Genomic DNA, 57671 nt, shown 5'->3' on the forward strand with positions numbered 1-57671 from the left:
AACGATGTGAATGAACTCAAGACTGGTCAAACAAAGTTAGGCAACGATGTGAATGAACTCAAGACTGGTCAAACAAAGTTAAGCAACGATGTTATTGAACTTAAGACTGGTCAAACAAAGCTAGGGAACGACGTTATTGAACTTAAGACCGGACAGGCAGAACTTGGGCATAAAGCTGCGATGGTTGAACAAGCTATTAACGAGCTAAAAATTGAACAAAAAGAAAATCATAAAAGTGTAATTAAATATCTGGGAGACTATTCTGAAAAGATTACTGATCACTTTGATAATAAAACAGATGCATTAAATAAGCGAGTATTTGCAGTTGAAACGGAGTTACAACGTTTAAATAAGTAAAATAATTAAGATCAATAAACTGTATTTCGAGTGGATTACGAGTTTTCGGTAAGTATAAATAGAAAATTGTTACCGAATTTCAGAAAAAGAAGAATTTGGGTAACAATCAGCAGGTATTGTTACCCAAAATCAGAAAATGCCTAGAATTGGGTATGAATCCGTATCCAAATAACAAAAGAATCCCAAGTGCGATACCAGCACTTGGGATTCTTTTTATCATAGATATGGACTCTCATGCTTCGCTTTCAGCATATTCCAACGGCGGTCTACTTCCTTATCAAACATCTCCAGCATGTCTTTGCTATTTTCATTGAGTAAGTGTTTCGTTTTACCCATCAGCTTCAGCCATTCAGATACAGCTAATCGTTTATTTTTTTCCTCGGGGTTATAGGTAACCGTTGTAATGCCATGCTCCACTTCATAAAGAGGGAAGAAGCAGGAGTTAACCGCAGCCTCTACAATCGTTTGACCTAATTCATCCTTTGATTTCCAGTTCAATGGGCAGGTAATTAATATTTTTCCATATACCAAGCCTTCGTTATTCGCATACCATTGTGCTTTCGCGGCTTTCTTTAAAAGGTCTCTGTCAAAGGCTTCAGTCCCCGTAAATACATATGGGATGTGCGTAGCAGCCATGATTTGAGCGGTATCCTTGTGATGGAATGGCTTTCCATTTTGGAAGCCGCCAATATTCGATGTACTCGTCATATGTCCCATCGGAGTAGAGTAGGAGAGCTGACTGCCTGTATTCATGTAACCCTCATTATCATACTCAAGGATAATCATTTTATGATTACGTAAAGCCGTTCCAATTGCAGGGCCCATACCAATATCCATTCCACCGTCACCGGTAACCATAACAAAGGTAAAGTCATCACTTAGACCTAATTCTGCCAACTCACCGCGTCTCTTTCTTTCATGGAACATTTCTACCAGACCGGAAAGGGTAGCAGAGCCATTTTGGAAAAGGTTATGGATGTAGGTGGCTTTATGAGAGCTATATGGGAAGCCTGTTGTTACTACCATCGCACAACCTGTATGGAATAAAGCGACAATATCTCCTTCAATTCCTTTAAAGAACAATTCCAATCCAGAGAAGATGCCGCAGCCTGGACAAGCGCCGTGACCAGAAGCAAGACGTTTTGGTTTCTTCGTTAGACTCCGCATTGGCGGAATTTTCACTTTTAGTTCACCGGTTTTTTCATTAGGAGTTACCGTAATTAACCCCGTGTTCAAGTCTTCTTTTTTCATGGGATTTAGAACACGTTTTGGAGCAAATTCTGGGTCCCCTGGATTATGCCCAAAGTAGTCAAACTGCTTTTCTGCAAAGCCTTTTTCCGCAGCATCTATAGCCAATTGGAAAAAATGTTCAGCATCGTCAGCATAAAAATCTTTTCCGCCTAATCCGTAAATCCGGTTAATCACTTTTGTATGAGCATTACCAACGGTTTGCAAGGCCGCTCTTAATTCGAGCGCCATGTTGCCGCCATGTGCTCCATATGAGTCTGCACGGTCACCGACGGTAACGGCCTTAATGTTTTTCAAGGCTTCCGCTAATTGTTTTTGAGGGAAGGGACGGATCATATTTGGAGAAATCACCCCAGCTTTTATTCCCCGTATGCGAAGGCGGTCGACCACGTCTTTACAAACCTCCGCGGCTGAATTCAGCATAAATACAGCTACTTCGGCATCCTCCATACGATATAAATCAAGGATTGGATATTCCCGACCGGTTAATTCTGCATATTCTTTTGAAATTCTTTCGAAAACAGCCTCAGCATTGTACATTGCTTCAGATTGTTGATAGCAGTTATTAATATAGTCCGGTTCATTCATATAAGGACCGATGGTAACAGGATTCTCACGGTCTAAGGCATGAGGGAAGTTTGTAGGATTCTCCCCGATAAATTTCTGAACATCACTTCTATTTTTTATTACCTGTACTCGACGTTTTTGGTGGGAGGTGAAGTATCCATCAAATGAAACGATAACAGGCAGTCTAACGGCTGGATCTTCTGCTAGTTTTATCGCAATAATGTTCATATCATAGACAATTTGTGGATCACGTGCCATCAAGATTGGCCAACCGGTATTCAAACCAAAATATAAATCAGAATGATCTCCATGGATATTTAATGGACCGGATACAGAGCGGTTAACTAAATTTAATACCATTGGAAACCGGGTTCCGGATTGAACAGGGAGCTGCTCTAACATGTAAAGAAATCCATTAGCGCTCGTTGCGTTAAAAACTCGTCCGCCTCCAGTAGAAGCCCCGTAACATATTCCTGCTGAACCATGTTCTCCATCTGCAGGAATCAAAACGATATCATGTTCGCCTCTAGATTTCATCCCATCGAGGAATTGAGCAACCTCTGTGGAAGGGGAAATCGGGAAGTATCCCATTACATGGTAATTAATTTGATGTGCTGCATAGGCAGCCATTTCATTGCCAGATTCAAAGACAAAACTTTGCTCAACTGTTTCTTTTTCAGTTGTGAGCTTTTCCTGGTTTATTTCAATGGACATAAAATATCCCGTCCTTTCCTTAGTTTCGAGTGACTAAATCAAATATGTGGGGTACACGGTTTTTGTCCGCATAGCCGTCATTGAATTCTCTTTCTCCTGATAGCGCTTCCACAGGACAGGCCGTTACACATTTCAAACAGCCTTTGCAGTATTGATAGTCAATCCCACTGAGGAACATTTGTGGACGGCCTTTTTTGTCTGGTTTTTCCTCCCAAACAAAGCAAAAGTCTGGGCAGGCTGTATCACATGCAGCACAATTAATGCATTTATCCTCGTGAAAATGGGGGAGCATCCCAGCGCGTGAAATACTTAAATCCTTTAACATGCTGTTACCTGGATTTAGAATCATACCGCCGAGTGCCTGAGTTTCATATCCAAGCACTGGTACTGGTCTTGAAAAAGGGATAGGTTCCACTCCATCATCCGGAAGGTAGGTTTTGAATTCTACTTCATCAAACCCACGGTCAAACGTTCGAATATTTGGCTCAACCAGGTGTGGATATTTTTTTTCAAAGGTTCGCCGAATCGTTTGTTTCATCGAATCAGGGTCTAAAAAGTCCAAAATCCGATAAAGTGCACCCAGCATAGCGGTGTTGGCTTTTGTTTGTTCATCTAAAGCGATTCCAGTTGCATCAATAATGGCAATGGTACCGCCTGTAATTTTCATGAGTTTCTTAAGTTCGTCAGGGGATTTTTGTGAGTTTACTAGGATTGTACTGTCTGGATAGATCCCGCTTGTACAATCGATGGTCTTAAACAGGGCATCATGGAAAATGCCGACAACATGAGGGCGTTCTATTGGTGTGGTGTCTCGAATGTTTGTTTCCGGTGCACAGAAACGAATGTGTGCTTTTACTGGAGAGCCTTTTTTCTCTGAACCGTATGATGAAAAACCGATTCCATTTAGTCCGTTTCCAACAACTCCATCCTCGGAAAGCATTTTTCCTGCCAGATTAGCTCCTAAACCGCCAATCGACTCAAGACGGATTTCAAAAAAACCTAGATCATTTGTTTTTGGCAATTTTGACAAATGTATTCCCCCTATCTGTAAAACGGAGTTTAGTATAGAATATTATAAATATTCTATATATTAAGTTATTTCTATTGTAACAGGGCACAAAAACAATTACAACAGATATTTCTAACGATGGGTATTACCCCTAATGGTGTTGGAGTTGTTGTTTGAATACAATGTTTAAATTGATGACGTGATATATTACAGGAAGAGTTTTGTTATATAACAACCAGATTGGTGAGGAGGGTTTTAAAGATGATCATAATAGGGGGAGTTGTTTCTAGGTCACTTGAGCCCAGTTCACACATATACTGATTTAAGTTAGAATAAATATTTCTCCAAACCTGTTGTGATATCCGTGTTTTCGGTAAGAATTTAATACGAACAGGAGGGGATGTTAGTGAAATTTACGATTCAGTATATACCCCTGAGTAAAATCAAGCCAGATGTATCACTAAAAATTACTGAACACGTAAAGAAACTGCAAAGATTGATGTGGGACTGTATGTTTGTTTTGGTCGTCAGAAAAAATCGAAAAGATAACAACTACACAATCATAAGCGGGCAAGAGCGTTATGAATCGCTTCGAAAACACACAAAAAGTATTTATGCTCCATGTATCGTTGATAAAAGTACTCCTTCCGGAAGATTAACTTGGTTTCATCGTTTAAGAAGGAAACAACCGCTAGATGATTTTCCGCTAATACCATCAAGCTGGTCCATCGTACGGTCCTTTTTAAAGCAAGAACCTCGTTTTAAACAATTATCCCGATCCCAACAAATTAGAGTCCTTCTTTTAGCTGCACACTATAAAAAAACGGTTATCTATTCAATGAAAATGACCGTAGATGATATTTTGAGAGACCATTAAATTCCAGCATTTAGAAACTGTTCTTTTTATAAAAAGTCGATTCCCTATAAAATAGAGATCGACTTTTTTTACTTACTGGTACTAATGAGGAAATTAAACTTCTTTTGCTAATTCTTGCAGCCGTTCTTTGTCTCGAATCTTGTAGCAGCGTGATTGTTTTTCGATGATATTTGCATCGCATAATTGAGATAATACATGAAGTAAATGGCGGTAGGAGACACCAAGATATTCACATACTTCTGTGTGTTTTTCCTTGTATAAATCATGGTCTGCTGATAAAAGGATGAAGGCAGCAAGCCGGTTAATCAGCGGAAATGCTTGATTCTGCGCATACCTAGATGTAAACATCGTCTGCTTTTTACTTAAAAAAATGCATAAATATTTTAAAAAAGTGGCGTCCTTTAATAGTTTATCTTTACAGGCATGTATGGGTATGGCAAGACATACTACCTTAGTGGCTGTTTGAATACCTTTCGAATAACGTTCCGCATTTAATAATTCAATTTCCCCCATGAAGGTTGGAGCGTGTAAAAAATTGAGGAGTGACACTTTACCATTTTTTTGAGTGACATATAATTTCGCCTTACCCTCAACGAGATAGAACATATAGTCAGGATAGGAGCCCTCCTTAAAGATAAATTCACCTCGTTCAAACTGACACACCTGGATAATAGGGGTAATCGGAAAGGAAAAGAGCGATTCAATAGGATATTTTTCAATATAGAAACTTCTCATTGGTTCGATTAAAAACTGCATTTCTTCCTCCGTAAAAAAATATGAGATATCTCATATTATTGTAAGTATTTACGTGTTATGATGCAATGGATACGGAGGGGTCAAACTTGAATAATCAACAAACACTTAAACATTTAACAAATCCAAAAAAGTTAGTAATGAGTAATCAACGCTGGATGTCACTGAACTTTTTTGTATTTTTCTTAACTTGGGGAATATTCTTACCTTATTGGACTGGATGGCTCGTACAAGCTAAAGGACTCAGTGTAACCGAAGCGAGTATCATTATGGGATTCGGCTTATTAGCACGAGGGGTATCATCGCTGTTTGCTTTTCCACTAGCATCTAAGTTTATGAGCAGTCAAACCGTTGTTTTTGTTCTGACAGCGAGTTCACTTGTGGCTGCAATCCTATATATACCTTCTTCGTCCTTTGTCACACTTTTGGTTGTAACGTTGTTTTTTAGTGCCGCTTTTCCACCGCTGCTTCCTGCTCTTGATACAGCAGCAGGAAACTTGGTCCAACAAGGTGACGTTCATTATGGAAAAAGTCGATCGTATGGTTCAATTGGCTTTATTGTTTCTGTGCTCATCATTAGTATGGTAACGGGGTTTTTCGAGGAACAAGCTATTCTAACCAGTATGGTAATAGGGCTTTGTTTAATGCTATTCATGCACCTGTTGCCGACACCTGCAGTATTAGCAGTAAAGCCGACTGTGAAGGAGCACAAGGGGTCGCTTACATTCAAAGGTTTATGGCAGATAAAAAGTTTCCCGATTGTTTTACTTATTGTCATATTACTTCAAGGAGCACATGCTTCCTATTATAATTATGGCTATATCTACTTGCAGGATTTAGGTGTAAATAAATTTTATATCGGAATGATCATCAATATTGCAGTTATATTTGAAATTATTTACTTTTTGAAGGCAGATCACATCTTAAAAAAATGGAAGCCTTCATCATTATTAATTCTTGCTGCATCAGGATCCACTTTACGCTGGGTTCTCGTATTTGTATTTCCTAATGTATGGATTTTTATGATTTCACAAAGCTTGCATGCACTTTCGTTTGGTGTAGCTCATTACGCGTTTATGCTTTATATCACGAAAAATTTACCAAAACAGCAAATACCGAATGCACAAGGAATTTATTCAGCACTAGCATTAAGCTTTAGTACGGCAGTTTTAACCCTGATAGGGGGCTTTTTATACGAAGTCTCACCTACACTTTCATTTTTATCAATGATCATCTGTACGGTACCAGCGATATTTATTTTATTAGCGACCAGAACAAAATATCAATATTAACAAATACACCTCCCATTACATCAAATGGGAGGTATTTTTTATTATAAACTATTCAATCTTTACCTTAATTTGATCGACTGCATTATATCCATAACCCTTTCTATTCCAGTAGGGTTTGATTGGCTGGGTTCGACCATAAGAGTCAGTTGCTTTTGCCTTAATGGTATAAATACCTTTTTCTGCTGCCTTCCAATCATAAGTCCAAGAAACCCAGCTGTAACTTGAAATCGAATGAACAATCTTTACATCAATCCAAGTATCTCCATTATCCATGCTAATTTCTACTTTGGTAATATAGCCTCTACCTGTCCAAGCAATGCCTTTTATTACATGGTTGCCAGTATTTAATTTAGCCATATCTAATGGTTTTTGAATCGTCGAATTTACATTTATGGTAGTGACAGGATGTGCACCATTGTCATTGTCCTTATTTGGATAATATTTATAATCAATGCTCTGAAAGGGCCCAGTAAAGTTAGAACTTATTACACTTATTTGCTTAATCCATTTGACAGAAGCCATGCCATACCACTGTGGAACAATTAACCTCAATGGAAAACCGTGTTTAAAGGGTAGTGGTTGATTATTATATTCATAAGCAATTATTGTATCAGGATGTAGAGCCTTCTCGATTGGTAAACTTCTAATATAAGAGACGGCCTTGTCTAAATCCGTTCTTTCTCCAAAGTCATATCCTTCCACAACCACTTCTTTTGCACCATTTTCTATTCCTGTAAATTCTAGAAGCGTACCTAGTGTGACGCCCTTCCAGGAACCTTGACTAATAGCACCTTTTCCCCATTGTTCACCAAATACTTTAGGTTCAAAAAGACTGCGCTTATTACCTGAACATTCTAGGACCACCTCTATGGTTTTAGATGGTAATTGAAGGATATGTTGCATTGAAAGTAGTAGTGGGGTAGTGACCAGACCATTTATCGGAAGAAAATAGTTTGAATAGGTAAGCTTTGGATAAGAAAAGTGGTTGCGTCGATAAAATAAAGGGGGGTGAATGATATCGTTCTCCATAAATTGAATAGGTGTTTCCTGATTCTCTGGCTTCAACCTACGCGTTATTAAATATGGTTTTACAACCTGATGTTTTGGATCAGCCATCATTTCCTCCTTTTAATAAGCAGTCAATAATATTGTATGTTTTATGTGGTTGAAATAGGCTGTTTAACATTTAAACATATAGAACAGAAATACTAAAAGCTGGAGTGACCAAAGAATTGAAATTTTTAATGATGGAAGTTATTATCAATGAAATTGTGCAAAATAGTATTAATACGGTGTAAATATAATTTATACTATTATTACGTTGCAAACTTACATAGGGGGATAAAATGGAATTTTCTTTGTTAGTAGAGTATGGATGGGTTTTACTTATTTTGATTTTGTTAGAAGGCTTATTATCTGCAGATAATGCTTTGGTATTAGCGATTATGGCGAAGCATTTGCCAGAGGAACAGCAAAAAAAGGCGATAAATATTGGGTTATTATTAGCCTTTGTATTTAGGATTGGAGCTATTTTTATTATTTCGTTTTTGTTTCATGTTTGGTGGATTCAAGCGATAGGGGCTGCGTATTTAATCTTCATCGCATTAAAACATTTGCTTAAAAAAGATCATGGCGGTAAAGAGAAAGCTGGAAAAAGTTACCGAGCTACTGTAGCTCAAATTGCATTAGCCGATATAGCCTTTGCAGTTGATTCAATTTTAGCTGCAGTCGCTCTTGTTATAGCCTTACCCGGTACGCCAATGGGCGAAATCGGAGGAATGGATGGCGCGCAATTTATTGTCATCTTAATCGGCGCAATCGCCGGATTAATCGTGATTCGGTTTGCAGCAGGATTCTTTGTTAAAGTCCTGACACAACGCCCTAGCCTTGAAACAGCCGCGATGTTACTTGTTGGCTGGGTCGGGGTTAAACTGTTAATGCATACCCTTGCGCATCCAGCATTACACATTATTCCACATGATTTTGTAGAAGGACCGATTTGGAATACCATTTTTTGGTCTGTTATGCTCCTTATTGCATTAGGTGGCTGGTTTTTATCTGGTAAGAAAACAGGACAGTCTACGTAAGGAACAACATTATACAGAAATGGCTTGGAACCATATCAAGCCATTTTTTTATGTTTTTGGAAAGGGGAGCAATATGAAATTATCATTTGATCATTTAGTTTGGTTTAAACATAAACCTGAAAATGCGAAACAACCTCTATCAGAACAAGGAATCCGAGTGGTCCATGGCGGCCGTCATGAATCATGGGGAACCTATAATACACTCAGTTATTTTGATTTAAGCTATATAGAATTTTTGGGGATTGAACAGTTATCAATTGCTGAACAACATGAAGAGAATCGATTAATTACCCAAATTGTTCAGCAACTAGCTAAAGAGAATCGAGAAGGTCCTGCTAAAATAGCGATTCGTACAGATCGGATAAACGAATTAGCCACTAAGCTAAGAAAAGAACGTTTTACCGTACATGGTCCACTTCCTGGAAAACGTGTAACTGCAAGCGGAGAAGAGATCAAGTGGAATCTTCTTTTCATCGAGGACCAACCTAATCAGCTATCATTTCCATTTTTCATCCAATGGGAAAAAAGTGATGAGGAAAGATTGTCTTCCTTTAAGAAAAAAGGAATGGTAGGAAGGCATACTGGCGAAAATTCAAAACTTGAAAGCGTCGGATTTGTTGTAAGGGATTTAGAAGAAACGATAACAACTTGGGGGAAGTTATTAAATCTAACCCCGGGTGAAGAATTCAGGAACGATGTCTTACATGCACGCTGTCAAACATTAGAATTGCCTGGCACAAATCTATTTTTCTGCACACCTCTAGGTAATGGGCCAGCAGGAAAGGTCTTACATGAAAGGGGGGAAACACCTTTTCTGGTAAACTTAGCAGAAACCAATCAAAACATCTTTATTGAAATGTTAAATGGATATTGGCGATTTCAGTAAGGACGGGGTAAAAAAAAGAGGAGGATTTACATGGTAAACTCAAAATTAATTTTAGTAGAGGGGCTGCCTGGTTCAGGAAAATCCACAACGGCATCGATTACGAATGATATATTAAAAGAAATAAATGTAGATACAAAGCTGTTTCTTGAGGGAAATACTGAACACCCAGCCGATTATGAAGGAGGCTCTTACTTCTCGAAAACTGAATTTGACCAGCTCTTGCAACAGTATAATGAAGTTCAGCCTATTTTGTAAAACATGCCATTGAACGCTGTGATGGAGTTGTATTGCCGCAATTCAAGCTGAAACAAGACATAAATGAAACAATGGTTCCGAAATCCTTTTGGGATCAAATTTGGAATCATGATATTTATGAGCTGCCATTAGAAAAACACATAAAATTAATAACGGATAAATGGCAAAGGTTTGTAGAACAGGCGATGAAAGGGAATCAAACGTATATATTTGAATGCTGCTTTATCCAAAATCCTGTAACCATCGGAATGATCAAATATGGTGCCTCTCAGGAAGTTGTCATGAATTATGTAAAGCTATTAGCCGAAATCATTGAGCCGTTAAACCCCGTTCTAATTTATGTAGACCAACAAGATTTGTCGCAATCCTTTAAAAAGGCTGTCCAAGAACGTGCAAAAGAGTGGTCTGATAGTTTTATGGATTACTATAATAACCAAGACTATGGAAAAATCCATGGTGCTCAAGCGATTGAAGGAACACTAGCTGTTCTGGAAGCAAGAATTCAATTAGAGTCTTCGATTTTTAATGCATTAGATATAATAAAGGTTAAAATTGATAATTCTCAGTTTGAAATGGATTCTCATAAAAATAGGATTATGGAAATATTCATGAATACTGCAAAAATGTAATGAAAAAAATCAGAGTGCACTTTGCCTTTGATTTTTTTCATCGCTAATAAATTATTTTGTTGGATTGGTGACCAAAACGATAACACTTTTATCTAAATCAAAGTCCCAGTCAACAAAAATATCGATGACTTTGGTATTCAAGATCCCTTCAAAATGGTTATTGTTATGAAGCAATCCTTTTTCGAGCGTTCGCTTTGCTAACCTAAGCTGTTCTCGCATTCCTTGTCTGATTAACTGCTTTTCAATTCTAACTAATATTCCATTACGAATAATAAGAACAGTCCTATGATTCAATTGGCAGGCATAAATCTCTTCGGGCTTCTTTTCTGATTCGGAGCTTAAATTTATAATCTCTGAAATTAGTTCAGCTTTACCTGTAAATTCTTCTTTAATAGGTGCATCGATACCCGTTAAATCATTACATATCCCTGTGAACATCGCGGATTTATTATGTAGACCCCAGTCATAGTAAAATTCTCGTATTTCCATACCTGTAACAATCTTTATATAGGCTTTTATTTCAGGAATCAGTGTTTGCATAACTAAATCCCTAGTCTGCTGAACACTTTCATCTTGTTTTTGATTCATAAGTACCTTTTCTGTTGGAGATAAGAAATTCCGAATATAGAAAATAATAAAGGTTTTACCTAGTGAAACGTGCACCGATTCTGGACCTTTACCAAAATTGTCTCGAAGGATTTTACCAATGTAACTGCTTAGCTCGGTTGTTTTTTTATATGTTTCTGTTTCCATAATCGTGTCTCCTTTTAAAACTAGGTCGTATACCCTAGGTTACCCTTTTTATTGGAAATAATTAGCATGGTTTGTACCTTCGAATAAAAATATAATGTTAGTAGGTGAAGGGACAGAAAGCCATTCGCTTTGAGGAGTAGGATATGTTTTCAAGCATGGGCAACAAGGTTTTAATAGACACATATTTTAGTGCAGTAAAGCTAAAGCTAGACGAAGATTTTATAAAATTGTTAGAAGAAGAAATAGATAGAAGAGGGATACAATTAGATAAGGTTTAAAGAATGGTATAAACCATATCTTTTTGACTTACGATTCTTTAACCTTTTTCCAACTGTTAATAGGTTGGAATGTAATAAGACCAGCGAATGGCTTCTTGCTCTTCACTTCTTTTATTGAAAAAGTGGCTATAAAAATATCAGACTACTTATACTTTTTAAAAAGCTAGGCATTAGTCTAGCTTTTTCTTATAGTAATTTTGATTAAGTGGTTATTTTCCCTAATATCTCATTTAATAGTTTTGTATAATTCTATATAATGAGAATTAGTAAAAAATTATTAACTGGACAGAGAAAAATCTGAAAATATATTTTTGATAATGGAGTGCTAGAAATGTTAATTATCCGTAACGTAACGATGAATGATTTACCTGACCTTGTAATTATTGAACAAATTTGCTTTCCTATAGAAGAAGCAGCAACGGAAGAATCGTTTAAAAAACGTATTCAATTAATTCCAGATAGTTTTTTTGTGGCGGAAGAGTGTGGGGTGATTGTGGGTTTAGTCAATGGCCCAGTGATTGAAACGGAATTTATTACAGATGATCTGTTTGATGAGATTAAGGCAAATCCAGCATTTGGCGGGCATCAAACGGTTTTAGGTGTAGCAGTGACTCCTCACTTTCAAACCCGGGGTGTGGCAACAGCATTACTAGGACATCTTGAAAATGATGCATTATCAAAAAAACGTGAGAGTATAACATTAACTTGTAAAGAAGATTTAATTCAATTTTATGAAAATTTAGGGTATAAAAATAGGGGTGTTTCAAAATCAGAGCACGGCGGGGTAACATGGTACAACATGATTAAAAAATTGTAAGGCAGTTTTATAAGTTGAATATGAACCTATTACATATGGAGATTTCACTGAAATCCAAAGTAATAATTGGAAGACTTTTTTAAGGAAAGGCGTGAAACATATGTACGAATTAAAAACAAAAGAAACGGACAATAGTGTCATTGAGTTTATCGAACAAGTGGAGAGTCCTAAAAAACGTGAAGATGCATACAGATTATTGGATATTTTCACGGAGACTACCGGATTTGAAGCGAAAATGTGGGGTCCAAGTATTATTGGTTTTGGATCCTACCATTACAAATATGAATCTGGTCATGAAGGTGATGCACCGCTAGTCGGCTTTTCCCCGAGGAAAGCCAAAATTAGTTTATACTTTGCACCAGGTGAACCGAAGAGGGAAGAATTATTAAAACAGTTTGGTAAACACACTACAGGGAAAGCGTGTGTGTACGTTAATAAAGTTGCAGATATTGATGTAGATGTTTTAAAAGCATTAATTAATGAATCCGTATCCTTTTTAAAAGAAATGTATTCTGCAATATAACGCAGATGAGTCCCTTATTTACAATCATACTGATTGCAGAAGAAGGGACTCTATTTCATTTGCTTAAAGAGTCATTATCAAGGAAGTAAGCCGGCTATTCCTAATAGTGAAAGAACAATTTCAAATAGGATGAGGATTACAATAATCCATTCGACGAATAGTCCGCGAATCGAGTGACTGATGGTCGAAAATCCATCCATTATGTTGTAAAGAATTTCCGTTTTACTTTTCAAGATTTTATAACGATCATTTAATTCGAAGAACTCCAGCATCCTGTCATAAAATTCACCTGCTGTACTGCTTGTCCAAGTGATATCAGGCTTATCAAGAATCATGATGTAAGCAAGGGTATTATACTCGTGACGGATAATTTTAGCCGTCGTCCTAGCTAATTCCTTATTTCCAATTCTCAGCTTGCCTTTCTCTAGACGGTCAATCATCGTTTCGAGTTTATCATTAATTTGCCCCAGCTGTTCCTCGGTCTTTTCCAATGCCACCGATTTTGCCAGGACAGTAGAAATTAATTCAGGATAGTAACTTTCATATTCAGGAACGACCACATACTCGTCTGTTAACTCAATGCTTTCGGTTTCCTTGATGTGCAAGCTGTAATCATCGCTATATCTGTCTACACTTTTGACATCAATGTCCGGCTCGAAGGAGTGGAGGTAGTTTAAAAAAGCGGTTACTTCATTTGGAGTAGAATGATTAATGAAAACAATGCTGCCAAAGGAAAAAACAAGGACCATTTGAGATTCGTCTACATTTTGGAAGAGGATTGATTTTAATATATCACCTTTTAAAATTAACGGCTCCTCCCAGGTGAATTTCTTCGGTATCCCACAATGAATGGCAATTTTGTTTAAATCTATTTCATGTGTTATCGCGAAGGCTTTAAAGGTTAAATCTCTCATTATTCACCACTCTCTTCTTTTTTATTTAGTATATGAACCATAGTGTTAAATTAATGAAGGATTAGTGAAAAAAGTAGCTATGTATATGTTACATACATAGCTACTTTTAAAATACAATGTAATACTTTCTCCGTAAACACAAATAATAAAAAATAAAGGAGAGATGTTGATGGATGAATTAAAGGACTATGTTGCAGCTGACTTGTCATCAAATTTAGTGAGTGAAATCAAATCACTTGAAGAAAAGCTTAGCGACCAAGCGAATAAAGAAGTAGTGGTTATTGCTTACGAAAAAGACAAATAAAAACAAAAAAAGAGCCGTTTAAAAATGACGGCTCTTTACTCTATTTTGCAAATACATGATTTCCAACTGTTTTTACTACTTCACGGGTAGTGATCCATGTATCCGTTGCGATATCTGGATTATAAAAATATACGCTATCATTCAATCGATCTTGTCGAGTTAATGCTTCTTCAACTGCTCGAATTGATTCATCTGATGCTTGATTATTAATTTCACCATTTTGAACGGGTGAAAAGGCATAAGCGTCACCGACTACTTCATTGATTACTCCTGATATTGTATTTGGAAATTCAGGTGAATCCACTCGGTTTAATACCACAGTTGCAACGGCTACTTTTCCTTCATAAGATTCACCTTTTGCTTCTGCCTCTACTAATCTTGCAAATAGATCTTTCTCTTCATTTGAAATAGAAACCGCTGGTGTTTCTGGATCTTGTTCTGGTTCTGTTTCTGGATTTACTACTTCAGGCTCTGATGTTCCCTGTTCAGTAGTAACGGCTGCGTCCACCTTTTTTTCTTCAGATTGTTTTTCAAAAAGGTCCGGTTTATAGGGAATGAATTCTTTTTCGTCATCGAATTCACTATTTTCTTGTTTCATTTCATACATGATTGGACCAGATGCATAAGCTTGTCCAAGTTCAGTTAGGCTGTCTACATTTACAACTTGATATTCCGTAATCGCTTCAACTGTAGGATTGTGTACTCCTATAAATGCAATTGTAGCTACACAAGCTACCGCAACTTTTTTAAAATAAGTGTTTTTCATGTGTGCTACCTCCTGTTGTTTTGTATGATATAACACTAACATGGGCAGGCACACGTTATACAGAACGATAAGGTTACATTTCTTTATAGTTTGATGAACAACATTACAGTAGAGGTGACAATATGACAATATGCCTATTATCCTGTCATATTCAACCCATTTTTGCGGTATAGAGGAAGATCTTGGAACCAAGGGGAGGGTTCTTCCGGCCTTGGTATTTCGGAAATGAAAATATATAGGCATTGTGATACGATTACCATATTAAATTAATAAATATATTGGAGATGGATTTACATGCTAATTTGGAAGCGTAATTTGTGGGTGCTATGGATTGGGGTATTTTTCACTTCAGCTAGTTTCTCCATGGTTATCCCGTTTTTGCCTATTTTCCTGCTTCAAATTGGTGTGCATGAACATACAGAAGTTTGGTCGGGTCTGTTATTTAGTGCCGCTTTTTTTGCCGGAGCGATTGCTTCTCCGTTCTGGGGGAGAGTGGCAGATAAATATGGAAGAAAGCCGTTGCTGATCCGAGCAGGATTAGCTTTATTTGTTGTTTATACATTAACTGCTTTTGTTACAAATCCATATCAGCTATTAGGGTTACGAATTACGCAAGGATTGCTAAGTGGATTCATTCCTGGAGCCATCGCTCTTATCGGAACCAATACTCCTAGCAACAAAGTCGGATATGCATTATCGATGATATCCTCCGCTTCAGCATCTGGGGGAATTGTTGGTCCTTTATTAGGTGGAGGAATTGCTTCCTTAGTAGGGAATAGAGTGGCGTTTGGCAGTGCAGGAATGTTTGCGCTCATTTCCACGCTGCTTGTTATCTTTTGGGTGACGGAAGAAAACTTTACTCCTAGTAAAGGAAAAGGCTCGATCATGAATGATTTTAAAGTGGCAGCCTCCAATCGTTCATTGATGCTGGTACTTGCTCTAACTGCGATTACATCCGGTTCAATCATGACGATTGAACCCGTGCTGCCATTATATATCGTGGATCTCGGTGGTTCATCCCAGCATGCCTCGTTACTGGCAGGAATAGTATTTTCTCTTCCTGGTATCGCAAGTGTCATTTTTGCTCCGATATGGGGAAGATGGGCTGACAAGGTCGGTTTCCAAAAAGTCTTATTTATTGGATTAATGGGTGGGGGAATCGGAACCATTTCCCAAATTATCTTCAGCAATATCTGGGGATTTTCAATTACCCGATTCATATTTGGTATCTTTTTCTGTGCCGTATTCCCAGCACTAAACGGCCTGGTGGTAAGGTCAACACCAAAAGATTTCCGCGGCCGGGCATTTGGTTTACATCAAACCTCTAACCAGATAGGCGGGATGATTGGCCCGATAATCGGCGGAATCCTCGGTGGTTTTTTTCCTGTTCAAACGGTTTTCGTTGTAACGGGTATTTTACTTCTCGCTGCTACAGGTATGGCTTATTGGAAGTCTAATGATTTAAATCGCGAGCTGAAAACGAAAGTCGTAACCGAGAAGTAAATTTAAAAAGGATATAAATAGTATGTAATGAAGCCAACAATGATGCCCGTTATTGCACCAAAAAAGACCTCTGTTGGTTGATGCCCTAGTAATTCTTTTAATTTTTCTCTAGACTCCGGTTTCTTTAAATTGGGGTCTTTTAGCGTTTCAATCAGACTGTTAAAATCAGATAAGAGAGTATTTAGTATTTCTGCATGGTATCCTGCATGCCTTCTAACACCCATCGCATCGTGCATAACGATTGCGGAAACCACAACACAAATAGCAAATTCAGTTGACTTAAATCCTGACATCAGTCCAATAACAGTCGTTAAGGAAATAATCATGGCAGTATGAGAACTTGGCATTCCACCAGTACTAAACATTAAATTCCATCTTAATTCCTTTGAGGCTATAAAGTGGATCGGAATTTTTACGAATTGGGCAATGAACATCCCTGAAAATGCAGCCAAAATAGGACAGGATAATAACATAATAACCCCCTAGATATTTATGTATGTTATCTATTATAGTATCAAATAATCGCTTATTTAACCGGAAGAGTTATGAAGAAAATGGGACCAAGGGGAAGGTTCTTCTGGCCGAAAGAGGCCAGGAGAACCTTCCCCTTGGTGTTTTTAATTTAATGTTTCAATTGTCGCTATTAATTGTTGCATTGCTTCTTGATCATCGGAGCCCGAAGCTTCTAAACTAATCTCGGCATTGTAGGGGATGGCTAAAGATAAAACGCCCATTATCGATTTACAGTTAACTTTATGACCATTGTAGGTAAGGTAAATATCAGACTCGAATTGTGACGTTACCTGGACCAATTGGTTTATTGCGCGACTGTCTAAACCTGACTTTCTATTTAGTTGAATTGTTTTTAAGACCATTGAGGAAACACTCCTTATCATTCTGGTTAATTCACACTCTTTTATGTATGAAAGATACAATCCAAATATGACACCGTCCCCTTGGTGTTCCCTTGGTCCTGCTATATCCCTAGAATTTCACTTAATTTCTCTTGATCAAAACCCAAAACAACCTGTGATCCATTTTCATCCTCAACGACAGTAGCAGGTGTTGCAGAGGCACCTAATTCAACAATTTCATCAAGGTACGCAGGATTTTCTCTGATATTTCTATCCTCAAATTCAATCCCATTATCCTTTAACCATAATTTTTCAGCAGTACAAGGACCGCAGCCTTCTTGAGTGTAAATCACAACTTTACGCATATCCATTCCTCCTTAAATCATTATATTTACCATCTTAAACTTTTCATTAATAAAAGTCTCATTTCATGTTTATCATCATGTAGTGTTCATATAATCATTTACTTAACATACATATACAGTAAGAAGACAAGCTGTTGTATATAATGAAAAACAATGAAAAGGAGATAGGAACAAGGGGATGGAGTTCTTACAAGAAATCATAACGAATTATGGTTCATTTTTATCATTAGACGCTTTGGTAGATGTATTAACAGATCCCGCAAGTTGGGGAATCATTGGCACCCTGGTCATTCTAGAAGGGTTATTATCAGCTGATAATGCGTTAGTACTTGCTGTTTTGGTAAAGCACTTGCCTGAAGAACAACGAAAGAAAGCACTTTTCTATGGTATTATAGGAGCTTATCTATTTCGGGTAATTGCGATTGGAATTGGTGTTACTTTAATTAATATTGGCTGGATCAAGATCGTCGGCGGTCACTATCTCCTTTGGCTGGTCCTCCAACACTTTATGAACAAAAGAGATGGAGAGGAAGATATTCAAACCAAACAAGTGGGTTTTTGGAGCACAGTCTTAACTGTAGAGCTTATGGATATCGCGTTTAGTATCGATAGTGTTATCGCTGCGTTTGGTGTATCAAATCAAGTTTGGGTCCTTTTTTTTGGCGGAATTTTAGGAATATTAATGATGCGTGGTGTAGCACAATTATTCTTAGCATTGATTGAAAGAATACCTGAATTTGAAACCACTGCATTTATCTTAATTGGAATTATTGGATTGAGAATGATTGCAGCAGCCTTTGGTTTCCAAATGCACGAAGTTATCTTCTTTAGTATATTAATCGGAATCTTTATAGGGACATTCCTTGTACATTTTTTGAAAGGAAAGCTGACAACTAGATAAAAGTATGGTGAAAATGACTATCATGTTGCGAGTACAATTGATAGTCATTTTTTTTATTTATTTCAATCCCATTACACGAATTCTTTTGTAATCAGCTATCCATTTACCATCTATATATAAAATTCCTTTTAAATTGTTCTCCACCTTCGTTATTATTCTCTCGGTTCTTTCTTCATCAATACCTTCAAAAAAAGTATTTCCAAACATTTTAATCCAATTCCTTAATCCGTGTTCACCATCTAATGGGGTTGTCCTATCAAAGTGCTCTGCAAAGGTAACCCTGAACCCTGCGTCTTCCATCAAAGATGTATATTCACCAATACTAGGATAATACCAAGGGATTTGTTCCATGTTAAATTCAATTCCTGATTGATTTATTTGGTTAATAATTTCATTGGTAATAATCTGAACATTTCCTTTACCTCCAAATTCAGCAACAAATCTTCCACTAGATTTTAAGCTGCGATAAATGCTTTGCAAACCCAATTTTGGCTGTTTTACCCAATGGAGAGTTGCATTAGAGAATACTGCATCAAATTCCGAATTGAACCCTAAATCTGTCACTTCTCGTAGGACAAATTTTATTTCGGGGTATTTCACTAATGCTTGGTTAAGCATATTTTGTGAATTGTCTATCCCGACCACATTTCCTCCAATATCATACATTTTTTTTGCCAAATCACCTGTCCCACAGCCAAGATCAAGAATTTTCTCTCCTTCTTTTAAAGCTAATAAATCAATAAGATTATTTCCGTACTTTGAAACAAATGAATGGTTTTGATCATATAGATTGGCATTCCAATTGTCTTTAGTGCTTTGAATTTTCAATATCAATTTCTCCTTTATCGATTAAATATGTAGTCTTGAAGTACACTCATAAATTATGTTTAAAAAATTATTACCGAATGATTAAAAAGTTTTCTAAATTATTATAAAATAAGATAATACTAAAAAGTTGTTATTTACACTTTTTTTACAATTAAGGGGGCAGGGTTTATGCGTGAAGAGGGATACATAAAGGTAACTGGCGGAAGAGTTTGGTATCAGAAGTTTAATGAAAATTCCGTAGGGACCCCTGTCATCATTTTGCATGGAGGTCCAGGTTCATCAAGCTACTCATTAGAAGGTTTACAGGCACTCCAAGAAGATAGACCTGTTATTTTATACGATCAATTAGGCTGTGGAAGGTCAGATCGTCCAACAGACACGTCTCTTTGGCAGCTTGACCGCTTTGTGGAAGAATTAGATCAGGTAAGAGAAGCATTAAATTTAGATGAAGTACATATTTTAGGTCATTCATGGGGTACAACCTTGGCGGCCGCATATTGTTTAACAAAACCACGTGGGGTAAAGAGTGTTATTTTTTCAAGTCCATGCCTAAGTGCTCCCCGTTGGGAGCAGGACCAGATCGAAAATCTTAAAAAACTTCCTTTAGAAGTCCAAGAAACCATTAAACAATGTGAGGAAAATGGAACCACCGATTCAGAGGAATTTAAAGCTGCCATTCAGGAATTTAACAAAGCATTTGTTTGTCGGGTACAGGAAGAACCAGACCCTGAATGGGTTAAAAAGGGAGCAGGATATCGAAATCCGGAAATCTATAATATTATGTGGGGTCCATCTGAATTCAGCGTAAAAGGTAATTTAAAGTCTTTTGATTGTACATCCCGATTAAATGAAATCAGCAGTCCGACCTTATTTACATGTGGACGATACGATGAGGCTACACCTGAATCCACGCAGTACTTTAGCAGCCTAGTGCCTAATGGGCAATTTCATGTTTTTGAGAACAGTGCTCATATGCCTTATTTTGAAGAAAAAGATGAGTTTATACAAGTTGTAGGAAATTTTTTAAATACAATCGATCTTGATTAATCTCTAAAAAAAATCCACCATATTGGTGGATTTTTTAAGTTCAATGTCTAATTTACTAACTATTACTCGTTCATTCTATCCTGATCTAAAGCTTCGACTTCTTGTTCTTCTACATCGACATCCTGTTCTATAGCTTGGACTTCTTGTTCTTCTACATCGACATCCTGTTCTATAACTTCGACAACATGATCAACTGCTTCGACATCATGATTTTGAAGGGAAACGGCAGAATGTTCTGCCGGATACTGAAATACGTCTGCCGCTTGAATAATAGATGGATCATAATACACAAATTCAACGTGCTGGTTATTATCGATATTCTGTTTTTTAAACTTCGTGTCCGCAACATGGATGTCTGAAGATTCATCTTTCCGGTCCTTCTTTTTTTTATACGACTTGTCCTTATAACGGATGTCTGAAGTTTCATTCTTTCTGTACTTCTTTTTTTCGAACTGCTTGTCCTTAACATGGATGTCTGAAGATTCATCCTTATGGTGCTTCTTTTTATTCTTTCCTTTAGGTGACATTCTATTACTCTCCTTATTTATTTTTGTTTACAATCATATTAATGGTGTAAATAATGGAATTTGATTTGAATCATTTTCACTATTTGCACCTTTATATTGAAATTTCCATTATCAGCATATGCATTTAGTTACTAAAATTCCTGCACTATTCGTCCAAAAGTACACAAGAAAAAGGCTAAAAAAGAAAAATATGGTATAATTCGGTGTAGATGTGTAGAATTTCGAATGGCTGGTGGATAAAATATTCGGACGGACATTCTCTGACATAGGTACCAGTGAGTAGCGTGGAGGAACTGCTTTACCACCAACATCATCAAGCTTGGGCTGTTAAAGAGGGTTTAAAGCATTGTCTTCATTTGAAAGAAGGCTGAAACGATTGAAACTATTATCCGTTATGCTTGGTGGATTCTTTGGAGCAATATCTAGATACAGTATCGGGGAATGGATACAACCTGCTAATGGGTTTCCGCTGGGAACCTTATTAATAAATCTCTTAGGTTGTTTTTTACTTAGTTGGATCCTAACTGTGATAACGATAAAGAAGTCTATTAGAGTCGAATTTACTTTATTTATAGGTACGGGGTTTATCGGTTCATTCACAACTTTTTCTACCTTTTCAGTTGAGACCATACTGTTATTTCATAATGGGCAAATTGTGTATGGGGTCATTTATATTTTAGTGAGCATAATTTTCGGAATATGGCTTGCTTACCTTGGCTTTAAATTGGCTTGTATTAATGTAGAAAAAGGGGAAACACATTGATTTGGTTAATCGGTATAGGCGGTTCTTTTGGGGCAGCCGCTCGATATTTATTGGGTAATTTTATAAATAGAAAAAAGAAACTCAGTCCTTTCCCACTGGGGACTTGGCTAATCAATATTACGGGTTCCTTTCTATTGGGGGTATTGGCCAATCTTCATCTGTCGAATGAAATCAGTGATGGGGTATGGTTTTTTGTTGGGATAGGGTTTTGTGGAGCTTACACCACTTTTTCAACCTTCGGTTATGAAACAATAACCTTGTTACAATCAAATAAAAAAGTTTTGGCAGGTATATATGTTTTATCATCCGTATTTGTAAGTATCTTAACAGCGGCGATAGGGTTTCTTATATAGTTGGGGGATTTCGTATCTGTGAGAATAGAACGTGCCGGACAAAATGAAAAACGGTTATTTTCTATACGGTTAACGGAAAATAAGAGAGGGGAACTTGGCAATCTAATTTGGGGGTACAGAACTGTGAATTCTAAATATGGACCATTATTTAAGTCATTTACATTTAAAAACGGAGTTGAAATAAAAAATCGAATCGTAATGGCACCAATGACGAATTGGTCATCGAATCCTGATGGAACTGTGACAGAAGCAGAAGTCAATTATTATGCCAGGCGCTCCGCCGGAGTAGGAATGGTCATTACCGCATGTACATATGTTACAGCGAATGGAAAAGGTTTTCATGGTGAATTTGGCGGGGACAGAGATGAATTAATTCCTAGCTTACAAAAGCTAGCGACTGGAATTAAAGAGCAGGGAGCTAAAGCCATTTTACAAATTTTTCACGGCGGAAGGCAGGTACCACCTGAATTAATCCCAAATGGTGATGTAGTTAGTGCAAGCAGTATTCCTGTAGAAGGAGTCGGAAAGCCTGTACCAAGAGAGTTATCTGAACAAGAAGTAGAATCCATTGTGCTTGACTTTGGTGAGGCTGCCCGACGAGCGATTGAAGCAGGTTATGATGGTGTTGAAATCCACGGCGCAAACGGCTACTTAATTCAACAATTTTTCTCTCCTCATTCCAATCGCCGAGAAGACCGCTGGGGAGGCAGTCTCGAGGATCGCTTAACCTTTCCGTTAGCAGTTGTCGATGAGGTAAAGAGAGTGGCAGCTGAGCATGCAAATGGCCCATTCATTGTCGGTTATCGCTTTTCACCGGAAGAGTCCGAAACTCCAGGCATCACAATGGCCGATACACTTGTCCTGCTAGATGCTCTTGCAAAAAAAGACTTAGATTACCTTCATGTTTCATTACAAGATTTTTGGTCAACTCCTAGGAGAGGGGTGGATGATACCCGTTCACGAATTGAAATTATTCAAGAACGAGTTGGTGACGATGTGCCTGTGATTGGTGTTGGGTCTATTTATACTCCGGATGAAGCTCTAAAAGCTATCCAAACAGGGGTTTCACTGATTGCATTAGGCCGGGAGCTCATTATCGATCCAGATTGGGTGCAAAAGATTTCGGAAGGTAAAGAGACAGAGATTGTTACAAGAATTAACAAAGATAACCAGGAACAGTTAGTGATCCCAGATCCACTGTGGCAAGCTATCATTCATACACCTGGTTGGTTCCCGGGAGTTAATTAATAGAAAGAGTTCATCCCTAATTTGGATGAACTCTTTTACTGTTTATATTCAACATTATAAGAATCTTCCCAGAATGAACTGATAGTATCCTATTTTGGTTCGGACTTTGGACCACAATTTCAGGCTTAGCACCCTATTTATTTATCCAGGATTTATCCTATATTGGTTTATTTCTCCTATTAACCATACAGGGATGAGAAATCATCATCTATTTTGGAGAGACTGTTTTGACAAAATAACTTGAATAAAATATTAGAACAGATAAATAATAGTCTTAGTGTTAACATAACACTAATCTTCAATGTGGAGGGATATACTTTGAATATACTCTTTAGCATACTAAGAGCTTTAATGCTTTTCGGAATTAGATTAACCTATTTCATTAACTATCTTCAATCAAAGTTGAATTTTATGTTAAGGAAGCAGGTTAAGCTGAGCCCAGTGTATTCATAAAGTATTGTCTGTTTCGCATTGTCGTAAGGAAAGGTGAGCATAGCCCTATGCTCGCCTTTTTTAAATGGAAAAAAGTCCATTATACCACTTCCAATTTCAGTAATGCTGTATATTTTTTATGTAAGCGCTTTAAAAATTAACAAAATAATTAAAATAGTCAAATAATATTGACGAAGCCCTTTTACAGTGATAATCTTATTAATAATTTAAAATGAATCAATGACGAGAAGAGTAGGATTTGCTGTTTGTCCCTAAGAGAGTCGACATTTGCTGAGAGTCGATGGCAGGGCTTATCTGAAAATCATCTCCGAGATGTGTAGCTGAAAATCTGAAAGTAAGCTATACCGGAATAATCCGCCGTTACATGGGACACGTATAATCAAAATACGTTGATCGAGAGCCGCAGCCTGGTGATTTTTGCTGCGGAAGTAGGGTGGTATCGCGAGTTAACTCGTCCCTATTCAAGGGGCGGGTTTTTTGTTGTTTACAAAAACCTAAAAGAGCCTTTCTAAAATGATGGCAAATTTTTAAAATGAAAGAGGAGGAAAGTGAAATGAATCAACAAGTTGACCAAAAAGAAAAAGCCTTTCAAGTAGAGGATATCATTATTGCAAGCCACACCATTAAGGATGTGATTTCGCCAACTCCTCTACAGTATAATCACTTATTATCAGAGCGATATGGCTGTCATATTTACTTGAAGAGAGAAGACCTGCAAAGTGTTCGCTCCTTTAAAATCCGCGGTGCTTATAATCGCATTAAGAAGCTAACAGAGGAAGAATTAGAAAATGGGATTATCTGTGCCAGTGCTGGTAACCACGCACAGGGAGTCGCTTATTCTTGCAATCATTTAAAAATTAATGGAAAAGTCTTTATGCCAAGTACCACTCCAAAACAAAAGGTGAATCAAGTGAAATTTTGGGGTAAGGAAAATGTAGAAATTGTTTTGGTAGGAGATACCTTTGACGACGCTTATGAAAAAGCGATGGAATGCAGTCAGGTTGAAAATAGAACGTTTATCCACCCATTCGATGATCCAGACGTTATTGCTGGTCAAGGGACAGTAGCAGTAGAACTGCTGAATGAATGCCCAGAAAAAATCGATTACCTATTTGCGGCAATTGGTGGTGGAGGCCTTATCTCGGGTGTTGGTACGTATATGCAGCATTTCTCACCAGAGACAACATTAATTGGTGTCGAGCCGCAGGGTGCCGCAGGAATGAAGGAGTCGATTTCAAAAGGTGAAGTAACTTCATTGAAAGAAATTGACCCATTTGTTGACGGTGCAGCGGTGAAGACTGTCGGTTCCATGACCTATAATATCTGCAAAGAGTTCGTAAAGGATATTGTTGTTGTTCCTGAAGGAAAGGTTTGTACGACATTACTAGCACTTTATAATGAAAATGCGATCGTCGTTGAGCCTACAGGTGCGCTGTCAATTGCAGCGTTAGATGAATATGCCGACGAAATAAAAGGGAAAACAGTTGTCTGCATCGTCAGTGGAGGTAACAATGATATCGGTCGTATGCAGGAAATTAAAGAGCGCTCGAAGCTCTATGAAGGACTGCGACATTATTTTATCGTCCAATTTCCACAACGCCCAGGTGCATTACGTGAGTTTCTCGATGATGTTTTGGGACCAAATGATGATATCAGCCATTTCGAATATACGAAAAAGAACAATCGTGAAACCGGACCAGCTTTAGTCGGGATTGAACTAAAAACCAAAGAGGATTACTATCCATTAATGGAACGGATTAAAGCAAAGGGATTTGTCTTTCGCGAAGTGAATAATGACAGTACCTTGTTCCAAATGCTTGTATAAAACAAAGAGCCCGCTAATGGGCTCTTTATTATTGGCTGTTTTCGCAAAGATTGTTGTTTTTATTATTGGTTAATAACGTTTTTTGCTTAAGTCGCCTCTGGTTCGGACACCAGGCCTATTAGTTTCATCAAGCTTGTCTGAAGTCGCCACAGGTTCGGACACCATGACTTTTAAATTCATCAATCTTGTCTGAAGTTGCGACAGGTTCGGACACCATGACTCTTAGATTCATCAATCTTGTCTGAAGTTGCGACAGGTTCGGACACCATGACTCTTAGTTTCATCAAGCTTGTCTGAAGTCGCCTCTGGTATTTGTACAGAAAGCAACAAAGTTTACGAAAAGAGCCTTATTATTTTTCATTACTACCTTTCTAGCCGGTACTCAAATTCTATTTATTTCATAGCACTTTAACTGAATTTTCATTTATAATTGATTCAAGATAATAATAAATTACAAGGTGGGGGCAATGTGTCGAAGATAATATACACAAATGGGTTAATTTATACGCTGGACTCCAATCAACCTGTGGTTGAGTCGGTTGTGGCAGAGAATGGCAGGATTATAGATTTAGGTTCACATCACGAAATGAGCTTACAATGGGGAAGAGCTGGAGCAAGAGTAGTCGATCTCCAGGGGAAAATGGTTACCCCAGGACTGATAGACAGCCACTTACACATGTCAGGTGTGGCATTTAATTTTTTGGACTTAGATTTAACGGGGGTTACATCGAAATCGGAAATGCTCGATAAAATAAAGCAAAAGGCGGATAGTGTTGCTCCTGGGAAATGGTTAATTGGTATGGGCTGGGATGAGAATCTATTTACAGAAGGATCTATTCCTACTATTGAGGAACTAGATTATGTGGCACCACATTGTCCTATTTACCTAAAAAGAATTTGCCACCATGCATTTTTAGTAAATAGTAAAGCACTGGAAATGAGTCAGTATCATCCTTTGATGGAAGTTCCGAAGGGCGGCAGTGTTGTATTGGATCCACATACAAAAAAGCCTACAGGAATGCTATTGGAATCTGCTTCACGGATCGTAACCAAACATATCCCAGACAAAACGTACGATGAATTAAAAAATGGTTTGGGTTATGCGATGAAATTTGCTATCAAAAAAGGATTAACCAGCGTACATACCAATGATCCTGCCTACTTAGGCGGACTTGATCAAACCTATCGTATGTATGATGAATTAATTAATCAGGAACAAAAAGGGCTCCGCTGTAATCTTTTAGTTGATTATCCTTACCTGCCTGCATTAAAGGAAAAAGGAATGTTTACTGGATACGGGAATGAGAAATTGCAAATTGGTGCCATTAAAATATTTGCAGATGGAGCATTTGGACGAAGAACAGCTTTGCTTTCAGAGCCTTATAGCGACGATCCAAGTCAATTTGGAGAAGCGATGCAAACGCAGGAAGTTCTTTTTAACATTGTAAAAGATGCACGGGAGCAATCCATGCCAATTGCTGTTCATACGATTGGTGATAATGCGTTGGAAGATGTTCTCGATATCCTGGATCAATTTCCAAAGGTGAACTATCGTGATCGGATTATCCATACTTCGTTAGTAAGGGAAGATTTAATTGCACGATTAGCGGATCCAAGTATCGTTGCAGATATTCAGCCGCGATTTGTTGTGGGGGATTATCCATGGATAATCGACCGGATAGGAAAGGAGCGAGAAGCTTATTTATACGCATGGAAATCCTTACTATCAAAAGGGGTTATCTGTGCAGGCGGCTCTGATGCACCCGTTGAACCTGTTGATCCATTGCTTGGTATTCATGCTGCTGTTACTCGGACAACACCTGGGAAGCCAGACATTTGGAATGGGGATCAGAAAATTTCGATGCTTGAAGCCGTAAAGTTATTCACAATCGGTGGAGCCTATGCTACAAATGAAGAAGCTATAAAGGGCACCTTATCAAGAGGGAAGTTAGCCGATATCACGGTGTATTCTAAGAATATCTTTACAATGGAAAATCCTGACGAACTTTTAGATACGAAGATTGAAATGACCATTATTGACGGGGAAATTCAAAAAGTATAGAAGCAAAAACTAGAGCATCGGATTTTGATGCTCTTTTCCTATTTTTAACGAAATTGCAAAATGAAAGAAACTTACTTATAAATTTTTCATAAGGGATAAATTGGAATTGAAAATGGAAGAATATTTAATAAAAATATGCTGATTAAACATTTATTTACAAATGAAGGAACAAGTGTCAATAAACGGTTTCGTGGCAGAATTACCAAGAGCATTAGTCAGGGATGAATTCACATACCCAAAACCTTTTTACCAGATAAACACTAAGTGAGGTGTCTTTTTTGTTAGTTAAGTTTAAATATAAAGAAAATTCTACAATTTTTTTAAAAAAAGATTACCCTGACATTTTACCAATTATGGCAATGGTCAAGGAAAAAGTTGCTTTGAGCTATTTACATGATTTGGAAGGGGAAGAAACTGTTTATGGCAGGTTTTACGATTATGAGTACATAATCGAATTCCATTCTGGGGAAGTAGTGGAAAGTTTATTAGTTACTATTGATTGTGTTGATAGTAGTTTGAACAATTAGTTGATTCACTTTCTTATCTTCTTAATTACGTTAATCACAGCAAGTATCCAAAAAATAGAAAGTACTGTATAAGTAAATAGACTTATTGTAGGTGAGACATCTAAAGTGCCTAGTAAAGTTCTGATATTAGTTAAGATAATAATTCCACCTACCAGAGTTCCTAATAGATTAGTAGGCATTACCTTGACTAACCAAGCAGCAATTGGAGCTGCAATAATACCACCAATCATTAATGCAACTACCCATTGAATATTAATTTGAGACCATCCTAGGGTTAAAAGAAATCCTAGTGTAGATGAAACAGCAATTGCAAATTCACTTGTATCTACTGAACCAATTACTTTTCTTGGTTCCATCGTGTTGCTTGTTAGTAATACAGGTGTTGCGATTGGACCCCATCCTCCTCCTCCAGTAGCATCAAAAAAGCCAGCAATAAAGCCGAGAGGTATCATCTGCTGTTTTCCCATTTTCTTTTTTGATAATTGTTCAGAAGGATTAAATTTAAATAGAAAACGATAAATGACAAAGACACCCAAAATTAACAGAAAAAATGAAACATAGGGTTTAAGAATGTCACCAGGGATACTGCCTAAAAAACAGGCACCTATAAAAGCTCCAATAGAACCAGGTATAATTAAACTGTAGACAACATGTTTATCCACGTTTCCGAATCGAATATGCGAAACCCCCGATGCAGCGGTAGTAACTACTTCTGCCATGTGAACAGAGGCAGAGGCAACAGCGGGTGCAATACCAAACATAAGTAATAATGAAGTTGAGGTAACTCCATAGGCCATACCCAAGGAGCCATCTACTAGCTGTGCTACCAATCCAATCAAAGCAAGAATTATTAGCCTTCTCATAACAACCTCTCCTTTTGAAAAATATCCTCAATAGCCAAATAAATTGGTAACTATGCTATCACATGAATTAGACTTATTATAATGTTGACTTATCTAATACAGTTTCTTTCCTACAATATGAGAGGACAAAATAGAGGGTTCCAGTATATCTAAATTACCATTAGCAATGGTTAGTCTAAATGGTAAATAGCCGCATATTTTTAAATGAAGAGGTGGTATAAATTGAATATTGTGGAGACTTCTTTACCAGGGGTAAAAATAATTCAACCCGAGGTATTTGGTGATCATCGCGGATGGTTCATGGAAACCTACAACAATGCTACGTTTCAAGCGGCCGGAATAGAGACACGATTTGTTCAAGATAATCAATCGTTTTCTATCGGTAAAGGAACAATAAGAGGAATGCATTATCAATTAAACCCTAAAGCACAAGCTAAGCTCGTTCGATGCACGAATGGGGCTATTTTTGATGTGGCTGTAGATATTCGAAAAGGAAGTCCAGCATTTGGAAAATGGGTCGGTATTGAACTTAGTGCAGATAATAAAAAACAATTATTTATCCCAAAAGGATTTGCACATGGATTTATGACATTAACAGATAATGCAGACGTTCAATACAAGGTTGATGAGTTATATGCTCCAGAGTGTGACCGTGGATTTTTTTGGAATGATCCCCAAATTGGAATCGTTTGGCCTATTGATATTACTCCTATATTATCAGTGAAAGATGAAAATACACCACTCTTATCTAAGGCTGAAAATAATTTTATCTATGGAGAATAAATGATGAAAATTCTAGTAACAGGTTATACAGGACAACTGGGGTATGATGTTGTTCGAGAGGGAGTAATCCGTGGAATTGACATGGTTGGCATAGGGTCAAAAGATTTAAACATTACGAATGGTCCATATGTTTACAAATATATAAAGGAAATGAAACCCGATGCGATTATTCATTGTGCAGCCTATACTGCAGTAGATAAAGCAGAAGATGATAAGGTGAACTGTTGGAAAGTGAATGTGGAAGGTACTGCAAATTTGGCTAATGCAGCAAAAGAATTTGCTGCGAAGTTTATTTATATTAGTACCGATTATGTTTTTGATGGATTAGGAAAAGTTCCATTTATCGAAACGGATGTTCCTAACCCAGTTGGATTTTATGGACTATCTAAATATGAAGGTGAAAAAGTAGTCCAGTCTCTTTTAAACGAATGGTTCATTGTGCGAATATCATGGGTATTCGGGATGAATGGCAGCAATTTTGTTAAGACAATACTTGAGTTATCAGAAACCCATGATGAACTAAATATTGTGGGCGATCAGGTGGGTTCTCCCACCTATACATTTGAGTTGTCACGCTTATTATTAGATATGATCCAAACAGAAAATTATGGTATATATCATGCAACGAATGAAGGGTTTTGCAGTTGGGCAGAATTTGCCAAAGAAATTTTTTATATAACGAACAAAACGACCAAAGTAAATTCCATTTCATCAGAAGAATATCCCACAAGAGCCATTCGTCCAAAAAACTCCCGCATGTCTAAACAAAAGTTAATCGAAAATGGTTTCAATCCATTACCTACCTGGCAGGAATCATTAGAACACTTTTTAAAAACTTTAAAATTGGAGGGGATATAATGGCAAACAAAAAAATCCTTGTAACGGGTGGAGCAGGATTCATAGGTGGAAATTTCGTACAGTATATGGTAAATAAATACCCCTTCTACGATATTTATAATTTAGATTCATTAACGTATGCAGGTGACTTAACAAAGCACTGTGATATTGAAAAAAAAGAAAATTACCACTTTATACAAGCAGATATCATAGAGCGAGAGACAATTTTCTCTCTTTTTATAAAAGAAAAATTTGAATATGTTGTCCATTTCGCCGCAGAAAGTCATGTCGACCGATCGATAACAGATCCTGGAATATTTCTTCATACGAACGTGTTGGGCACTCTAACATTACTTGATGCTGCAAAACAATTGGGGGTTAAAAAATTTGTCCATGTTTCAACTGATGAGGTATATGGTGAATTAAATGTTGATCCAACCACATTTTTCACTGAAGAAACTCCACTCCAACCAAATAGTCCATATAGTGCAAGTAAGGCATCGTCTGATTTATTAGTACGTGCTTATCATAAAACATTTGGACTTTCAATCAATATAACACGTTGTTCAAATAATTATGGCCCGTTCCAATTTCCTGAAAAATTAATACCGTTAACAATTTCAAGGGTACAAAAAGATGCAATGGTACCCTTATATGGTGACGGCAGTAATATTCGAGATTGGCTGCATGTACGAGATCACTGTGCAGCTATTGATCTTGTACTACATGAAGGCGTAAATGGTGATGTGTATAATATTGGCGGTCATAATGAGCAGACGAATTTAGAAGTGGTAAAAACTATAATTCATATGTTAGGAAAATCTGAAGAGTTAATTGAATTTGTAGCAGACCGCTTAGGGCATGATAAACGCTACGCTATTGACCCTTCTAAGATAGAAAAGTTAGGTTGGAAACCAGCTTATACATTTAAAACAGGGATTGCTCAAACGATTGATTGGTATCTTAATAATAAATGGTGGTGGGAGCAACTAATCAGTGGGAATGCCAATTTTACTTTAAAAAGTAAATAGTCTTTAAATAAAGGGTTTGATTAAATAACCAAACTACAAATGGTTTTTAGGTCTATGTTAATTGGTGAATTTTTTCCCAACGTCTCCTTTAAAGACTATTCTAAAAAGTTTTAAGTGGAAAGTTATACCAAACACTTTCTACTCATAACTTTATAAAGAGTGATTATTAAATGGAAAGGGATGTAATCAATGAAAGGAGTAATACTAGCTGGAGGAAAAGGAACTCGTTTAGAACCTTTTACCAAAATACTGAATAAACACTTGCTCCCAGTTGGCCCTTATCCAATGATTTATTGGCCTATAAGTAAATTAAAACATGCAGGAATCAAAGATATTTTAATTATTACGAATAAACAACATTTAAGTCTTTTTATAAAATTGTTGGGAAATGGTGATGAATTAGGTGTTAATTTGTCCTATAACATTCAAAATGAAATCGGTGGAGGTATTGCAGATGCGTTAAAAGGTGCAGAAGAATTCGTTGTTGATAAGTTTATCGTTTTGTTAGGGGACAATCTATTTGATGACGATTTAATGCCCTTTATTGTTGACTTTCAAAAAGGACATCAACAGGCAAAAGTACTATTAAAAGAAGTGATGGACCCAGAAAGATATGGAGTTGCATTATTAGATCAAAGACAAACTTCTATTATTTCTATTATTGAAAAGCCTAAAAATCCTACATCAAGGTTATGTGTTACAGGAATTTATTTTTATGACAAATTAGTTTTTAAATTAATTGATTCATTGCTTCCTTCGAGTCGAGGAGAAAAAGAGATTACTGATTTAAATAATCTTTATATTCATAGAAATGGTCTAAGCTTTGACATTTTAAAAAACTGGTGGTTAGATGCAGGAACTCATAATGCATTATTTAAAGCTAATAAACATTTTTATGAAAGATAAATAGAAACTAAATCTTAAAATAACAGAACCAACGCCTTAGAAAAACTTTTTTGATTAATTGACCAATTACAATTTACTTTATTTCTTAAATTACCAATTATGAATTTTATTAAATCTTAACTTATATATATAATATATGTTAATGGAATTAAATAAAGATTGGAACTAAATTGTTTTTTATCTATATTAAGTTATTGGTCAAAATGAGGTAAAAAGTAATTTCCAAGTTGTTTAACATTAATCGGTACACAACATCCAATTAATCTATCTGTTTTTCCATTTTTCAAGATCGGTCTTATAGCAACAACTAAACATACATTCTCATTAGTAATAGGAAATAAAAATTGAAGCATTTCGTGACCGTTCCATGCTTTATCATAAATGGCTGGAAGCTTATCTGCCAAATCTCGTTTTATAGGAAATTCGGAACATGTCTTTCCGATTATATCTTCACGTTTTAGTTTTATGGTATCTAGCATCATGTGATTTACATTTGTAAAGATAAATGAATTATTTATCTTTTTAACTTCAAACCGGGTCTTGTCATGTACATTTTCAAAATCGTTTATAAGCATACTGATAAGATGGGTAACGCTAATTTCATGCATAGTAAGGCACCTCTTTTTATAAAGATTATCTTATCTTACTTATAATTATGATTCTATAATATAAATATCATTAAAAACATAAAAATACATTACAATTTTCCTATGATTTTTTTACTAATTAAATATAGGAGATGCAATACGTCATCAACATAGTTTATAAATAAAAATTTTAAGCGTAATTTGGTAATTATAAAAAAGACAACAGGTCATTGACCTGTTGTAAAAGGATGATTTTTTCAATATAAGTATATGCCAGTTTTTGGTGTTGTGAACCAATTTTTATTTTTTTTTGCTATAACTACCAATAAAACAAGAAAAATATACCAATTATTAGTAGTTCAAGCTAAAATTAATAAAAAAGAAAGTGAGGACTGGCTACGTGAAAGGCAAAATTAAAGTCCTTAGGAAGAAACATCGTGATACCTTAAAGGATTTATCCAACAAAATAAATTATGATTATAGTAACCTTTCTAAAATAGAAAGAGGAATTTATCAGCCATCATTGGAATTATTAAAAAAGATTGCTAACGTTTACAATGTCGATATGAATTATTTTTTCGATGACTTTAATGACTATACTTCAGGCGAAAATAAATTTTTGGGGGAACTCGATATTTCTTCTCATGAAGAACTATTGAAGAAATACAATCTCGTGTTGGACGGCAAGAAGCTTTCAAAAAGTGAACTTGAATTTGTAATCGAGGTTATACGCAATCTACGAACTACCTTTAATAACGATAACCAAAACTAAAATTAAAAATTCAGTAAGTCCCACCAACTAATTTTATACATATTCTAATCCTAGCAGCTCAACAAATGACCTCCATACTATTTGGAGGTCTCAGGGGCTTATTACTCTATAGACCTCCACCAAATTAAAATAAATACTTTATTAAGGATCGTATTACTTTTATACCCAAAAAACAATTCTAGTGCAACCGTACAAGCAAAAATAAGTCTCATTCATAAAATAATATTATGAAGTGAGGTGATTTTATGTGTTTATGCCATGAGTTTAATAAACGATTTTCACCTAATGGCTTGTACCAGGGAAGAGTTGTTCAACCAACAATTGGTAAAAATGTCAAATTAGTTTCTCCACAAGCAATGGTGAAACAAACAACACAAATGTATAAAAGGTACGGGAAAAACAAGTAAATATGCATGTAAAAAGCGATTGTAGTCAACAGTCGCTTTTTACATAAAACTTTACCAAAAACAGTGTCTTTTTTGGGGGGAATAAAATGAATTGGAAAATAGAAAAACCAATTTTCTTGGTAGGTAGCATGCGTAGCGGAACCACACTGCTGGCTGACTTGCTGGGCGGCCACCCATATATTATTCATTGCCCGTTTGAATTGCGTAAGGTTTGGTCTAAGGTTGGAAATATTCCGATGGCCTCACCGAAAACTTTAGATCGAGAATGTCCTTGCTTAAAAGAAACTGACGTCCAACCTGGTCAAGCAGTGCGATTATCACGTGCATTTATCAGTGAAATGAAAAAAAATAAAGGCCGTAAAAATATGAATCATGCATTCCTTTTAAATAAAAATCCCCACTTAGGGAATAAGTTGCCGTTAGTCAACGCCCTTTTTCCTGATGCAAGGTTTATTTGGATTTACCGCGATATGCCAAGTGTAACAGCTAGCCTTAAAAAGATTCTAAACAGAAAGGTGATTCATTACTGGCCTGAAAAGAAAGATTTGGAAACAGTCAGATGCTGGGAATGCTACTTTAATGGTATTCCGGCCCATCTAGATCGAAACCGCTGTTTTCCAGGAGGAGATATTAATTATTTAGCAGAATATTGGTATGAAACTAACAAAGCCATTTCGGATTTTTCCCATTCCGTTTCTTCAGATCGGATTTTCTTAATTAAAGAAGAAGAGTTAATAAGAGAGCCTGAAAAAGTTTTAACAGATTGTCAGGCCTTTTTAGGTATTCCAATCAATCTCCCCACAAACCTCATTAGGAAAATTGACAGGAATCGGAATGACCTTTGGAGTAAAAGGCTAACAGAGATTGAGATTTTTTCACTGTTAAATTTTGTGCAGGAATACGGTGATTCTTTAGACTTTATTTTTCCGGAGGGCAATTTTTTCTCAAGATATAACGAGATGCTATTAGCTTTAAATAAGTCAGAAAGGGGAGGTTAAATCAACTGATATCGGCAAATCATCGCAGTAAAATGCTATAAAAAACTTGATGTTTAAGAAGACTTTTGTCATGTCCGACACTTTTTCTGCGATACGTCATCATTGCTCCCATATGTAAATTGCGAAGATTGGATTAAATTGCCCGCCATAATTATACTCAAGATGAAGGACCGAAATAGGAAAAAGCGCGAGTACTCCAAATTGGCTCGCGCAAAATGGCATCGATCTTTTTCAGTATCCATTTTATTCATCCTCACTGTGTATGGAAAAGACAGCATTCAAGCCATACTGTTCGAGAGGAAATTCCCACAACAATTTTTGTTGAGATAAATGATAACAAGCAATCCTTGTTGGTAAAACTTCATGCTCCTGTCCAAAGAAGTCGGTATCATCCAATGGATTACTGGAGGGCCGTACTCTTGTAAAACCTACAATCACGGTTTGATCATCAAGCACTTTAATCCCTCTGCACCAGCCTAAATTCTTACCAACACTGGTGAAACTATTTAAATTATATTCATTTTTTACTTTTAGGGTTTTAACATCAACCGTTACTATATGTCCACTTACTTTTGTAAAATAAAGGGTGTCTCCAACCAAAACACCATCATGTATAAGTGCTCCTCCGATTTTAATTTGTTGATTGGGTTTCGTTAAACATATGGCGTCTTTTTGTAAGCACCGGGTTACCCATATATCGTTACCGATTAGGAATACATAATTAGGATGCGATTGATGGGGTTTCGTAGTAAGGACCTTTCGATAATCGGCGGTTCTAGAAAAGCGTTCCCATGGATTTTGTCCCAGAACATTCCACTCCTTAAGAATAGTGCCATTTTTATTAACCTCCATAACCATATCCAAACCAGTATTAACAACAAGGTAATTTCCATTATGGTTCGGCCGGATATGATGAACATCATTAAAGTATGGTAATGACAAATATCCTGTCTGTTTCAGATTAGGTAGAGAAAAAATAAGTATTTCTGTTTGTGTGCATACGTATAACTGTTTGTTTTGTACAGTTCCTGCTTTAAAGACGATAGAAGGGTCATGAAAAGGGCAAACCTCTGGGGGAGAGATATATTCTAGACGTTTTATGAAATGCTGGCTGTCCATATCTAATTGTACAATTACCCCTTTTTGATACTGATGCCATTCCACTGCTACTCTGTCCTTTTGTTCTCCACCGACAATATATAACTTTTTCACAAAATTCCACCTCGTTGTTCGCTATTCAATTAATTTTTCATCTGTAATGCTTGATGATAAACAGATATCGTATTATGAATCATTTTCTCAATTGACCAATTGTCGATTGCCCAAATTTTCTCGTTTTGTGATAAGGTTTCCCGCAGTTGTTTATTTTCCATAAGATTCTTTATGTTTAAATAGAGAGCATGGCTGTCTTTCTTGGGGGAAATCAGTCCAGTGACCCCATTTTGGACCATTTCCGGAATCCCTCCGGCGTCGGAGGTGGCAACTGGGACTCCAGCAAGTTGTGCTTCCATAACGGCATATGGCATATTATCCTGCAAACTTGGGAAAACAAATAAATCTGTCTCCTTTAATATGGATGGGACATTTTCTTGATTTCCAAGAAATTTTACGTGTCCTCCAAGTCCTAGTCTATTTACTTTTTGTGTAAGCTGATTACGAAGAGGGCCATCGCCAATTAGCCAGCAAACCCAATCTTGCCGCTGGTGTTTTAATTTGGCAAGCGAGTCTATTAGAAATAACTGCCCTTTTAATGGGATTAATCGGGCAGTACAAGCGAGTATAAATTTATTTATTGGCTTTGTAATTGAGGGGGGCAATTCCATTTTTCGAGTAAACGCTGCTGTATCAATCCCGTAGGGAACGATGGAAAATGGTTGATTCTGCTGGATTTTATATTGACTTAGAAATACATTTTTTAACCAGTGTGATGAAATAATGCAAATATCACTTGAAGATACCGCTTTAGACTCAACATCCATCATCTGCCTCCAGACAGAGGTGTTTTTTGTTATTGCACCATTGATTAACATATTAAAAGCTAATGAGCCATGTAATGAACTGACTAAAGGGACATTATTGGGCCTTATTTGAGAAATGGCTACTGTGGGTATAATACCCTGTGAATGAATGAGGTCGTACTTTTCAAAAGGCAAACGAGCAGCCGCTGCTCGATAAACGGCAACCTGGCTTTGTGTAGTCATTTGCTTTTTCTGTTTCTTTACGAAAGGATTATAGTAAAAAACATCGACAAGATGCCCTTGAGATTTCAATCCTTGTACAAGTTGTTCAATATAGGTTGAAACACCGATTTTTCCTGAATAGGTAATCGATGTAATAAGAATTTTCATGTGTTTCTCCCTCTTTAATAGAAATTAATGCATTTTATGTGAGTTTCCTAGCTTAGTTATTTCAAATTTCTACGGTAAAAATTTAGAATATCAAGTAATGACGATTCAAATGAAAATGTAGGTTTCCAGCCTAATTTCATTAGTTTTACCGGAATTATTTCAGCCTTTTGTTCTAATATCTCATTAGACTGAGATTTCAGCTCAAACTTCACGGTTGTAAATAATTTCAACATGTTAATGATTTCATTCAGCGAGTGGTTCTTTCCTGAGGCTATATCATAGATTTCTCCAGACTCGCCCCTTAAAAGGAGAGTTTCATAAGCACTCACAGCATCCCTCACATCGATAAAATCACGTTCGGCATTTGGATTATTCACTTCAAGGACCTTATCTGCTTTATTATTTTCCATGTCTGCTACCTTTTTGGCAAAAATCGAACATACACCGTTTGAGAAGCCTGGTCCCATTAAATTGGAGGGTTTAGCAATTACAATATGCATATTGTATAAAACTGCCCATGATTGAGCTATTAGTACTTGAAGTGTCTTGGTTAAACTATAGGGGTGGATAAGAGTTGATATATTTGCTGGGTTAAATTGAAGGGCTGAACCTGCAACTACGATTTTACAAGCTGGATTTTCTTGACGAAGTGCATCAATTAAATAGGCAGTAGATAGGGAGTTTGCTTCTAATGAAGAAATAGGATCTATCCATGATTGCCCAACGTGATTTTGTCCAGCTAAATGAAGAAGGTAGTGGGGTTTGACTTTATGAATTAAATTATTTACTTCATCTTTATTTGTTAAATCACAACGTTCAATACGAACGTCGTTATTTTCATAAGTTTTGTTATTTATTATGGCTGTAACATCAAAACCCGCCTTCACAAAATGTTTGCATGCGTGCTGACCTGTAAATCCACTTGCCCCTGTAATTAACAATTTAAGCCGTTGATTCATCGCCTTTGCATCCAATCTCTTAATTCTACTAACATATCTTCATATGGTGGAATCAAGTATTGAAAATCTGTTCTGGTGCTTTTAATCGTTCGGTCGAGCACTACTTCATGATCTGGAATGATTCTCACATCATTCTTTTCAAAGACCTTTTGTATCATTTTTAATAGTTCATACTTTGAAACTTTTGTATCTGAACCTAGATGATAAAGGCCAGTAATATTATGCATAATCATTTTTTCCGTTGCTTTGGCTAGTTCAAGTGTTGTTACACCATTCCATAAAGCTTTCGTATATCCTTTAATTTCCCCGGCTTGCTTCATAAACCATAAAAATAATCCAATCCCATCTTCTTTTAATTCCGGTCCTATGATAGAAGTACGAATGGTTAAATGTTTATCACTAATAATTTCTCCTAAACGTTTTGATTGAGCATAAACAGAAGTACCATCGGGGATATCATCTTCAATATAATCACCTTTTTTTCCAGAAAAAACACAATCTGTACTGATATGAATTAGTTTTCCTTGATGGCGCTCAATCAATTTCATTAATTGGTGTGGTAATAAGCTGTTTACTTGAAAAGCCAATAGGGGGTCATAACTAGCTTGTTCATTTAAAATGCCCACACAATTGATGATAATATCAGGTTTTATCATTTCAATAATTTCTTCTAGTCTTGCAAAATCAGTAACGTCGAGATAATGGCTGCTTTGGTCTTTTCTAACTCTTGATGTATAGAATACTTCATACGCTTTTTGTGTGAAATAGGCTGTCATTACATGTCCCGCCATTCCTTTTCCACCAAGAATCAATAGTTTCATTAGATAAACCCGCCTTTTATTAACATCTCTTTAATTTCCTCTTTGCTCATTAATCCTGTACTAGAATTATAGCTTTCTAAATTTACAGGGGGATATTGTGCATAATGTTCCTTTATGCCAGTAATATTAATGGCTGGCAAAATAACAAAATATTCTTCGTCATAAGCAACCGTCATTGTACTTTCATATGCAGAAAGAAGTAATTCATGTATTTTCTCTCCTGGTCGGATTCCGAGGGTCTCAATCTCAATATTTTCCTTATTAGAAGCCTCTATTAATACCTGGGCAATGTCAATAATCCTGCAGGCAGGCATCTTCATGACAAAGATTTCCCCCCCGATGCTTTCAAAAGTTGCCTTAAATAATAATTTAATTGCATCCTGTACGGTTAAGAAAAAACGCGTCATTCTTATATCTGTAATTCCAACTTTTTGCTTTTCTTGAATTTGCCTTTTAAACACATGGATGACACTCCCATTTGTCCCTAATACATTTCCTCCTCTGATACATACAAACTTCGTATTGGTATTTAATGTATTCGCATGAATAATTAGTCTTTCGCCCATAGCTTTTGATAACCCATAGAAATTGGAAGGGTCTGAGGCTTTATCAGTAGAAATATAAATCACTTTTTTAACATTGGAGCTAATAGCAGCATCTATTACATTCTGCGTTCCAATTACGTTTGTTTTTAATGCTTCGATGGGTTGATCCTCGCATACCGGAACATGCTTTAAAGCAGCTAAATGAAAAATATAATCGACTCCTTGGCATGCTTCTATTAATGTGTCTTTCTCTTTTATATCTCCAATAATAAAATGCAATGTTGGATTATGGTCGAACTCTTGTTTCATGGCAAATTGACTGGTCTCATTTCTTGAAAAAATTCGGATTTCCTTCGGATTGTATGTCAAAAGCTGTTTAACTAATTCATGTCCCCACGAACCTGTCCCGCCTGTAACGAAAATAATTTTATCTTTAAACAATTTCCATGCCTCCTAACAAAATTTTAATCACTTTATCCGAAACGTTTTTATGGTCGTATCCTTCAGGGTAGGACCATGTTTTTGGTTGAGTTACCATAACATGAACACAATCAAGTATCTTATTTGCATTTATCCCTGATAGCATGTTGCTTCCACATTCAATTGTTTCGGGTCTTTCTGTGGTTTTACGAATGGTTACTGTTGGTACGAAAAATAAGCAGCATTCTTCCTGGACTGTTCCACTATCTGTTAACACACAAAAAGCGTTTTTTTCTAGTTTGACAAAATCAAAAAAGCCAAAGGGTTCATGAAATTCAACTAATGGATGAACCGCTATTGATGAATTGCTCTCTAATCTCGATTTTGTTCGAGGATGAATACTGCAAATTACCCTTTTTTGATAGTTCTCAGCAACCAAATTAATTCCCTTTATAATTTCTAGTAAGCGGTCTTCATGGTCGACATTTTCAGCACGGTGAGTCGTGACTAAAAAGTAGTTTTCTTTTTTTAACGATAGCTTGCTAAGGATATCACTTTGTTCTATTTGTTTTTTGTAATTCTCTAATACCTCATAAATGGGATTGCCGGACAGAATAATTCGATTTGAAGGAATTCCTTCCTTTACTAAATTCTCTTTGCTTTGAGGAGTATAGGGTAAATTAAAACTTGAAATGGCGTCGATCACACGACGGTTCTTTTCCTCCGGAACTTCAAGGTCAAAACAGCGGTTGCCAGCTTCCATATGGATAACTGGGATCCCCATTCTTTCTGCTAAAATTGCACTTAATCCGCTGTTTGTGTCACCTAAGACTAATACTTTATCTGGTTTTTCCTTTAGTAGGATGGCCTCAAGACTTTTAAACATTTCCGATAGCTGCTGCCCTAAGGTTTGCTGATGATCCTGCAATACAAAATCAGGTTTTCTAATCCCTAACTGCTCAAAGAATATATCACTCAATGACGAAGTGAAATTTTGTCCTGTATGAACTAAAGTGTGCTGTTCAGCAAAATAATCTAATTTTTTTATAATCAGGCTTAGACGAATAATTTCAGGGCGAGTCCCTAAAATGGTCATTATTTTCACTGTATTATCACCCCTTAGTGGAAGAGTATTTTGATTTTCTTTTCATGCTTGGCCTTTTCTTTCTTAATAGATTATGCGGGTATCTTCTTGTTGCAATGGCAACCTATTGCTATGTTCACCAATTGAATTTGATATATTTACCAATTCGCTATTATTTAGTTGAAATACATAGGTCAGCTTGTACGATTTTTACATCATTTTGATAGTTTAAAGTCAAAGAGTAGGTCAAGGGGGGAATAGGGGAATCAAGCAAAAATCTTTCGAAAAAATAAAATGCCCCCGTCATCGACTGCTGTTGCTGACAGGGGCCGGCAAGTATTATTCGATTTGTTACTGTTTACGGTTATTATAAGAATTATAGATATGAATAAATTCAGGATCAGGAATAGAATAATTGCTAGGAAGCCTGCTGATAATCAATTCCCACATTGCTTTGTCTTGTTTTGGAGCGAACATTAAAAGTTCTTGTGGAGTTAAAAATCTCATTCTATTCACCGTTTTTTCTTGTTGATTTCTACTTCTAATTCTTGGATTGGGACGTGAAGGTTTTACCCTCTGTCTTTGCTGTTTATTCCTATGAGCTGGGATAACGGGTTGTGTTTGCTGTTGAAATGTCCGTGATGGTCTAATAGTTTGTCTTTGCTGTTGAAATGTTCGTGATGGTCTAACAGTTTGTCTTTGCTGTTGAAGTGTCTGTGGTGGTCTAACGGGCTGTCTTTGCTGTTGAAGTGTCCGTGATGGTCTAACGGGCTGTCTTTGCTGTTGAAGTGTCCGTGATGGTCTAACCCGCTGTCTTTGCTGTTGAAGTGTCCGTGATGGTCTAACGGGCTGTGTCCGCTGATGGTATGTCCGTGATAATCTGACGGGTTGTCTTCGTGGTTGATGTGTAAGTGATGTTCTACCCATCTGTCTTATCTGCTTAATCGGTCTTCCGTATTGATTGTAATGCTGTGATTGCTGAATAAGTCTTGTTTTCAATTGATTTTCCTGAGGCCAATTCTTCCATCCATGATTGAAATTTGTTTTATTTATTTTCACGTAACATCTCCCCCTTTTTTTATTTTAATAACCTGATCATAGATAGCTAATGTTTGGTCAATCATTTTCTCTAAGGCCCATTTCTCTTTCCCACACTTTAGGGCGTTTGAGGCCATGACATTTCGAAGATGCCCGTTTTCCAACAATTCATTTATATTATGAAATAAGGATTCGCTGTTTCCTCTTGGCGATATTAAACCAGTTTGCCCATGGATGACAGCTTCCGGCATTCCGCCTGCATCCGTAACCACAACAGGTTTGCCGGCTATTTGTGCTTCCATAATGGCATATGGGAAGGATTCTTGTAAGCTTGGAAGCACACAGATATCCGCATGTTTTAAGATAGCTGGAATATTCTCTTGGGAGCCTAGAAACTTTACGTTTTGATCAAGGTTTAATTTTCTTGTTATGTTTATTAATTGAGTTCTTAAATTACCGTCTCCGACAAGCCAGCAAACCCAATCAGTACGCCTGCGTTTGAGTTTGGCCAAAGCCTCTAATAGAAATTTGTGCCCTTTAATAAAAACCAATCGAGCCGGACATACGATAACGGTTTTTCCAGTGGGAGCGATGACAGGGGACTTTTCAGTCATTCTTTTTTGAAACTCTTTGATATCCTGTGCATATGGAATAATTTTCAAATGGTTGGCTTCAACATTGAAATCGTTTGTTAACAGATCCTTTAGCCAATTGGTTGCAACAATTGTTACATCACTTGATGCAGCACCGATATACTCTTGCCATTGCATATATTTCCAATCAAAATTTTTTTTGCTATTAGACAGACGATTTTTAGTAAAGGAATTTCCTTTTTGTATGAGATATTCAGTCGCTATACAGCCATGAATACTTGCAACGAGTGGAGTTTTTTTTGGTTTAACACGTGATAATAGTCGGGTTGAAAAAATATCTTGGGTATGAATTAAATCATAAGTTTCTAGATTAAAATAAGTGGCGGCCATTTCAAAGCAATGTCGGTCCCTTTCACCATTTTTATAAATGGGGTTAAGATTCCGAAAATAATATTGAAAACATTTATTTATTACCTTATTTATTTTAGTAAGGTCAATATACTTGCCGGTATTTACCATATGATATCCATTTAAAGTTGGATGTTTTGCAAGAATATCAACCTCATGTCCTTCTATTTCCAAACCGTGTTTTAATTGTTCGATGTACATGGCTGATCCCCCTATAACAGGGTGCTTCCAAAAAGTCGATAATAAAATTTTCAAGTCTGACACCTCTTTTACACGTTACAATATGCTATGGCACAGACAAAAAAAAGACTGGGCGGGTACTATTTTTTCTGATCCGTTTCATTAAGGTTGTTCGATGCACTAAACCCTTATCGATTAGGTCTGTTTTATGTTTTATGATGGAGAGCAGGTGTAACAAAAATTATAAATGTAGAATGACCATTTTAATTGATGTTACATACATTACTAAGGACAACTATAACACCGGGTAATAAGAGATTTTAAAATTATAGTTCTAATCATTGTGATTTGCTATTTATCAAACCTTATTTTTTAGGAGGCTAAAAAGATGGGACCAAAAGTCTCAATTATAATTCCATTTTATAACTGTTCCTTTGTAGACCAGGCCATTCAAAGTGCATTAAGTCAAACATACAAGAATATAGAGATTATTCTTGTCGATGACGGGTCGACCATTTTCACTGAAAAGATTACTCCGTTTAAAGGGAAAATTGGTTATTTGCGGAAGGAGAATGGAGGGACTGCCACCGCATTAAACTATGGTATAAGTGCTGCTACAGGAGAATATATTGCGTGGTTAAGTTCAGATGACTATTTTCTTCCCGAAAAAATTTCTAAACAAATGTCTTTTATGCTTAATCTTAATGCAGATGCAAGTTTTACAAATTACCAGTATATTGATGAAAATAATCAGGTGTTAATCCCTTGGAGCGGCCTGCGTTTTTCGAACATAAAAGAGATTTACAATGCCTATCTCCAATATAACGTTATTAATGGTTGTACAGTGCTTATTAAGAAGGACATTTTCAAACATTTAGGGGTTTTCAATCCTTTTTACCGTTTTACACATGATTACGAAATGTGGTTTCGTTTATTAGTGAATGGCTATAAGTTTTATTATTTAGATGAAAACCTCACAAAATTCAGGACACACAAAGATTCAGGCACAAACAAGCATCAAGCAGAAATGAAAAAGGAAATGGCTATAATTGAAAGTATTTATCGCCCAATTCTGGCCGAATACATTAAACAATTGTAGAATAACCGAATAACAAACAATTACTTTAATAGTTTGGTTTTTTTTGATAATAAATTTTATAGAAAGGAAGATAAGAAAAGCATGTCAAAAGAACAAGAATTGCAGATTGCCAAATTAACAACCTATTTATTACCTTTATATAAAAAGGAATTTCCAATTATTTTTTTTTGGACCCCTAGAAGTGGATGTACAACTCTAATGAGATGGTTCTTCTTCCAAAATGGATTACTTCAAAAAGCAATGGATTATAATCCCTGGGTGCATTCCTATAGAATGGAGGTATTTGAAAAAGGAAATCACTACAGAGCAGACATAATTGATCAAATTTTGGCTGGGAAAAAAGATACCTATAAGCTTGTTCGTAATCCTTATAGAAGGGCTGTCAGTTCTTTTTTGGCTTCGATAGACAATGATAAAATCATGAAAGAGATTGCTCCTAATTATCATAATGGATTTTCTTTTAAAGAATTCTTATATCTTATTAGGAAAATTGGAGTCAGTAAAAATCAGTTAAATAGTCACATTGCCCAGCAATATGATGAGGGAGAGGAAGTGATTATTAAAGATTATGTAAGACTAGAAAATTTCAGCACGGAAATGAAAGCTATTGAAAATAAATATCGCTTATTAGATTCTCCTATTTTAAGTATCTCTAATTCATCACATCATTTGTCGGGGCAAATGGTTGAAAAGGGTGCATTTGCAAATGTTAAAATGTCTTTGAAACCATATGGTAAAACTTTACCGACCTATGAGAGCTTTTATGACAAAGAAACAAAAGAACTAGTTAGAGAGCTATTTAAAAAAGATTTTGAAAAATATGGTTATAATCAAACTAATATTACAATATGATCACGGAAATACAGAAAAAAAGCTGGAACAGTTATCTGTTCCAGCTTTTTCTTGAACATTTTCTAATCAATATTTCCAATAGCTAGTCCAGTGAAAGTTATAGGACCAACTACATTTACGGTACCCGCTGGAGAAGCAAGAACCTCACCTCTTAATTTATAAACTATAAACCCGTTCGATCCAGCTACGTTAAAGTCAATGGCTTGGAACGATGTTGTATAAAAGGCCTCCGCAGGAGCAGGTTCAGGTGTGAATCTCGTATTGAAAATTTCTATCTCCGGACCAACACCGTTCACCTGACGAAAAATCCGTAAAAATACAACGGGTGTACCTGATAATGCCTGTAATCCGAGTGTCCCTTTTAATTCAATCCGATTGTCAGCAGGGACGGGCGGCACGATAAATAGACCTAAGCCAGCAAGCTCGGTTCCACCAACCGGTAAAGAAATGGGTGGGAACTTGCCCGTCTGATTACTTGGTCTTGATGCCTTATAATCAAGGATAATTTCTGGCATTCATTTTCCCTCCTTTCAATGTGGCGTTTTGCTATTGTTAATCAATGGGTCCAAATGCAATTCCACTAAATGTAATCGGACCGGCTACACTCGCTGTGTCATCATCAACTGAACTTATGCGTTCAACTGTCAACGTATAGTTGTGAGTACCTTGTGGTACGTTAAAATCTATGGTAGTCATTTTAACGGTGTAAAATTGTTCATTCGCAGTTTGCATTCCTTGCCGAGTTTCAAAAATCAGGATTCCATCACGAAAAATCCGAAACACAACCTGTGCAACGGACAACGTCGCCGCCACCCCTACAGTAGCATTCAATTCTACCCAATTATTTGCTGGTGTGCCGGCATCAAAAAGAATAGAAAAAGAGGCTATGGTTTGTTGGGAACCGAATGGAATGACTATAGGGGGGGTTGCTCCTAATCTGCTAGAAGGAACCGTTTCGTTAAACGTCAATATCGTTTCTGCCATTTCTTTACTCCTTTCTCACAAAGTTATTTGGGGGGTTAGGTTGTCCCAACTGCAAGACCGCTAAATGAAACAGGTCCTACAACCTGAGCAATAGTAAAAAAAGGTGGATTACTATTGGCGACGACAGCCTGTACGGTTAACTGATAGACATGAAAACCAAACGGAACACCTTCATCAATGGTGCTAAGGGTAACATTATAATCGTGTGCCGGTAGTGTTGGTGTATTTTGTAAACCCACTACTGTATTAAAAATTTCTACTCCATCCCGGTAAATTCGGAAAAAAACCGCATTATTAAAAACAGAACCTAGCTGGGAATTAATGCCTACATCGGCAGACAAATAAACTCGATTACTTTCGGCTGATGGTGTAAGTTCGGAGAGAAACATTCCTAACCCAGCAACTTGCAGCTGATTAGGTATTTGAGGAATGGTAACAGCTTCCGTTCCACCGAAAGTATTGTTGGGTACGCTTGCTTTATAATCCAATATTACGTTAGCCAATGACTCTAACCTCCTTTCGGATATACTATTATAGATTATTAGAAACTTATAAAGAAGCTTGTACTTTTTAAAAAAATAATTAAAAAAACTAGAATGTCGTATTTCTAAAATCTATAAGTAACATCCAAACATACTAATCTATTCTGTTATTAAACTGCTGCCTGCAAGAAAAAAAGCTGGAACAATTCTCTTTTCCAGCTTTTTTTCTGTGCTTTTGTAGTTTTGGGGTATCATTATCGAAACAGAATTAATATCTGGTTCGGAGCTGTACGCCTCAAGACTCGGTATCCGTTATCAGAAGGTATCGCAATTCCCTGGTCATTCGGTTTGCAGAATCCGTTGCTTTTACAGAGGCCATTATCTCTTACCAACAATTTCCCTAATAGCCCAATTGCAACCCATTCAGGTCTGCTGCCGCGGGGCAGGTAATCACGGGTTGCGTCCCAAGCAGGGTTCAGTACCGGCCGGCGTTCTACCCGCTGCGGTACGATTTCATTCCCGGAATTGTCCATTACAGGAGGAACAATGACGTCTTCATACAAAATTTCTCCCCACTCAGTCGTCATATATTTATGTTTCCATCTTAGTTCTCCGCTATCCGCCAAGAAAGCAGGCTTTGCGCTTGTGATTCCAAGAATATAATCATCTTTTCCATTTGCTATGCGAACCTTATCTTCTTCCAATGTGACGAAGTAGCCAAATTCAATAGGATTCCCATCTGTTGTTTCAAACATTTCTGCATAATCTGCTGCAGGGGTAGTGACAGTACCGTCAATTTTGACATTTCCGTTACTTAATATTTTCGCGGCTAATCCTGGCGTAGAGGCATCCGTACCATTAGCCAGGTACCAGGAATAGGGCAGCTCATTGGCGGACCCAAATTGCCCCATAACATGAACACCTTCTAAAAAGTTTGCGTTTGTCGATTGTCCCTCCGTATGAGAAAAAAATCCAGAAGCTACCGTGTTTACTCCCTCTGCGTGAGAAGTAAAACCGCTTGCGATGTTGAGAGCCCCTTCTGCATGAGAATTTTGTCCAAGCGCTTGTGTTTGATTTCCTTCTGCATGGGAAAGATCACCAGAAGCAACGGTTCGCTGCCCTTCCGCATGAGCAAAAATACCGCTAGCCATTGTCAAGTTTCCTTCTGCATGAGACGCTCTTCCGGTAGCTTGAGTTGTATCGCCTTCTGCATGTGAAGATTCCCCCTGAGCCCTTGTACCTTGTCCTTCTGCATGAGAGACCAGTCCACTGGCAATGGTATTTTCGCCTTCTGCATGGGCTGCAAGGCCAGAGGCAGTGGTTAGATTTCCCTCAGCATGGGCATATAAATTCAATGCTCGTGTGCTCGATCCCTCTGCATGGGAGGCATAACCGGAGGCTAGGGATCCGCTGCCTTCCGCATGTGCTGTATTTGCACTAGCTCTAGTAAAATACCCCTCTGCATGGGAGGCAGAACCCTCTGCGACCGTATTTGATCCTTCCGTATGTGAGGAACCTCCTCTTGCACTCGTTTGAAGTCCTTCCGCATGAGAGGCTGTTCCCTCCGCAAGTGTATTAACTCCCTCAGCATGAGAGGCTCCGCCGGATGCATGTGTTTGAAAGCCTTCTGCCTCAGAACATACCCCGCTTGTAGTTCGATTGCATGCGTTACCCATATCTATCACCCTTTTTAAAAAATGCTTGCCATCCCATCGTATTCTGTTAATTGGTAATAGTAACGGCTTATGTAGTTATTTTTTATAATAATGAGAATCAAGTGATGAAAGCCTTATAAGGATTAAACACACAGTTGAAGGGCTAAAGATTTCGACTTATTTGGATCTTATCTTTTGAAAATGAATAACTTGTCCATACCAAAATTTATCAACCTTCATATTATAGAATATGCCGATAGAAGGGAGGTGATATTTTATGGGAAATTTCTTAGACGCACGAACATCGCAAAACATTAGTACGAGTAATGCTACAGGGATTCCGGTTACTACTACGCCAGCCCTTTTTGGAACACTAGGTCTTAACACAACAGGCGCCGGGCCGAATCTCCGTGTTCAATTCACTGCAACGGTTGGCATTAGCTCTTTAGCAACAATTGCAGTACCAATTACCATTTCGATTTTTAGAGGTGTAGGACCTGATGCTGTTCTTGTTTATAGAGCTACGGAATTACCAATTGCATTAGGAGCTGTAGGTGCTTTAAATAGAAGAATCATAACTGTAACAGGTGCTGACTACCAACCACCTAACCCAGGATTCTTGATTTATCAAGCGTTTGTTAACACGGAAGGCGGAGTAGCGGTAGCACCTACGCGGACAGGCCCTGAAAGCTTTAACGCATCTGCCTATTCCGACTAATCGAATACACTTCAGCCAATACCTATAAAATTTAATAGACAGAGGTTTAAGGGTTTTTAAGAGTTCGTTCCTCTGACACATAATTATCATTAAGTTAAATGAGGACGAACTTTTTCCTTTTTTAATGGAAATGTGAACACTTCCTAAAATGATGAGTAAAAGAGAGGAGAGATTAAGATGTATTTACAACAAATTAAAGGATCTTATGATGAAATCGTTAGTTTAGGCAGTGCATGTAATACAGCAATAAAATTAAGACAACACAACTTAAGAAGGTTTTCAGGTCCACTTGATTGGAAGGTTTCCGGATCGCTATCTGATGTCAATCGATTGTTAAAAAATAAATTCAAGGGTTTTATGGAGCTTGAAAATATGCGTTTGATGGATGGATCAGGTTATGGTTTAGATAATGGAACCGATCTTCAACCAGCTAAATCACATATTGTAAATGATACCTATTATAATATTATTTCCTTTCATGATTTCCCTGCACTGCCAAATCAAGATTGGGCTGCAACATACCCAGCTTTTAAAAATAAACTTCATTACCGAATAGATAGATTCCTAGAAAAAATCACAAATAGTCGAGCCATTTTGTTTGTTAGATGGGCAGGCAGTTATGAACAAGCAGTCGAACTTCAATCTGTTTTGTCCGGGATGGTCAATGGCCAGTTTAAGATCCTTATTCTTGTCCCGGTAGAAGGCTTTCAGGGTGTTAAGGAGTTAAATTGGAATTTAAATCAGGTATGTGCTGTTACAGTTCCTAATCTTCCCTATGATGATTCAACTTGGAATTATGTGTTTAATGGAATAACCTTAACAAATTAGAAATTCCCCACATAACTCGTCTGTATAAAAGGTTTATAAAAAAATGAATGAAAGAACTGCAATTGAACGATTATAAACCAAATCAGGCCTACGGTGGGGGGGAAGGAGGGGGAAACCACCTGCTGTTATATATTTAGCATATGTAATTACTAATAAATTGGTTCTTAAAACAAAATAATTTCATAAAATAAATATTAATTGGTTCGTAGAACCTAAAATAAAAACAACTTATCTCCATACCATTTTGAACATTCATACATAAGGTAGCTATAGAATAATTTTGGTGCAGTCAATAATACCCAACCCCGGCAAGCTCCGTGGAGTGCAGGGGTTGTTTTGATTAAATTAGGAATCTCTGCCAAGTGATTTTTGATTTTACACAAAAATTTTTACTCTTTTACTTAATTGATTGCTAAATCTTTACTCCAAGTGATCTAAGCATGTTGATAAAATTTGCACAATATTGATCAGGATTAAAATGTTTGTTTACATATTCAAGGGCATTTGAACGAATTTGTTCTCTTAATAGCTGGTTTGTCATTAACTCTTTTGCTTGAATAACTGCTTCGGCAATATTCCCTAATGTATAATATTTTCCAGTTTGGTTATGAATGATGGAACTTCTAACACCATCGGAATCTGTAGTCAACACAGGGCATCTGCAGCTCATTGCTTCGAGTAAGGAGTAAGGTGATCCTTCTACCTTAGAGGTGGAGCATAGAAAGCCTCCCGAATCCCCAATCATGGAGAAATAAGCAGCCATTTGGGAATTAGGTACATTTGAATGCAGAGTAAGATTTTTTTGCAAACTTAATTGATTGATTAACTTTTCAAACTCAATCCTTTGTTTAGGATCGCTTATTGTCGGATCTTCAAACATATGTAACTGTAGGTTTGAATTGTATTGCTGAATAAGTTGGTGCCCTATATGAAGAAATTCTCTCCAATTTTTGTTATCTTCGATTCTGCCAATCCAAGCAATCATAGGGACATTGCTCAATGCTAACGATCGGTAAGAAAATTGACTTGTATCAAAACAGTTATTGAAACTAAATTTAGGAAAAGAGGGATATAATTCATCTAATAATTGCATGATATGTGGAGTTTTTGGATTAAGGAATCCGTTTGCATGGGCAGTTACAATGGGTATGGCATTACGAAGTGCTGTTCTTGCTGTTTCTTTTGGACCATATCCTTGAATTTCTACAATTATTTTTTCTTTGTAACCCATATTTCTAAATCTCGGCAGTGCTTGGAAATCTGAAACGACCACAATAGCACCATAATTTCCAGTTCCTAATATTTTTTTTATTTCGCCATCATTATTAGTAATAAACGTTGGAACGTTGTGATCATTAATGAATACTCTTCTGTTTTCATAATAAAGGCAATGACCATTGATATTATACTTTTTAAGTGCAGAACATCTTTGACGATTTAAAGTCTCCACTCCACCGCTAGGAACATAAAATACAAATAAGATATTCATTCATTTCCCCCTCAATGTCTTTTATATTTCACATTGCTACGTAGCTATAAATTTAAGAAGAGCATAATAGGTCTGAAATCAACTTATTCAATTTTATGAAAAATTGCTGTTAATATTCTTAACTTACATTCTCAATACAAGAAAAAAACCCTTAAACCAGTCCAGTACTTACGTGATTGGTTAAAAGGTTAGTTATAAACATCAATTTTAAAAAGTTTTTCGGGAATACGTCTAATTACTTAGATGAACCCCTCTAAATATTTCTGCCCAAAAATGATCATTGGAATCCCATATCTCTTTATTAGGAAGTTCAACCGCTGAGACCTTCTGTGATGGCAAATTGATTTCAACCAGGCTATTAACATTTGTATGATTTACAAGGAGAATCCGAAAATCATTTTTAACCATTTTTAATAAAATAGATTCAAGTTCTGAGACCTCTGGAAAAGTACCTTCTGTTCTAATAAAGAGAATGCGTTTACAGGTGGCCATTTTTTCTAAGAAGCGCTGAACACGTCTGTCATATTTCTTCTTAACTTCATGGTAAGCGGCTAAATGGGACACTGTATTTTGGTTTGTTTTAAAATCATGGTTGAAAGCGATATTATAGGTTTCATCCAATACTAGGAGATCCAATGCAGAAGCATGTCCAACGACTTTCAAATTGGGTAGTTCCATAAAACCAACAAATTGATTCTGTAAAAGCCGATTAACATCTGATAATGAATAGGTTGCCACCCAGTCCAAAACTCCCGAAAAGGGTCTTAAATTGAATTTTTTAAGCTGAATAGCTGCCAGACAAAGATGCCCTAAACTGAAAATAGCGTCATAAGAACCTTTTATCTTTTCTAAAGTCATTTTCCTCTCTCCTAAAAAAGTTATAAGTCTCTACCAATCCTCCAGATTTTTCATCTCTATTTATTAATTTATTAATATATTAAATGCAATAAATCTATAAATGAAAGGGCAGAAAACAAGTTTCTTAGAAAAAGGGCATAATTTGCAGTAGTTCTTTAGGTATAACAGCATAAGGGTTTAAAAAAACTCACAAACTAGTGCCCGTGAGTTTAAGGTGCTTACCAAATAAAATAAATTTGGCATAATGAAAGCAATGGATATTATAGTGCATTTTTCTTTTTAGTAAGCGCGCTTTGGTATATATCTAATACGTTTTTTACTGCTGTATCAATAGACCAATACGAAAATGCCCATTTTTTGGCATTGGAACCAAGAGTCTGCCTCTGTTTATCGTTTGTTAGTAAAGAGTCTAGTTGGACGCATAGGGATTTATCTTTTCCGGCAGGTGTTATTATACCAGTAACTCCATGTTCAACCATCTCGGGTAATCCCCCAGCATCACTGACTATAACAGGTTTTCCGGCAATTTGAGCTTCTATTACGGATAAAGGTTGGTTATCAATGAGGCTGGGATGAACGAAAATATCCGAATGGGACAACAAACTTGGGATATCATCTCGCTTCCCTAAAAAAATAATATATTTCTCTAAACCTAGGACTCTGCTTTGATGCTGTAAATCTGCTTGTTTTTTTCCATCTCCTGCAATCCAGCAAACCCAATCGTTTCGTAATCTTTTTAATTGGCTGAGAGCTTGGATTAAAATGTGAACTCCTTTTATCTCAACAAGCCGGCCCGCATAAAAAATCACTTTCTTGTCAGTTGGGCGCTGAATAGAAGAAGTTTCCTTCATGCGTTTAACAAATGTATCTGTATCGTATCCATAATGAGTCACCTTTAGCTGTTCAACGGGGACATGGAAATCATTTGTTAAGTTTTCCTTCAACCACTTATTTGCTACTATTGTAAATTCAGCCGCCGTAGCCCCGCTATATTCCATTTTGTCAAAATAGTTTTTTATAGAGTTTGATAAGGCCTTATCATTAACGGTAGTGGTGTAGTGTTTCATTTCTTGAGCAACACTTCCATGGAGAGTAGCGACCAAAGCCGTTCCTTGCGGTCTTATTCTATTGATACATGCAGTTGAAAGGACATCTTGAGTATGAATTAAGTCATATTTTTCTAAGTCGAAATAAGCAGCTCCTAATTCAAAGCAGTATCTTAAATTCTCATAATGATATAATATCGGATTTTTATGGTAAAATGACGATTCTGTTTGTTCATATACTTTTGTAATGACCGGAAGAAAACGATTGCTTTCAATAACCTGCTTTTTCGTTACAATGTGTAAATAGTTATTATCATCTCCATACCCTAGTAAGTCCACTTCATGCCCAAGAGATTCAAGCTTTTCTTTTAACTGCTTCATATAATTCCATACTCCACCCACATGCGGAATACTCCAAAACGTGGCAAGCAGTATTTTCATGCATACATCTCCCTTTGTAATTTCTTAGACAATAAAGATTCCATTATCTCTTTATAAGTATTCAGTAAAAAGGCAAGTGCCATAGACGAATTTATCTATTTTTTTCACAATATTTAAATCTATAAGGATAGGAAGTTGCTCATGGCTTGAATCTGATAACCATACAGGATGATTCTAATTTTATTAAATAATTAATAATGAAGGAATTTGGTTTAACCAGCCAATAATATCTTGATTGTATCAAACATATATATAATGAAGGCATTGGTTTAACCCACCAAAAAGACATTGAATGGATATAAATTACATATATAACGAAGAAATTGGTATTCGAAACCACCAAGAACCAAATACATATGTATGTAATATATTAAAAGTAACTGTCGGGGGAGGGAACTTGAAATGTGGAATCAATATTATAATTTAAAGCTTACCGAACTAGATATACAAAAAGGGCGCCATCGCAGTATAATAGGCGGAATGTGGGAAGAAATGGGAGAGAAACAAATTGCATTTTTGAAAGAGAAGGGGCTAAAGCCGCATCACGAACTCCTAGATATCGGGTGCGGCAGTCTCCGAGGCGGAATTTATTTTATTAAATATTTAAATCAAGGCAAATACAGTGGTTTGGACATCAATCCTTCGCTTATACGAGCAGGGCAGGCAGAACTTAAAAAAGCCAATTTAACTGGAAAGAAACCAACTCTTTTGGTTAACGATAACTTTCATTTCCATCTTTTCAAGAAGAAGTTTGATTATGCAATTGCTCAGTCTGTGTTAACTCATTTACCAGTAAATGTTATCCAAAGGTGTCTAGTGAATATTGAAAAAGTATTAAATCCAGGGGGGAAATTTTACGCTACGTTTTTTGAATCTACAGCAAGGTTCAATGATAATCCCATTAACCATCCGGGAGGACTTACTACTTACCTTGACAAAGATCCGTACCATTATCATCTTTCCATATTTGAATATTTAATTAAGGATTCTTCCTTACAGCTTGAATATATAGGTGATTGGGGACACCCAAGGAATCAAAAAATGATTTGCTTTACTAAAATGGAAACATCACCTCGCAGTCAGACCTAAGGAGAAGTGTTTCTAAATGAAAGGAGGAAATTGTGTGAATCAACGTAATTTTATTGATTCTTTAATCCCAAATGTTGAAGAGGATAATGTGTTACATTGTTGTAATTTAAACGACCTAAATGGTAACGACCTATATAAAGTTATTATTCTTTCAAACTTTTTGGAATATATCCCTGTCTTTGAAATGGAAGCGGCATGGGGGGAAATAAAAAAAAAACTTTGTCCGGGCGGTTTGATTATCATTAAAACGGTTCTATATGACAATCCTAATGAACTTGGGGAGGATGAAATAGATTCCGTTCGGATCCGCTGCAACAAACAAACAGGAGGGACAATGTTACGGGATTGCCTTCGGCATGATTTGATTATGGCTTCATCTGAGGAAGAGTGGTTTGCGCTCGTGAGGCAAGAAGACCTTTCTTTATTTAGTAATGAACAAAAGGAACAATTCGTAATTCATCATAAAAAGTGGTTAAACCAATATGGTCTTGAATTAAAGGAAAAATATGTGGAAGAGGAATATCGCCATTTGGTACCTGGAGCTGGCCGGATGATGATTGGATGTGTAGCAGAAAACAATAAGAAATATCAAACACAGGCCCTCAGACTAGTACAATCAATCCGTTGGCTCGGCGAAGCGATGGCTGGGGCTAATATTTTCGTCTGTATGGTTGATGAAGCAGATCCTGAATTTGTTAAAGAGCTAGAAAAATGGGGTGTGTACGTACGAATTGTGAAACGTTTTAGTATATCGCATCCTCCTTCTAATAAGCTCAGGCTGTTTGAATTGCCTGAAGTGTCTTCTTACGACACGATTATGCTTTTGGACTGTGATACAATTATCGTCCAAGACCCTTCACCTTTTATTGATGGTAATCATTTTCAGGCAGAAATGGCAGCGGGGTTAACGGTTCCTTATACTACTTTCAATAATCTTTTTGCCCATTACCGTCTCCCACTGCCAAAGCAAAATTATCTCACAGCCATAACAAAACAAAAAACAATTTGGTATTGTAATGCAGGTGTATTAGTTTTCCCAAGAGCCTTAATACAGTCTTTTTTCCCTATTTGGAAAAGTTACACACTGGACCTGTCGCACAAAAGATATTTGTTAGGCAAGCAATATTTTTTCTGTGAGCAGGCTTCTTTAACCATCGCCTTCTCAGCTCATCCTTTACCTTTCGCAAGATTGCCTCTAAAAATGAACTTTCATTTAACTCTCAACATAAGTAACGAGATGAAACGTTGTGATCCTGTCATCATTCACTATCACAAAATGAATGATGAAACAGGATTTATAAAACACATTTCTAAAAACCCTTACACGAACAAACGGATAAACCTCTTTAATGAACGATTAAAAAGGTATTTAGCGAGTGTATTGCAGCCAAAGGAGTAGTGTAAGATTGGAAGGAATTATTGTCATTAATAAGTTTTTAACTTCTTATCTAGAAATTCTTTAACCTCCTTGAGACGATAATCTGGGGGGTTACCGTTTTTTTTATTGATTTGACTAACAAAATCTTCTGGATTATTTAAAAAATCTTGAAAAGAAACATCAATTATCTTTTCAGGAGGCAGGCCATAATTATGACGGTAGTGATAGAGGTTTTTTAAATATGGTATTAAAATCAGGTTTGCTGTTCCGATCGTGTTCCGATCCCGGTTGGCGAGGGATCGGACGGAGGCTTCGAATGGCCGATGGACAAACACATAGGTGATATCCGCTGCCTCTTCTAAATATGGTTTCCAGAGTTCAAACGTTAACAATGTGCGTGGATCTTTAAGTCCCCATATAGGTTTCTGATTTTTTTCAATAAATGTACGGATTTTTGAAACTGAAATCTTGGTTTCCGTGATTTTTCCTTGGAGGGGTGGTTTGTTCCATGAACTGTTGACACTTCTCAGAATCTCCTGATTCAATTGGACAAATTCAACATTTTCAAAATGTCCTTTTTGATTATGCTTGGTTGCCTGAAGGAGTCTATCTCCCATATGAATACCTAAAAGATGCATAACACCCGCAGTAGCGCTAGATCCAGAACGGTGAAGGCATAAAACAAGGAAAAGCTTGCTTTTTTCTTCCAAATGTAACATCCCCTTCTAACTCTTTAAAATGTTTTTTCATACTACTTATTTAGTATGACTAAAAAGAGCTATCCATGTCTGAACAGCTCTATTATTTGGTTGAATCCTTAATCAATTCCAACATTTTTTCTAGCCTCTGCTCAAAAGTATGGTCCTTCAATACACGATTTCTTGCTT

The 57671-nt window shown here is 36.7% G+C and carries 61 protein-coding genes, 1 pseudogene and 1 other annotated feature (1 of these 63 running past the window's edge); of the genes and pseudogenes, 31 read left to right on the forward strand and 31 right to left on the reverse strand.

The features are described from left to right. Positions 1-357: hypothetical protein (locus tag MLOOGBEN_RS18005; protein WP_218781240.1), on the forward strand; the 357-nt coding region annotated here is incomplete at its 5' end. A 216-nt stretch (positions 358-573) separates the two neighbouring features. Here MLOOGBEN_RS18005 and MLOOGBEN_RS18010 read toward each other — a convergent pair. After that, positions 574-2886 (reverse strand): thiamine pyrophosphate-dependent enzyme, encoded by a 2313-nt coding sequence (locus tag MLOOGBEN_RS18010; protein WP_179159653.1) that lies wholly within the window; start codon positions 2884-2886, stop codon positions 574-576. Between the two features lie 19 nt (positions 2887-2905). Further along, positions 2906-3916 carry a 2-oxoacid:acceptor oxidoreductase family protein gene (locus MLOOGBEN_RS18015; RefSeq protein WP_179159654.1) on the reverse strand — a complete coding sequence of 337 codons (1011 nt, stop codon included), beginning with the start codon at positions 3914-3916 and terminating at the stop codon, positions 2906-2908. 385 nt (positions 3917-4301) lie between these two features. On the opposite strand from MLOOGBEN_RS18015, the gene MLOOGBEN_RS18020 reads away from it, so the two are divergent. Then, positions 4302-4772 (forward strand): hypothetical protein, encoded by a 471-nt coding sequence (locus MLOOGBEN_RS18020; protein ID WP_179159655.1) that lies wholly within the window; start codon positions 4302-4304, stop codon positions 4770-4772. Positions 4773-4865: 93 nt separating this feature from the next. Here MLOOGBEN_RS18020 and yeiL read toward each other — a convergent pair whose 3' ends face one another. Further along, entirely contained in the window at positions 4866-5528 is a 663-nt protein-coding gene (gene yeiL, locus MLOOGBEN_RS18025) for a transcriptional regulator YeiL (protein ID WP_179159656.1), read from the reverse strand. Positions 5529-5665: 137 nt separating this feature from the next. Here yeiL and MLOOGBEN_RS18030 point away from each other — a divergent pair, with 137 nt between their 5' ends. Next, positions 5666-6817: an MFS transporter gene (locus tag MLOOGBEN_RS18030; protein ID WP_179159755.1), complete on the forward strand. Its 1152-nt coding sequence runs from the start codon at positions 5666-5668 to the stop codon at positions 6815-6817. Between the two features lie 48 nt (positions 6818-6865). On the opposite strand, the gene MLOOGBEN_RS18035 is transcribed toward MLOOGBEN_RS18030, so the two are convergent. Beyond that, positions 6866-7933 (reverse strand): sulfite oxidase, encoded by a 1068-nt coding sequence (locus MLOOGBEN_RS18035; RefSeq protein WP_179159657.1) that lies wholly within the window; start codon positions 7931-7933, stop codon positions 6866-6868. Positions 7934-8163: 230 nt separating this feature from the next. On the opposite strand from MLOOGBEN_RS18035, the gene MLOOGBEN_RS18040 reads away from it, so the two are divergent. From MLOOGBEN_RS18040 to MLOOGBEN_RS18050, 3 genes and pseudogenes are all read left to right on the forward strand, one after another. Continuing rightward, the gene (locus MLOOGBEN_RS18040) at positions 8164-8904 is read left to right on the forward strand and encodes a TerC family protein (protein ID WP_179159658.1); all 741 of its coding nucleotides are present in this window, start codon (positions 8164-8166) and stop codon (positions 8902-8904) included. A gap of 73 nt (positions 8905-8977) precedes the next feature. After that, positions 8978-9790: a VOC family protein gene (locus MLOOGBEN_RS18045; RefSeq protein ID WP_179159659.1), complete on the forward strand. Its 813-nt coding sequence runs from the start codon at positions 8978-8980 to the stop codon at positions 9788-9790. A gap of 30 nt (positions 9791-9820) precedes the next feature. Further along, positions 9821-10674 (forward strand): annotated as a pseudogene (locus MLOOGBEN_RS18050) (P-loop NTPase family protein). 51 nt (positions 10675-10725) lie between these two features. On the opposite strand, the gene MLOOGBEN_RS18055 reads toward MLOOGBEN_RS18050, so the two are convergent. After that, the gene (locus tag MLOOGBEN_RS18055) at positions 10726-11427 is read right to left on the reverse strand and encodes a Na-translocating system protein MpsC family protein (RefSeq protein WP_179159660.1); all 702 of its coding nucleotides are present in this window, start codon (positions 11425-11427) and stop codon (positions 10726-10728) included. A 143-nt stretch (positions 11428-11570) separates the two neighbouring features. Here MLOOGBEN_RS18055 and sda point away from each other — a divergent pair, with 143 nt between their 5' ends. The 3 genes from sda (at position 11571) to MLOOGBEN_RS18070 (ending at position 13045) form a co-directional block, all read left to right on the forward strand. After that, entirely contained in the window at positions 11571-11705 is a 135-nt protein-coding gene (sda, locus tag MLOOGBEN_RS18060) for a sporulation histidine kinase inhibitor Sda (RefSeq protein ID WP_256989158.1), read from the forward strand. Positions 11706-12036: 331 nt separating this feature from the next. After that, entirely contained in the window at positions 12037-12522 is a 486-nt protein-coding gene (locus MLOOGBEN_RS18065; protein WP_179159661.1) for a GNAT family N-acetyltransferase, read from the forward strand. A gap of 100 nt (positions 12523-12622) precedes the next feature. Next, entirely contained in the window at positions 12623-13045 is a 423-nt protein-coding gene (locus tag MLOOGBEN_RS18070; RefSeq protein WP_179159662.1) for a DUF1801 domain-containing protein, read from the forward strand. A gap of 77 nt (positions 13046-13122) precedes the next feature. On the opposite strand, the gene MLOOGBEN_RS18075 is transcribed toward MLOOGBEN_RS18070, so the two are convergent. Continuing rightward, positions 13123-13959, reverse strand: coding sequence for an RMD1 family protein (locus tag MLOOGBEN_RS18075; RefSeq protein WP_179159663.1), 837 nt, complete (start codon positions 13957-13959; stop codon positions 13123-13125). Positions 13960-14128: 169 nt separating this feature from the next. On the opposite strand from MLOOGBEN_RS18075, the gene MLOOGBEN_RS29340 reads away from it, so the two are divergent. Further along, complete coding sequence (locus tag MLOOGBEN_RS29340) at positions 14129-14263, forward strand: hypothetical protein (protein ID WP_256989159.1); 135 nt, start codon at positions 14129-14131, stop codon at positions 14261-14263. A 40-nt stretch (positions 14264-14303) separates the two neighbouring features. Here MLOOGBEN_RS29340 and MLOOGBEN_RS18080 read toward each other — a convergent pair whose 3' ends face one another. After that, entirely contained in the window at positions 14304-15029 is a 726-nt protein-coding gene (locus MLOOGBEN_RS18080; protein ID WP_179159664.1) for a cell wall hydrolase, read from the reverse strand. A gap of 294 nt (positions 15030-15323) precedes the next feature. Between MLOOGBEN_RS18080 and MLOOGBEN_RS18085 the strand changes: the two genes are divergently transcribed. After that, positions 15324-16532: an MFS transporter gene (locus MLOOGBEN_RS18085; protein ID WP_179159665.1), complete on the forward strand. Its 1209-nt coding sequence runs from the start codon at positions 15324-15326 to the stop codon at positions 16530-16532. Positions 16533-16534: 2 nt separating this feature from the next. Here MLOOGBEN_RS18085 and MLOOGBEN_RS18090 read toward each other — a convergent pair whose 3' ends face one another. From MLOOGBEN_RS18090 to MLOOGBEN_RS18100, 3 genes are all read right to left on the reverse strand, one after another. Beyond that, positions 16535-17005, reverse strand: a complete 471-nt coding sequence (locus MLOOGBEN_RS18090; RefSeq protein WP_179159666.1) for a divergent PAP2 family protein — start codon at positions 17003-17005, stop codon at positions 16535-16537. A gap of 144 nt (positions 17006-17149) precedes the next feature. Then, positions 17150-17407, reverse strand: coding sequence for an HPr family phosphocarrier protein (locus MLOOGBEN_RS18095; protein ID WP_179159667.1), 258 nt, complete (start codon positions 17405-17407; stop codon positions 17150-17152). A 101-nt stretch (positions 17408-17508) separates the two neighbouring features. Next, positions 17509-17751, reverse strand: coding sequence for a glutaredoxin family protein (locus MLOOGBEN_RS18100; protein ID WP_179159668.1), 243 nt, complete (start codon positions 17749-17751; stop codon positions 17509-17511). A 178-nt stretch (positions 17752-17929) separates the two neighbouring features. Between MLOOGBEN_RS18100 and MLOOGBEN_RS18105 the strand changes: the two genes are divergently transcribed. Further along, complete coding sequence (locus MLOOGBEN_RS18105; RefSeq protein WP_179159669.1) at positions 17930-18652, forward strand: TerC family protein; 723 nt, start codon at positions 17930-17932, stop codon at positions 18650-18652. 57 nt (positions 18653-18709) lie between these two features. Here the strand turns inward: MLOOGBEN_RS18105 and MLOOGBEN_RS18110 are convergent, their stop codons facing one another. Then, on the reverse strand, positions 18710-19483 hold the full coding sequence (locus tag MLOOGBEN_RS18110; protein ID WP_179159757.1) for a class I SAM-dependent methyltransferase: 774 nt from the start codon (positions 19481-19483) through the stop codon (positions 18710-18712). A 165-nt stretch (positions 19484-19648) separates the two neighbouring features. Here MLOOGBEN_RS18110 and MLOOGBEN_RS18115 point away from each other — a divergent pair, with 165 nt between their 5' ends. Further along, complete coding sequence (locus MLOOGBEN_RS18115; RefSeq protein ID WP_179159670.1) at positions 19649-20527, forward strand: proline iminopeptidase-family hydrolase; 879 nt, start codon at positions 19649-19651, stop codon at positions 20525-20527. Between the two features lie 62 nt (positions 20528-20589). On the opposite strand, the gene MLOOGBEN_RS18120 is transcribed toward MLOOGBEN_RS18115, so the two are convergent. Beyond that, positions 20590-21054 (reverse strand): hypothetical protein, encoded by a 465-nt coding sequence (locus MLOOGBEN_RS18120; protein WP_179159671.1) that lies wholly within the window; start codon positions 21052-21054, stop codon positions 20590-20592. Between the two features lie 346 nt (positions 21055-21400). Here MLOOGBEN_RS18120 and crcB (MLOOGBEN_RS18125) point away from each other — a divergent pair, with 346 nt between their 5' ends. From crcB (MLOOGBEN_RS18125) to MLOOGBEN_RS18150, 6 genes are all read left to right on the forward strand, one after another. Then, a complete protein-coding gene (gene crcB, locus MLOOGBEN_RS18125) occupies positions 21401-21817 on the forward strand; it encodes a fluoride efflux transporter CrcB (RefSeq protein WP_256989161.1) in 417 nt (138 codons plus the stop codon). Continuing rightward, positions 21814-22170 (forward strand): fluoride efflux transporter CrcB, encoded by a 357-nt coding sequence (gene crcB, locus MLOOGBEN_RS18130; RefSeq protein ID WP_179159672.1) that lies wholly within the window; start codon positions 21814-21816, stop codon positions 22168-22170. The genes crcB (MLOOGBEN_RS18125) and crcB (MLOOGBEN_RS18130) overlap by 4 nt, the downstream gene beginning before the upstream one ends. 123 nt (positions 22171-22293) lie before the next feature. Next, positions 22294-23418, forward strand: a complete 1125-nt coding sequence (locus MLOOGBEN_RS18135) for an NADH-dependent flavin oxidoreductase (protein ID WP_179159759.1) — start codon at positions 22294-22296, stop codon at positions 23416-23418. 663 nt (positions 23419-24081) lie between these two features. Beyond that, positions 24082-24333 (forward strand) — a binding site (T-box leader). Between the two features lie 91 nt (positions 24334-24424). Then, complete coding sequence (gene ilvA, locus MLOOGBEN_RS18140) at positions 24425-25696, forward strand: threonine ammonia-lyase IlvA (protein WP_179159673.1); 1272 nt, start codon at positions 24425-24427, stop codon at positions 25694-25696. Between the two features lie 469 nt (positions 25697-26165). Then, positions 26166-27758, forward strand: coding sequence for an amidohydrolase (locus tag MLOOGBEN_RS18145; protein ID WP_179159674.1), 1593 nt, complete (start codon positions 26166-26168; stop codon positions 27756-27758). Positions 27759-28036: 278 nt separating this feature from the next. Next, positions 28037-28285, forward strand: a complete 249-nt coding sequence (locus MLOOGBEN_RS18150) for a hypothetical protein (protein ID WP_179159675.1) — start codon at positions 28037-28039, stop codon at positions 28283-28285. A gap of 5 nt (positions 28286-28290) precedes the next feature. Here the strand turns inward: MLOOGBEN_RS18150 and MLOOGBEN_RS18155 are convergent, their stop codons facing one another. After that, the gene (locus MLOOGBEN_RS18155) at positions 28291-29148 is read right to left on the reverse strand and encodes a sulfite exporter TauE/SafE family protein (RefSeq protein ID WP_179159676.1); all 858 of its coding nucleotides are present in this window, start codon (positions 29146-29148) and stop codon (positions 28291-28293) included. Positions 29149-29370: 222 nt separating this feature from the next. Between MLOOGBEN_RS18155 and rfbC the strand changes: the two genes are divergently transcribed. The 4 genes from rfbC (at position 29371) to MLOOGBEN_RS18175 (ending at position 32705) form a co-directional block, all read left to right on the forward strand. Next, on the forward strand, positions 29371-29931 hold the full coding sequence (gene rfbC / locus MLOOGBEN_RS18160) for a dTDP-4-dehydrorhamnose 3,5-epimerase (RefSeq protein WP_179159677.1): 561 nt from the start codon (positions 29371-29373) through the stop codon (positions 29929-29931). 3 nt (positions 29932-29934) lie between these two features. Beyond that, a complete protein-coding gene (rfbD, locus tag MLOOGBEN_RS18165; RefSeq protein WP_179159678.1) occupies positions 29935-30789 on the forward strand; it encodes a dTDP-4-dehydrorhamnose reductase in 855 nt (284 codons plus the stop codon). Then, a complete protein-coding gene (rfbB, locus tag MLOOGBEN_RS18170; RefSeq protein WP_179159679.1) occupies positions 30789-31799 on the forward strand; it encodes a dTDP-glucose 4,6-dehydratase in 1011 nt (336 codons plus the stop codon). The genes rfbD and rfbB overlap by 1 nt, the downstream gene beginning before the upstream one ends. A 189-nt stretch (positions 31800-31988) precedes the next feature. After that, on the forward strand, positions 31989-32705 hold the full coding sequence (locus MLOOGBEN_RS18175; RefSeq protein ID WP_179159680.1) for a sugar phosphate nucleotidyltransferase: 717 nt from the start codon (positions 31989-31991) through the stop codon (positions 32703-32705). Positions 32706-32896: 191 nt separating this feature from the next. Here the strand turns inward: MLOOGBEN_RS18175 and MLOOGBEN_RS18180 are convergent, their stop codons facing one another. Continuing rightward, entirely contained in the window at positions 32897-33313 is a 417-nt protein-coding gene (locus MLOOGBEN_RS18180) for a transcriptional regulator (RefSeq protein ID WP_179159681.1), read from the reverse strand. A gap of 379 nt (positions 33314-33692) precedes the next feature. Here MLOOGBEN_RS18180 and MLOOGBEN_RS18185 point away from each other — a divergent pair, with 379 nt between their 5' ends. Together MLOOGBEN_RS18185 and MLOOGBEN_RS18190 are read left to right on the forward strand one after the other, a co-directional pair. After that, positions 33693-34064: a helix-turn-helix domain-containing protein gene (locus MLOOGBEN_RS18185; RefSeq protein ID WP_179159682.1), complete on the forward strand. Its 372-nt coding sequence runs from the start codon at positions 33693-33695 to the stop codon at positions 34062-34064. Between the two features lie 493 nt (positions 34065-34557). Then, on the forward strand, positions 34558-35469 hold the full coding sequence (locus MLOOGBEN_RS18190; protein WP_179159683.1) for a sulfotransferase family protein: 912 nt from the start codon (positions 34558-34560) through the stop codon (positions 35467-35469). Between the two features lie 243 nt (positions 35470-35712). Here MLOOGBEN_RS18190 and MLOOGBEN_RS18195 read toward each other — a convergent pair whose 3' ends face one another. The 8 genes from MLOOGBEN_RS18195 to MLOOGBEN_RS18230 form a co-directional block, all read right to left on the reverse strand. Further along, entirely contained in the window at positions 35713-36681 is a 969-nt protein-coding gene (locus tag MLOOGBEN_RS18195) for a hypothetical protein (protein WP_179159684.1), read from the reverse strand. Positions 36682-36710: 29 nt separating this feature from the next. Next, a complete protein-coding gene (locus tag MLOOGBEN_RS18200; RefSeq protein WP_179159685.1) occupies positions 36711-37817 on the reverse strand; it encodes a glycosyltransferase family 4 protein in 1107 nt (368 codons plus the stop codon). 56 nt (positions 37818-37873) lie between these two features. Next, a complete protein-coding gene (locus tag MLOOGBEN_RS18205; RefSeq protein WP_179159686.1) occupies positions 37874-38776 on the reverse strand; it encodes an NAD-dependent epimerase/dehydratase family protein in 903 nt (300 codons plus the stop codon). Then, complete coding sequence (locus MLOOGBEN_RS18210; RefSeq protein ID WP_179159687.1) at positions 38773-39597, reverse strand: dTDP-4-dehydrorhamnose reductase family protein; 825 nt, start codon at positions 39595-39597, stop codon at positions 38773-38775. The genes MLOOGBEN_RS18205 and MLOOGBEN_RS18210 overlap by 4 nt, the downstream gene beginning before the upstream one ends. Beyond that, positions 39597-40583 carry a polysaccharide biosynthesis protein gene (locus tag MLOOGBEN_RS18215; protein WP_179159688.1) on the reverse strand — a complete coding sequence of 329 codons (987 nt, stop codon included), beginning with the start codon at positions 40581-40583 and terminating at the stop codon, positions 39597-39599. Before MLOOGBEN_RS18215 ends, MLOOGBEN_RS18210 begins: the two co-directional genes overlap by 1 nt. Continuing rightward, positions 40576-41667: a non-hydrolyzing UDP-N-acetylglucosamine 2-epimerase gene (gene wecB, locus MLOOGBEN_RS18220; RefSeq protein ID WP_179159689.1), complete on the reverse strand. Its 1092-nt coding sequence runs from the start codon at positions 41665-41667 to the stop codon at positions 40576-40578. The genes MLOOGBEN_RS18215 and wecB overlap by 8 nt, the downstream gene beginning before the upstream one ends. Before the next feature lie 330 nt (positions 41668-41997). Then, positions 41998-42705, reverse strand: coding sequence for a hypothetical protein (locus MLOOGBEN_RS18225; protein WP_179159690.1), 708 nt, complete (start codon positions 42703-42705; stop codon positions 41998-42000). Further along, entirely contained in the window at positions 42702-43949 is a 1248-nt protein-coding gene (locus MLOOGBEN_RS18230; RefSeq protein WP_368737800.1) for a glycosyltransferase family 4 protein, read from the reverse strand. The genes MLOOGBEN_RS18225 and MLOOGBEN_RS18230 overlap by 4 nt, the downstream gene beginning before the upstream one ends. Positions 43950-44253: 304 nt before the next feature. Here MLOOGBEN_RS18230 and MLOOGBEN_RS18235 point away from each other — a divergent pair, with 304 nt between their 5' ends. After that, positions 44254-44964: a glycosyltransferase gene (locus tag MLOOGBEN_RS18235; protein ID WP_179159692.1), complete on the forward strand. Its 711-nt coding sequence runs from the start codon at positions 44254-44256 to the stop codon at positions 44962-44964. Positions 44965-45045: 81 nt separating this feature from the next. After that, on the forward strand, positions 45046-45816 hold the full coding sequence (locus tag MLOOGBEN_RS18240; RefSeq protein WP_179159693.1) for a sulfotransferase family 2 domain-containing protein: 771 nt from the start codon (positions 45046-45048) through the stop codon (positions 45814-45816). Between the two features lie 62 nt (positions 45817-45878). Here MLOOGBEN_RS18240 and MLOOGBEN_RS18245 read toward each other — a convergent pair whose 3' ends face one another. The 4 genes from MLOOGBEN_RS18245 to MLOOGBEN_RS18260 all read right to left on the reverse strand — a co-directional run bounded on the left by MLOOGBEN_RS18245 (position 45879) and on the right by MLOOGBEN_RS18260 (position 48958). Then, positions 45879-46331, reverse strand: a complete 453-nt coding sequence (locus tag MLOOGBEN_RS18245; protein WP_179159694.1) for an exosporium protein C — start codon at positions 46329-46331, stop codon at positions 45879-45881. A 37-nt stretch (positions 46332-46368) separates the two neighbouring features. Then, entirely contained in the window at positions 46369-46800 is a 432-nt protein-coding gene (locus MLOOGBEN_RS18250) for an exosporium protein C (protein ID WP_179159695.1), read from the reverse strand. A 35-nt stretch (positions 46801-46835) separates the two neighbouring features. Continuing rightward, on the reverse strand, positions 46836-47303 hold the full coding sequence (locus MLOOGBEN_RS18255) for an exosporium protein C (protein ID WP_179159696.1): 468 nt from the start codon (positions 47301-47303) through the stop codon (positions 46836-46838). Between the two features lie 233 nt (positions 47304-47536). Then, the gene (locus MLOOGBEN_RS18260; RefSeq protein ID WP_179159697.1) at positions 47537-48958 is read right to left on the reverse strand and encodes a peptidase G2 autoproteolytic cleavage domain-containing protein; all 1422 of its coding nucleotides are present in this window, start codon (positions 48956-48958) and stop codon (positions 47537-47539) included. A gap of 256 nt (positions 48959-49214) precedes the next feature. Here MLOOGBEN_RS18260 and MLOOGBEN_RS18265 point away from each other — a divergent pair, with 256 nt between their 5' ends. Together MLOOGBEN_RS18265 and MLOOGBEN_RS18270 are read left to right on the forward strand one after the other, a co-directional pair. After that, positions 49215-49655 (forward strand): hypothetical protein, encoded by a 441-nt coding sequence (locus MLOOGBEN_RS18265; protein WP_179159698.1) that lies wholly within the window; start codon positions 49215-49217, stop codon positions 49653-49655. Positions 49656-49832: 177 nt separating this feature from the next. Continuing rightward, a complete protein-coding gene (locus MLOOGBEN_RS18270; protein WP_179159699.1) occupies positions 49833-50483 on the forward strand; it encodes a DUF1796 family putative cysteine peptidase in 651 nt (216 codons plus the stop codon). Positions 50484-50895: 412 nt separating this feature from the next. On the opposite strand, the gene MLOOGBEN_RS18275 is transcribed toward MLOOGBEN_RS18270, so the two are convergent. From MLOOGBEN_RS18275 to MLOOGBEN_RS18285, 3 genes are all read right to left on the reverse strand, one after another. Next, positions 50896-51972: a glycosyltransferase family 4 protein gene (locus MLOOGBEN_RS18275; RefSeq protein WP_179159700.1), complete on the reverse strand. Its 1077-nt coding sequence runs from the start codon at positions 51970-51972 to the stop codon at positions 50896-50898. Positions 51973-52203: 231 nt separating this feature from the next. Next, entirely contained in the window at positions 52204-52830 is a 627-nt protein-coding gene (locus tag MLOOGBEN_RS18280; protein ID WP_179159701.1) for a DUF1796 family putative cysteine peptidase, read from the reverse strand. A 260-nt stretch (positions 52831-53090) separates the two neighbouring features. Beyond that, positions 53091-54317 carry a glycosyltransferase family 4 protein gene (locus MLOOGBEN_RS18285; protein ID WP_179159702.1) on the reverse strand — a complete coding sequence of 409 codons (1227 nt, stop codon included), beginning with the start codon at positions 54315-54317 and terminating at the stop codon, positions 53091-53093. A gap of 402 nt (positions 54318-54719) precedes the next feature. Here MLOOGBEN_RS18285 and MLOOGBEN_RS18290 point away from each other — a divergent pair, with 402 nt between their 5' ends. Together MLOOGBEN_RS18290 and MLOOGBEN_RS18295 are read left to right on the forward strand one after the other, a co-directional pair. Beyond that, positions 54720-55406, forward strand: a complete 687-nt coding sequence (locus MLOOGBEN_RS18290) for a class I SAM-dependent methyltransferase (protein ID WP_179159703.1) — start codon at positions 54720-54722, stop codon at positions 55404-55406. Between the two features lie 34 nt (positions 55407-55440). Next, on the forward strand, positions 55441-56805 hold the full coding sequence (locus MLOOGBEN_RS18295) for a glycosyltransferase family protein (RefSeq protein WP_179159704.1): 1365 nt from the start codon (positions 55441-55443) through the stop codon (positions 56803-56805). Between the two features lie 26 nt (positions 56806-56831). On the opposite strand, the gene MLOOGBEN_RS18300 is transcribed toward MLOOGBEN_RS18295, so the two are convergent. Both MLOOGBEN_RS18300 and MLOOGBEN_RS18305 read right to left on the reverse strand, forming a co-directional pair. Then, positions 56832-57503: a sulfotransferase family protein gene (locus tag MLOOGBEN_RS18300; protein ID WP_179159705.1), complete on the reverse strand. Its 672-nt coding sequence runs from the start codon at positions 57501-57503 to the stop codon at positions 56832-56834. 82 nt (positions 57504-57585) lie between these two features. Then, positions 57586-57671 carry the final stretch of a CgeB family protein gene (locus tag MLOOGBEN_RS18305; RefSeq protein WP_179159706.1) on the reverse strand. Its footprint extends 886 nt past the window's final position, so only the last 86 of its 972 coding nucleotides appear in the window; its start codon lies off the right edge, out of view; the stop codon is at positions 57586-57588.

Source organism: Bacillus sp. EB106-08-02-XG196 (genome assembly GCF_013396335.1).
Lineage (GTDB): Bacteria > Bacillota > Bacilli > Bacillales > Cytobacillaceae > Neobacillus.

Bases quoted from the DNA above. Each gene is read 5' to 3' on its own strand.
- MLOOGBEN_RS18120 (WP_179159671.1), bottom strand. From the start codon at position 21,054: ATGTCACCTAAAGGAAAGAATAAAAAGAAGCACCATAAGGATGAATCT.
- MLOOGBEN_RS18080 (WP_179159664.1), bottom strand. From the start codon at position 15,029: ATGAAAAACACTTATTTTAAAAAAGTTGCGGTAGCTTGTGTAGCTACA.
- MLOOGBEN_RS18290 (WP_179159703.1), top strand. From the start codon at position 54,720: ATGTGGAATCAATATTATAATTTAAAGCTTACCGAACTAGATATACAA.
- MLOOGBEN_RS29340 (WP_256989159.1), top strand. From the start codon at position 14,129: ATGGATGAATTAAAGGACTATGTTGCAGCTGACTTGTCATCAAATTTA.
- MLOOGBEN_RS18175 (WP_179159680.1), top strand. From the start codon at position 31,989: ATGAAAGGAGTAATACTAGCTGGAGGAAAAGGAACTCGTTTAGAACCT.
- sda (WP_256989158.1), top strand. From the start codon at position 11,571: ATGTTTTCAAGCATGGGCAACAAGGTTTTAATAGACACATATTTTAGT.
- MLOOGBEN_RS18285 (WP_179159702.1), bottom strand. From the start codon at position 54,317: ATGAAAATACTGCTTGCCACGTTTTGGAGTATTCCGCATGTGGGTGGA.
- MLOOGBEN_RS18030 (WP_179159755.1), top strand. From the start codon at position 5,666: ATGAGTAATCAACGCTGGATGTCACTGAACTTTTTTGTATTTTTCTTA.
- MLOOGBEN_RS18235 (WP_179159692.1), top strand. From the start codon at position 44,254: ATGGGACCAAAAGTCTCAATTATAATTCCATTTTATAACTGTTCCTTT.
- MLOOGBEN_RS18010 (WP_179159653.1), bottom strand. From the start codon at position 2,886: ATGTCCATTGAAATAAACCAGGAAAAGCTCACAACTGAAAAAGAAACA.
- MLOOGBEN_RS18275 (WP_179159700.1), bottom strand. From the start codon at position 51,972: ATGAATATCTTATTTGTATTTTATGTTCCTAGCGGTGGAGTGGAGACT.
- rfbD (WP_179159678.1), top strand. From the start codon at position 29,935: ATGAAAATTCTAGTAACAGGTTATACAGGACAACTGGGGTATGATGTT.
- MLOOGBEN_RS18055 (WP_179159660.1), bottom strand. From the start codon at position 11,427: ATGGAAACAGAAACATATAAAAAAACAACCGAGCTAAGCAGTTACATT.
- MLOOGBEN_RS18200 (WP_179159685.1), bottom strand. From the start codon at position 37,817: ATGAAAATTCTTATTACATCGATTACCTATTCAGGAAAAATCGGTGTT.
- MLOOGBEN_RS18250 (WP_179159695.1), bottom strand. From the start codon at position 46,800: ATGGCAGAAACGATATTGACGTTTAACGAAACGGTTCCTTCTAGCAGA.
- MLOOGBEN_RS18180 (WP_179159681.1), bottom strand. From the start codon at position 33,313: ATGCATGAAATTAGCGTTACCCATCTTATCAGTATGCTTATAAACGAT.
- ilvA (WP_179159673.1), top strand. From the start codon at position 24,425: ATGAATCAACAAGTTGACCAAAAAGAAAAAGCCTTTCAAGTAGAGGAT.
- rfbB (WP_179159679.1), top strand. From the start codon at position 30,789: ATGGCAAACAAAAAAATCCTTGTAACGGGTGGAGCAGGATTCATAGGT.
- MLOOGBEN_RS18190 (WP_179159683.1), top strand. From the start codon at position 34,558: ATGAATTGGAAAATAGAAAAACCAATTTTCTTGGTAGGTAGCATGCGT.
- MLOOGBEN_RS18070 (WP_179159662.1), top strand. From the start codon at position 12,623: ATGTACGAATTAAAAACAAAAGAAACGGACAATAGTGTCATTGAGTTT.
- yeiL (WP_179159656.1), bottom strand. From the start codon at position 5,528: ATGCAGTTTTTAATCGAACCAATGAGAAGTTTCTATATTGAAAAATAT.
- MLOOGBEN_RS18270 (WP_179159699.1), top strand. From the start codon at position 49,833: ATGTATTTACAACAAATTAAAGGATCTTATGATGAAATCGTTAGTTTA.
- MLOOGBEN_RS18085 (WP_179159665.1), top strand. From the start codon at position 15,324: ATGCTAATTTGGAAGCGTAATTTGTGGGTGCTATGGATTGGGGTATTT.
- MLOOGBEN_RS18090 (WP_179159666.1), bottom strand. From the start codon at position 17,005: ATGTTATTATCCTGTCCTATTTTGGCTGCATTTTCAGGGATGTTCATT.
- MLOOGBEN_RS18210 (WP_179159687.1), bottom strand. From the start codon at position 39,597: ATGAAACTATTGATTCTTGGTGGAAAAGGAATGGCGGGACATGTAATG.
- MLOOGBEN_RS18155 (WP_179159676.1), bottom strand. From the start codon at position 29,148: ATGAGAAGGCTAATAATTCTTGCTTTGATTGGATTGGTAGCACAGCTA.
- MLOOGBEN_RS18095 (WP_179159667.1), bottom strand. From the start codon at position 17,407: ATGGTCTTAAAAACAATTCAACTAAATAGAAAGTCAGGTTTAGACAGT.
- MLOOGBEN_RS18045 (WP_179159659.1), top strand. From the start codon at position 8,978: ATGAAATTATCATTTGATCATTTAGTTTGGTTTAAACATAAACCTGAA.
- MLOOGBEN_RS18035 (WP_179159657.1), bottom strand. From the start codon at position 7,933: ATGGCTGATCCAAAACATCAGGTTGTAAAACCATATTTAATAACGCGT.
- MLOOGBEN_RS18040 (WP_179159658.1), top strand. From the start codon at position 8,164: ATGGAATTTTCTTTGTTAGTAGAGTATGGATGGGTTTTACTTATTTTG.
- MLOOGBEN_RS18265 (WP_179159698.1), top strand. From the start codon at position 49,215: ATGGGAAATTTCTTAGACGCACGAACATCGCAAAACATTAGTACGAGT.
- MLOOGBEN_RS18245 (WP_179159694.1), bottom strand. From the start codon at position 46,331: ATGCCAGAAATTATCCTTGATTATAAGGCATCAAGACCAAGTAATCAG.
- MLOOGBEN_RS18105 (WP_179159669.1), top strand. From the start codon at position 17,930: ATGGAGTTCTTACAAGAAATCATAACGAATTATGGTTCATTTTTATCA.
- MLOOGBEN_RS18280 (WP_179159701.1), bottom strand. From the start codon at position 52,830: ATGACTTTAGAAAAGATAAAAGGTTCTTATGACGCTATTTTCAGTTTA.
- MLOOGBEN_RS18240 (WP_179159693.1), top strand. From the start codon at position 45,046: ATGTCAAAAGAACAAGAATTGCAGATTGCCAAATTAACAACCTATTTA.
- MLOOGBEN_RS18260 (WP_179159697.1), bottom strand. From the start codon at position 48,958: ATGGGTAACGCATGCAATCGAACTACAAGCGGGGTATGTTCTGAGGCA.
- MLOOGBEN_RS18300 (WP_179159705.1), bottom strand. From the start codon at position 57,503: ATGTTACATTTGGAAGAAAAAAGCAAGCTTTTCCTTGTTTTATGCCTT.
- MLOOGBEN_RS18075 (WP_179159663.1), bottom strand. From the start codon at position 13,959: ATGAGAGATTTAACCTTTAAAGCCTTCGCGATAACACATGAAATAGAT.
- MLOOGBEN_RS18065 (WP_179159661.1), top strand. From the start codon at position 12,037: ATGTTAATTATCCGTAACGTAACGATGAATGATTTACCTGACCTTGTA.
- MLOOGBEN_RS18100 (WP_179159668.1), bottom strand. From the start codon at position 17,751: ATGCGTAAAGTTGTGATTTACACTCAAGAAGGCTGCGGTCCTTGTACT.
- MLOOGBEN_RS18115 (WP_179159670.1), top strand. From the start codon at position 19,649: ATGCGTGAAGAGGGATACATAAAGGTAACTGGCGGAAGAGTTTGGTAT.
- MLOOGBEN_RS18205 (WP_179159686.1), bottom strand. From the start codon at position 38,776: ATGAATCAACGGCTTAAATTGTTAATTACAGGGGCAAGTGGATTTACA.